General features: G+C 34.3%; 55 protein-coding genes and 1 riboswitch (2 of these 56 only partly in view). Of the genes, 28 read left to right on the top strand and 27 right to left on the bottom strand.

Annotated elements, in window-relative coordinates; translation table 11 throughout:
* Together AC4FQ5_RS09120 and AC4FQ5_RS09115 are read right to left on the bottom strand one after the other, a co-directional pair.
* Window positions 1–1,053, bottom strand: the 5' portion of a protein-coding gene (locus AC4FQ5_RS09120) for a SusC/RagA family TonB-linked outer membrane protein (protein WP_491142647.1). 1,923 nt of this gene lie to the left of the window's left edge; only the first 1,053 of its 2,976 coding nucleotides appear in the window; its start codon is at window positions 1,051–1,053; the stop codon falls past the left edge of the window.
* 270 nt (window positions 1,054–1,323) lie between these two features.
* Window positions 1,324–2,070, bottom strand: a complete 747-nt coding sequence (locus AC4FQ5_RS09115) for a glycerophosphodiester phosphodiesterase family protein (RefSeq protein ID WP_491142646.1) — start codon at window positions 2,068–2,070, stop codon at window positions 1,324–1,326.
* 232 nt (window positions 2,071–2,302) lie between these two features.
* On the opposite strand from AC4FQ5_RS09115, the gene ligA reads away from it, so the two are divergent.
* Window positions 2,303–4,303 (top strand): NAD-dependent DNA ligase LigA, encoded by a 2,001-nt coding sequence (gene ligA, locus AC4FQ5_RS09110; protein WP_491142644.1) that lies wholly within the window; start codon window positions 2,303–2,305, stop codon window positions 4,301–4,303.
* Between the two features lie 77 nt (window positions 4,304–4,380).
* Here the strand turns inward: ligA and AC4FQ5_RS09105 are convergent, their stop codons facing one another.
* Complete coding sequence (locus AC4FQ5_RS09105; protein WP_491142643.1) at window positions 4,381–5,031, bottom strand: DUF1349 domain-containing protein; 651 nt, start codon at window positions 5,029–5,031, stop codon at window positions 4,381–4,383.
* A gap of 105 nt (window positions 5,032–5,136) precedes the next feature.
* The gene (locus tag AC4FQ5_RS09100) at window positions 5,137–5,697 is read right to left on the bottom strand and encodes a sugar O-acetyltransferase (protein ID WP_491142641.1); all 561 of its coding nucleotides are present in this window, start codon (window positions 5,695–5,697) and stop codon (window positions 5,137–5,139) included.
* A 153-nt stretch (window positions 5,698–5,850) separates the two neighbouring features.
* On the opposite strand from AC4FQ5_RS09100, the gene AC4FQ5_RS09095 reads away from it, so the two are divergent.
* The 8 genes from AC4FQ5_RS09095 (at window position 5,851) to AC4FQ5_RS09060 (ending at window position 15,607) form a co-directional block, all read left to right on the top strand.
* On the top strand, window positions 5,851–6,312 hold the full coding sequence (locus tag AC4FQ5_RS09095) for an ankyrin repeat domain-containing protein (protein WP_491142639.1): 462 nt from the start codon (window positions 5,851–5,853) through the stop codon (window positions 6,310–6,312).
* Window positions 6,313–6,336: 24 nt separating this feature from the next.
* Window positions 6,337–7,095 (top strand): response regulator transcription factor, encoded by a 759-nt coding sequence (locus AC4FQ5_RS09090; RefSeq protein ID WP_491142637.1) that lies wholly within the window; start codon window positions 6,337–6,339, stop codon window positions 7,093–7,095.
* 83 nt (window positions 7,096–7,178) lie between these two features.
* Window positions 7,179–9,644: a DUF7619 domain-containing protein gene (locus AC4FQ5_RS09085; protein WP_491142636.1), complete on the top strand. Its 2,466-nt coding sequence runs from the start codon at window positions 7,179–7,181 to the stop codon at window positions 9,642–9,644.
* An 80-nt stretch (window positions 9,645–9,724) separates the two neighbouring features.
* A complete protein-coding gene (locus AC4FQ5_RS09080) occupies window positions 9,725–10,369 on the top strand; it encodes an MgtC/SapB family protein (protein ID WP_491142634.1) in 645 nt (214 codons plus the stop codon).
* A 115-nt stretch (window positions 10,370–10,484) separates the two neighbouring features.
* Entirely contained in the window at window positions 10,485–11,066 is a 582-nt protein-coding gene (locus tag AC4FQ5_RS09075) for a Crp/Fnr family transcriptional regulator (RefSeq protein ID WP_491142633.1), read from the top strand.
* 206 nt (window positions 11,067–11,272) lie between these two features.
* Window positions 11,273–13,414 carry a S46 family peptidase gene (locus tag AC4FQ5_RS09070; RefSeq protein WP_491142631.1) on the top strand — a complete coding sequence of 714 codons (2,142 nt, stop codon included), beginning with the start codon at window positions 11,273–11,275 and terminating at the stop codon, window positions 13,412–13,414.
* 157 nt (window positions 13,415–13,571) lie between these two features.
* Window positions 13,572–14,531, top strand: coding sequence for a polysaccharide deacetylase family protein (locus AC4FQ5_RS09065; protein ID WP_491142629.1), 960 nt, complete (start codon window positions 13,572–13,574; stop codon window positions 14,529–14,531).
* On the top strand, window positions 14,528–15,607 hold the full coding sequence (locus tag AC4FQ5_RS09060) for a GNAT family N-acetyltransferase (RefSeq protein WP_491142627.1): 1,080 nt from the start codon (window positions 14,528–14,530) through the stop codon (window positions 15,605–15,607). The genes AC4FQ5_RS09065 and AC4FQ5_RS09060 overlap by 4 nt, the downstream gene beginning before the upstream one ends.
* Window positions 15,608–15,828: 221 nt before the next feature.
* Here AC4FQ5_RS09060 and AC4FQ5_RS09055 read toward each other — a convergent pair whose 3' ends face one another.
* Window positions 15,829–18,708, bottom strand: coding sequence for a M16 family metallopeptidase (locus AC4FQ5_RS09055; protein WP_491142625.1), 2,880 nt, complete (start codon window positions 18,706–18,708; stop codon window positions 15,829–15,831).
* A 286-nt stretch (window positions 18,709–18,994) separates the two neighbouring features.
* Here AC4FQ5_RS09055 and AC4FQ5_RS09050 point away from each other — a divergent pair, with 286 nt between their 5' ends.
* The 3 genes from AC4FQ5_RS09050 to AC4FQ5_RS09040 all read left to right on the top strand — a co-directional run bounded on the left by AC4FQ5_RS09050 (window position 18,995) and on the right by AC4FQ5_RS09040 (window position 20,792).
* Window positions 18,995–19,705 carry a hypothetical protein gene (locus AC4FQ5_RS09050; RefSeq protein ID WP_491142624.1) on the top strand — a complete coding sequence of 237 codons (711 nt, stop codon included), beginning with the start codon at window positions 18,995–18,997 and terminating at the stop codon, window positions 19,703–19,705.
* A gap of 19 nt (window positions 19,706–19,724) precedes the next feature.
* Entirely contained in the window at window positions 19,725–20,288 is a 564-nt protein-coding gene (locus tag AC4FQ5_RS09045) for a DUF4256 domain-containing protein (RefSeq protein WP_491142622.1), read from the top strand.
* Between the two features lie 105 nt (window positions 20,289–20,393).
* The gene (locus tag AC4FQ5_RS09040; RefSeq protein WP_491142620.1) at window positions 20,394–20,792 is read left to right on the top strand and encodes an immunity 22 family protein; all 399 of its coding nucleotides are present in this window, start codon (window positions 20,394–20,396) and stop codon (window positions 20,790–20,792) included.
* Window positions 20,793–20,840: 48 nt separating this feature from the next.
* Here the strand turns inward: AC4FQ5_RS09040 and AC4FQ5_RS09035 are convergent, their stop codons facing one another.
* From AC4FQ5_RS09035 to namA, 7 genes are all read right to left on the bottom strand, one after another.
* Window positions 20,841–21,506: a hypothetical protein gene (locus tag AC4FQ5_RS09035; RefSeq protein WP_491142618.1), complete on the bottom strand. Its 666-nt coding sequence runs from the start codon at window positions 21,504–21,506 to the stop codon at window positions 20,841–20,843.
* A 14-nt stretch (window positions 21,507–21,520) separates the two neighbouring features.
* A complete protein-coding gene (polA, locus tag AC4FQ5_RS09030) occupies window positions 21,521–24,388 on the bottom strand; it encodes a DNA polymerase I (RefSeq protein ID WP_491142616.1) in 2,868 nt (955 codons plus the stop codon).
* 98 nt (window positions 24,389–24,486) lie between these two features.
* On the bottom strand, window positions 24,487–24,879 hold the full coding sequence (locus tag AC4FQ5_RS09025; RefSeq protein ID WP_491142614.1) for a hypothetical protein: 393 nt from the start codon (window positions 24,877–24,879) through the stop codon (window positions 24,487–24,489).
* Window positions 24,880–24,988: 109 nt separating this feature from the next.
* Window positions 24,989–25,393: a type VI secretion system tube protein TssD gene (tssD, locus tag AC4FQ5_RS09020; protein WP_491142612.1), complete on the bottom strand. Its 405-nt coding sequence runs from the start codon at window positions 25,391–25,393 to the stop codon at window positions 24,989–24,991.
* A gap of 372 nt (window positions 25,394–25,765) precedes the next feature.
* Window positions 25,766–26,095: a CCC motif membrane protein gene (locus AC4FQ5_RS09015; protein WP_491142610.1), complete on the bottom strand. Its 330-nt coding sequence runs from the start codon at window positions 26,093–26,095 to the stop codon at window positions 25,766–25,768.
* 33 nt (window positions 26,096–26,128) lie between these two features.
* Window positions 26,129–26,410: a DUF2752 domain-containing protein gene (locus tag AC4FQ5_RS09010; RefSeq protein WP_491142608.1), complete on the bottom strand. Its 282-nt coding sequence runs from the start codon at window positions 26,408–26,410 to the stop codon at window positions 26,129–26,131.
* Between the two features lie 29 nt (window positions 26,411–26,439).
* Window positions 26,440–27,492 carry an NADPH dehydrogenase NamA gene (gene namA, locus AC4FQ5_RS09005; protein ID WP_491142606.1) on the bottom strand — a complete coding sequence of 351 codons (1,053 nt, stop codon included), beginning with the start codon at window positions 27,490–27,492 and terminating at the stop codon, window positions 26,440–26,442.
* A 107-nt stretch (window positions 27,493–27,599) separates the two neighbouring features.
* Here namA and cdd point away from each other — a divergent pair, with 107 nt between their 5' ends.
* The 3 genes from cdd (at window position 27,600) to AC4FQ5_RS08990 (ending at window position 31,511) form a co-directional block, all read left to right on the top strand.
* A complete protein-coding gene (gene cdd, locus AC4FQ5_RS09000; RefSeq protein ID WP_491142604.1) occupies window positions 27,600–28,082 on the top strand; it encodes a cytidine deaminase in 483 nt (160 codons plus the stop codon).
* Window positions 28,083–28,394: 312 nt separating this feature from the next.
* A riboswitch (cobalamin riboswitch) is annotated at window positions 28,395–28,571 on the top strand.
* A 32-nt stretch (window positions 28,572–28,603) separates the two neighbouring features.
* Window positions 28,604–30,439 carry a TonB-dependent receptor plug domain-containing protein gene (locus AC4FQ5_RS08995; RefSeq protein WP_491142602.1) on the top strand — a complete coding sequence of 612 codons (1,836 nt, stop codon included), beginning with the start codon at window positions 28,604–28,606 and terminating at the stop codon, window positions 30,437–30,439.
* Window positions 30,440–30,449: 10 nt separating this feature from the next.
* On the top strand, window positions 30,450–31,511 hold the full coding sequence (locus AC4FQ5_RS08990) for a YncE family protein (protein WP_491142600.1): 1,062 nt from the start codon (window positions 30,450–30,452) through the stop codon (window positions 31,509–31,511).
* Between the two features lie 72 nt (window positions 31,512–31,583).
* Here the strand turns inward: AC4FQ5_RS08990 and AC4FQ5_RS08985 are convergent, their stop codons facing one another.
* From AC4FQ5_RS08985 to gldB, 8 genes are all read right to left on the bottom strand, one after another.
* Entirely contained in the window at window positions 31,584–33,002 is a 1,419-nt protein-coding gene (locus tag AC4FQ5_RS08985) for a CCA tRNA nucleotidyltransferase (protein WP_491142598.1), read from the bottom strand.
* 174 nt (window positions 33,003–33,176) lie between these two features.
* Entirely contained in the window at window positions 33,177–33,725 is a 549-nt protein-coding gene (locus AC4FQ5_RS08980) for an L-threonylcarbamoyladenylate synthase (protein ID WP_491142596.1), read from the bottom strand.
* A gap of 65 nt (window positions 33,726–33,790) precedes the next feature.
* Window positions 33,791–34,219: an IS200/IS605 family transposase gene (gene tnpA, locus AC4FQ5_RS08975; RefSeq protein ID WP_491142595.1), complete on the bottom strand. Its 429-nt coding sequence runs from the start codon at window positions 34,217–34,219 to the stop codon at window positions 33,791–33,793.
* Between the two features lie 116 nt (window positions 34,220–34,335).
* The gene (locus tag AC4FQ5_RS08970) at window positions 34,336–34,839 is read right to left on the bottom strand and encodes a DinB family protein (RefSeq protein WP_491142593.1); all 504 of its coding nucleotides are present in this window, start codon (window positions 34,837–34,839) and stop codon (window positions 34,336–34,338) included.
* A gap of 65 nt (window positions 34,840–34,904) precedes the next feature.
* Entirely contained in the window at window positions 34,905–35,351 is a 447-nt protein-coding gene (locus AC4FQ5_RS08965; protein ID WP_491142591.1) for a GNAT family N-acetyltransferase, read from the bottom strand.
* A gap of 54 nt (window positions 35,352–35,405) precedes the next feature.
* Window positions 35,406–36,545 (bottom strand): cystathionine gamma-synthase, encoded by a 1,140-nt coding sequence (locus AC4FQ5_RS08960; RefSeq protein WP_491142589.1) that lies wholly within the window; start codon window positions 36,543–36,545, stop codon window positions 35,406–35,408.
* An 88-nt stretch (window positions 36,546–36,633) separates the two neighbouring features.
* The gene (gene gldC, locus AC4FQ5_RS08955) at window positions 36,634–36,960 is read right to left on the bottom strand and encodes a gliding motility protein GldC (protein ID WP_491142587.1); all 327 of its coding nucleotides are present in this window, start codon (window positions 36,958–36,960) and stop codon (window positions 36,634–36,636) included.
* A gap of 23 nt (window positions 36,961–36,983) precedes the next feature.
* Window positions 36,984–37,970, bottom strand: coding sequence for a gliding motility lipoprotein GldB (gene gldB / locus AC4FQ5_RS08950; RefSeq protein WP_491142585.1), 987 nt, complete (start codon window positions 37,968–37,970; stop codon window positions 36,984–36,986).
* A gap of 119 nt (window positions 37,971–38,089) precedes the next feature.
* On the opposite strand from gldB, the gene AC4FQ5_RS08945 reads away from it, so the two are divergent.
* The 4 genes from AC4FQ5_RS08945 (at window position 38,090) to AC4FQ5_RS08930 (ending at window position 40,314) form a co-directional block, all read left to right on the top strand.
* Window positions 38,090–38,617 carry a GNAT family N-acetyltransferase gene (locus tag AC4FQ5_RS08945; protein ID WP_491142583.1) on the top strand — a complete coding sequence of 176 codons (528 nt, stop codon included), beginning with the start codon at window positions 38,090–38,092 and terminating at the stop codon, window positions 38,615–38,617.
* 13 nt (window positions 38,618–38,630) lie between these two features.
* A complete protein-coding gene (gene nadE, locus AC4FQ5_RS08940) occupies window positions 38,631–39,422 on the top strand; it encodes an NAD(+) synthase (RefSeq protein ID WP_491142581.1) in 792 nt (263 codons plus the stop codon).
* 78 nt (window positions 39,423–39,500) lie between these two features.
* On the top strand, window positions 39,501–39,974 hold the full coding sequence (locus AC4FQ5_RS08935) for a ribonuclease domain-containing protein (protein ID WP_491142579.1): 474 nt from the start codon (window positions 39,501–39,503) through the stop codon (window positions 39,972–39,974).
* Window positions 39,975–40,008: 34 nt separating this feature from the next.
* Window positions 40,009–40,314, top strand: coding sequence for a barstar family protein (locus AC4FQ5_RS08930; RefSeq protein WP_491142577.1), 306 nt, complete (start codon window positions 40,009–40,011; stop codon window positions 40,312–40,314).
* A gap of 52 nt (window positions 40,315–40,366) precedes the next feature.
* Here the strand turns inward: AC4FQ5_RS08930 and pafA are convergent, their stop codons facing one another.
* The gene (gene pafA / locus AC4FQ5_RS08925; protein WP_491142575.1) at window positions 40,367–42,013 is read right to left on the bottom strand and encodes an alkaline phosphatase PafA; all 1,647 of its coding nucleotides are present in this window, start codon (window positions 42,011–42,013) and stop codon (window positions 40,367–40,369) included.
* Between the two features lie 51 nt (window positions 42,014–42,064).
* Here pafA and AC4FQ5_RS08920 point away from each other — a divergent pair, with 51 nt between their 5' ends.
* The 4 genes from AC4FQ5_RS08920 to AC4FQ5_RS08905 all read left to right on the top strand — a co-directional run bounded on the left by AC4FQ5_RS08920 (window position 42,065) and on the right by AC4FQ5_RS08905 (window position 47,229).
* Window positions 42,065–43,873 (top strand): S41 family peptidase, encoded by a 1,809-nt coding sequence (locus AC4FQ5_RS08920; RefSeq protein ID WP_491142573.1) that lies wholly within the window; start codon window positions 42,065–42,067, stop codon window positions 43,871–43,873.
* Between the two features lie 165 nt (window positions 43,874–44,038).
* Window positions 44,039–45,016, top strand: coding sequence for an SDR family oxidoreductase (locus AC4FQ5_RS08915; protein ID WP_491142571.1), 978 nt, complete (start codon window positions 44,039–44,041; stop codon window positions 45,014–45,016).
* Window positions 45,017–45,193: 177 nt separating this feature from the next.
* Window positions 45,194–45,985 (top strand): helix-turn-helix transcriptional regulator, encoded by a 792-nt coding sequence (locus AC4FQ5_RS08910; RefSeq protein WP_491142569.1) that lies wholly within the window; start codon window positions 45,194–45,196, stop codon window positions 45,983–45,985.
* A 299-nt stretch (window positions 45,986–46,284) separates the two neighbouring features.
* The gene (locus AC4FQ5_RS08905) at window positions 46,285–47,229 is read left to right on the top strand and encodes an RDD family protein (protein WP_491142567.1); all 945 of its coding nucleotides are present in this window, start codon (window positions 46,285–46,287) and stop codon (window positions 47,227–47,229) included.
* A gap of 37 nt (window positions 47,230–47,266) precedes the next feature.
* Here AC4FQ5_RS08905 and AC4FQ5_RS08900 read toward each other — a convergent pair whose 3' ends face one another.
* On the bottom strand, window positions 47,267–47,641 hold the full coding sequence (locus AC4FQ5_RS08900) for a Fur family transcriptional regulator (protein ID WP_491142565.1): 375 nt from the start codon (window positions 47,639–47,641) through the stop codon (window positions 47,267–47,269).
* Window positions 47,642–47,750: 109 nt separating this feature from the next.
* Here AC4FQ5_RS08900 and AC4FQ5_RS08895 point away from each other — a divergent pair, with 109 nt between their 5' ends.
* The 3 genes from AC4FQ5_RS08895 (at window position 47,751) to AC4FQ5_RS08885 (ending at window position 49,779) form a co-directional block, all read left to right on the top strand.
* A complete protein-coding gene (locus AC4FQ5_RS08895; protein WP_491142563.1) occupies window positions 47,751–48,659 on the top strand; it encodes an NAD(P)/FAD-dependent oxidoreductase in 909 nt (302 codons plus the stop codon).
* A gap of 82 nt (window positions 48,660–48,741) precedes the next feature.
* Entirely contained in the window at window positions 48,742–49,311 is a 570-nt protein-coding gene (locus AC4FQ5_RS08890; protein WP_491142561.1) for a Crp/Fnr family transcriptional regulator, read from the top strand.
* A 78-nt stretch (window positions 49,312–49,389) separates the two neighbouring features.
* The gene (locus tag AC4FQ5_RS08885) at window positions 49,390–49,779 is read left to right on the top strand and encodes a RidA family protein (protein WP_491142559.1); all 390 of its coding nucleotides are present in this window, start codon (window positions 49,390–49,392) and stop codon (window positions 49,777–49,779) included.
* Between the two features lie 186 nt (window positions 49,780–49,965).
* On the opposite strand, the gene AC4FQ5_RS08880 is transcribed toward AC4FQ5_RS08885, so the two are convergent.
* The 5 genes from AC4FQ5_RS08880 to AC4FQ5_RS08860 form a co-directional block, all read right to left on the bottom strand.
* Window positions 49,966–50,793 carry a GLPGLI family protein gene (locus AC4FQ5_RS08880; RefSeq protein ID WP_491142558.1) on the bottom strand — a complete coding sequence of 276 codons (828 nt, stop codon included), beginning with the start codon at window positions 50,791–50,793 and terminating at the stop codon, window positions 49,966–49,968.
* 156 nt (window positions 50,794–50,949) lie between these two features.
* Window positions 50,950–51,876, bottom strand: coding sequence for a malate dehydrogenase (locus AC4FQ5_RS08875; protein ID WP_491142556.1), 927 nt, complete (start codon window positions 51,874–51,876; stop codon window positions 50,950–50,952).
* 159 nt (window positions 51,877–52,035) lie between these two features.
* Entirely contained in the window at window positions 52,036–52,587 is a 552-nt protein-coding gene (locus AC4FQ5_RS08870) for a biliverdin-producing heme oxygenase (RefSeq protein WP_491142555.1), read from the bottom strand.
* A gap of 14 nt (window positions 52,588–52,601) precedes the next feature.
* Complete coding sequence (locus AC4FQ5_RS08865; protein WP_491142553.1) at window positions 52,602–54,809, bottom strand: ATP-binding protein; 2,208 nt, start codon at window positions 54,807–54,809, stop codon at window positions 52,602–52,604.
* 242 nt (window positions 54,810–55,051) lie between these two features.
* Window positions 55,052–56,065 carry a nucleoid-associated protein gene (locus AC4FQ5_RS08860; protein ID WP_491142552.1) on the bottom strand — a complete coding sequence of 338 codons (1,014 nt, stop codon included), beginning with the start codon at window positions 56,063–56,065 and terminating at the stop codon, window positions 55,052–55,054.
* A 453-nt stretch (window positions 56,066–56,518) separates the two neighbouring features.
* On the opposite strand from AC4FQ5_RS08860, the gene AC4FQ5_RS08855 reads away from it, so the two are divergent.
* Together AC4FQ5_RS08855 and AC4FQ5_RS08850 are read left to right on the top strand one after the other, a co-directional pair.
* Window positions 56,519–57,004 carry a hypothetical protein gene (locus AC4FQ5_RS08855; protein ID WP_491142550.1) on the top strand — a complete coding sequence of 162 codons (486 nt, stop codon included), beginning with the start codon at window positions 56,519–56,521 and terminating at the stop codon, window positions 57,002–57,004.
* Between the two features lie 415 nt (window positions 57,005–57,419).
* Window positions 57,420–57,671, top strand: partial view of a DUF7674 family protein gene (locus AC4FQ5_RS08850; RefSeq protein ID WP_491142549.1) — the 5' portion only. The gene runs 147 nt beyond the window's last position; the window shows 252 of its 399 coding nt (coding positions 1–252); the start codon lies at window positions 57,420–57,422; the stop codon falls past the right edge of the window.

Below are 57,671 nucleotides of genomic sequence, written 5' to 3'. Positions count from 1 at the left end.
AAATTTGGTTACAATACGAAGCTTATCACTTGCCTGATGATCAACTGACAGAGCTCCGCTGAATCTATCGAAGCCAGTATTGGGCATCATCCAGTTATTTTTTGTGTAATTTAATGATGCTCTGAAAGCTGTTTTTTCTGTAGAACTTTCAATTGATAAATTATTGGCATAAGTAGTTCCTACTCCCCAAAAATCTTTTATATTATTTTTGTAAGGTCTCCACTCTTGTCTTTGAAGACTTTGTCCTTCTACTGTCGGGTCGTACTGGAAATAAGACTGACCGTCAAATTTTGGTCCGAAAGCACTACTTGTAGAACCTGTATTTACACCATCCGGAGAAGCTCCATAAGAATAGTAAAACTGACCTGCAGAATTTTTCTGTAAGGTTCCCTGTCCGTATTCATACTGATAATCTGGCCAATGCAAGACAGAATCAAAACTTGTATTAGAATTAAAAATTACATTGACTTTACCATTTTTAGATTTACCGGATTTTGTGGTAATCATAATAGCACCGTGCATTCCTCTGGAACCATACAAAGCTCCTGCAGTAGCACCTTTCAATACCGTAACAGATTCTATATCTTCAGGATTGATGCTGTTGAAATTATTCCCAAAATCTACAGGAAGATCACCACCTGTTCCCGCTCCGTATGCAGCATTTCCCGTTCCGGTGTTTGTTCCTCCCAAAGGAACTCCATCTACAACGATCAAAGCCTGATTATTATCCAAATTCATAGAAGCGCTTCCTCGCAAAGTAATTTTTGCAGATCCCAAAGGTCCTGCTCCTGCGGTTTGAATTTTCAGACCTGCCACTTTACCTTCCAAAGCTTGAGCCCAGTTATTATTCTGAGTTTTTGTAAATTCTTCTCCATCTACCTTTTCAGCAACATAACCTAATGATTTGTCTTGTCTTTTAATTCCGAGAGCTGTAACAACAACCTCTTCAATATTCTTCACAGTATCTTTCTTTACCTGTTGCTGAGCCGCCATATCGACGCTTACCAACCCTAAAACGGATAATAGAAGTAATTTTTGAGTCTCCTTGCGCATATCTAATTTGTTTGCGCAAAAATATAAAGGCATTATGAGTAAGTCTTTAACATCGTTTTAACATATTTTAAACAATTTTTGAACGATATATTAATTTCTTTTAACAAATAAAACTATTTACCTCTTATACACTCATTTAGATACATTAATAAAGTTTAATGCTATACATGAAATATTTTGACCATAACTTTATGATCTTAAACCATAAAAAAAATGCCTGATAGAAAATCCATCAGGCATACACACTATTATTAATTATTATTAATTAAGTTATTTATTCTTCAACTGATCCGGAATATTGGTGGTAACAAAACCTATCCCTTGTTTTTTCAGTTCTTCGTACACTTCAAGTTTATTGACCGTCCAGGAATTGGTAATAAGTCCCAAAGCTTTTGCCTCTGCAATCCAGGTAGGATTTTTCTCAAAAACACTATAATGATAGTCAATACCATCCAGACCTTGCTCCTTTATCTGTTGAGGAGATAATTCGCCATTCAGATACTGAACTTTAAATTCCGGAGCCATTTTTTTAATCTGTTTACAGACATTCAGACTAAATGATATGTACTCACTTTGAGACTCAAGTTTCATATCTCTGATCATTTTTATTGTTTTTTCAACAATTTCGTTTTCCAGAGCCTCAGCTTTTGCAGGTTTAATTTCTACAATCAGCTTCAGAGATTTATCTTTTTTTCCCTGTTTCAGATAATCTTTCAAAGTCGGAAACTTTTCTCCGTTTGAAAGCTTCACTTTTTCAAGCTCTTTAAAATCAAAATCTGAAATCTCCATTTTTCCGTGGTGCTCGTCATGATTGATAACGAGAATACCATCTTTGGTCATTCTCACGTCAAACTCAGAGCCATAAATTTTAAGGCTCTGGGCATTTTCCAATGCTTTAATCGAATTTTCAGTTGTGGGAGGCTGTGTCTGGAAGTAGCCTCTGTGTGCGATAATTTGGGTTTGTGCATTCATAATTCCTGCGCTTAAAAAGGCAAACCCTAAGATAAACTTTTTCATATTTAAAAAATCCTCTACATTTAAATTAATACTATATATGTAATCAAAGATAACAAACTTATGACTGTCTATTCTGAGAAATATTGTGACACGATCAGAATAGTGACCGCAAAAATAAACAGAGATATCGGAATTTGTTTTAACATTAGCTGAACATTCTTTAAATAGAATATTAATTTTTAATGGTTAAAATCTGCCAAAGACTTAGTATTTTTGCTCAAAAGACAAAAAAATGCCCGAGAATATCAAAGAAAAAATAGAAGAACTCCGTAAAGAACTCCAACAGCATAACGAAAACTATTATCTTTTGGATGAGCCCAGTATTTCTGATATGGAATTTGATCTTCTATTAAAAGAACTCCAGGATCTGGAAGCGAAATATCCGGAATTTCACGACGATAATTCTCCCACAGTTCGAGTTGGTGGCGGCGTGACGAAGATTTTCCCAACCATTCAGCATCAGTTCAGAATGTATTCTCTGGATAATTCTTATGATTTTGATGATTTGGCAGACTGGGAAAAACGAATTATCAAAACAATTGACGAACCTGTAGAATTTGTTGCTGAACTAAAATATGACGGCGCATCAATTTCTATTTTATACGAAAACGGAAAACTCACACAGGCGGTTACCCGTGGTGACGGTTTTCAGGGTGATGAGATTACTTCGAATGTCCGTACAATTTCGGATATTCCTATTACATTAAAAGGCGATTTTCCGGAACGGTTTTTTATGCGGGGAGAAATTTATCTGACCAGAAAAAACTTCGACAAAATAAATAAACTGCGTGAGGAAGAAGGTCTTGATCCTTTTATGAACCCACGAAATACAGCAAGCGGAAGCCTGAAAATGCAGGACAGCAGTGAGGTGAGAAAACGCAGGCTTTCCTCAGTTCTTTACCAGTTTGTTTCACCGGAAGTTCCGGCAGAAAGTCATTGGGAATTGCTTCACAAAGCGCAGGATTGGGGATTTACGATCTCGGAGCAGATAAAACTTTGCAGAGATTTAGATGAAATCAAAGAATTCATTAATTTTTGGGATGAGGAGCGTCATAAATTACCTTTTGAAATCGACGGAATTGTATTGAAAGTTAATTCATTAAAACAACAAAGACAACTTGGTTACACGGCAAAATCTCCACGTTGGGCGATGGCTTATAAATTTAAAGCCGAAAAAGTAGAAACCGAATTACAAAGCGTTTCTTACCAGGTAGGAAGAACGGGAGCAATTACACCTGTTGCGAATTTAAAACCAGTTTTATTAGCCGGAACAGTGGTAAAACGTGCTTCACTTCACAATGAGGATATCATTAAAAAACTCGATCTGCACGAGCACGATTTTGTTTACGTTGAAAAAGGCGGAGAAATTATCCCTAAAATTGTCGGCATTAATACAGAAAAAAGAAGTTCTGAAAGTAAAGAAGTCGAATACATTAAAAACTGTCCTGAATGCGGAACTGAACTGGTGAAAATTGAAGATCAGGCGATTCATTTTTGTCCGAATGACCTTCATTGCCCACCACAGGTTGTCGGAAGAATGATTCATTATGTTTCCAGAAAGGCTTTAAATATTGATAATCTGGGTAGCGAAACTATCGAGCAGCTTTATAAAGAAAAACTAATTGAAAATCCGGCAGATTTTTACACTTTAACGAAAGAACAAATTCTGCCTTTGGATAGAATGGCGGAAAAATCGGCTCAAAATATTATTGACGGAATAGAAAAATCGAAAGAAATCCCGTTTGAAAAAGTTTTATTCGGAATCGGAATAAAACACGTTGGAGAAACGGTTGCCAAGAAATTAGTTAAGAACTTCAACACAATCGACGATTTGAAAAATGCCACCGCCGAAGAACTTTGTCAGGTAGAAGATATTGGGATGAAGATCGCTGTGAGCATCGTTGATTTCTTCAGTAATCCTGAAAATATTCTGATATTGGAAAGATTAAAATCTTACGGTGTTCAGCTTGAAAAAGGTGAAAATACCAATGAAGTTTTATCGAATGCTTTGGAAGGAAAAACCTTTCTTTTTACCGGAAAACTTTCATTATTTACAAGAGAATCTGCCGAAGAAATGGTGGAAAAACACGGCGGGAAAAATATTTCTGCAGTCTCCAAAAACCTGAATTATCTTGTCGTTGGTGAAAAAGCCGGAAGCAAATTGAAAAAAGCACAGGATATCGGGACCATTGAGATTCTGGATGAGCAGCAGTTTTTGGATTTGATAGGATAGAATCAAAACCACAAAAGTCACAAGAGAATTGACTATTTTTCCAATATTTCTTTTGTGACTTTTGTAGTTTTGATATTTTATTGATTTTTCTTCAGCCATTCCAGACGACGCTGATCCGGAAGATGTTTGACAGAGAAATTTTCAAATATCGCTTTGAAGCCGTTTCCATCCGGACTTGCCGCCATAAAACCGACTTTCACAGGTATATTGTCCTGCAAATAAGCATTTCTCATCATTACATATTCCTTATCGTCGAATGAATAGAAAATCTCAACGGCATCTAGTCTTCGGATAGCCTTTATCCAGACAAAAGGTGGCGTTTTATCCAGAACAATAACACTCCAGTCACTGGTTTTGTGGGTAACGACGGTACTCAGATTAAATTTTCCGTCTACGAATTCCACTCCGGCTTTGATGTAGTTTTGTTCGTCGATCCTCAACATCAGTCCCATCTGATCAAAACGAGCTTTGTAATCGCCGGTGATTTTCACTTTGGTTTCAAATTCTCCGCCATAAGTTGAGTAATAAAACGGTGCGTCATCTACTGTGAAACCGTAATGCGAAATTCTCCAATAATCGCTTTGGGGCGTGACATTCATTATTAATTTTTTATCTTTTACTTCCCATTGCTGAGGTTCGTTGAACCAAGTCATTTTTTGTAAAGATTGTGCTTTTACAACTTGGAGTATGTTTAAAGTTATAATTGATGTCAGTATTATTTTTTTCATTTTAAATTATTATTTGTTCTCGCAGATTGAACTGATAAAGCAGATTTTAAAATATTAATCCGCTAAATCTGCACAATCTGCGAGAATTTTTAAAACTTGAATATTCTAAATTCCCCTAATAACCTTGCAAGGGTTTCCTACCGCCAAAACATTTGCAGGAATATCTTTTGTCACCACACTTCCCGCTCCTATCACAGTATTATCGCCAATAGAAACCCCGGGAAGGATGCTACAACCAGCTCCGATCCAGACGTTATTTCCAATTGTGATTGGGTATGCATATTCCAAAGCTTTGTTGCGTTGCTCGACGTCAAAAGGATGTCCGGCTGTGTAAAATCCACAATTTGGAGCGATGAAAACATTGTCTCCGAATGTCACTTTCGCACAATCAAGAATGACGACATTCACGTTGGTGTAGAAGTTGTCGCCTATCTCAATATTATAACCATAGTCACAGTAAAATGGCTGCTCGATATGAAAGTTTTCTGTTGTTTTTCCGAAGAGTTTTTTGATCAAAGCTTTCCTTTCATTGATCATTGAAGGTCGGAGATGGTTGTACTCAAAACAGAGATCTTTTGCTTTCTCTCTTTCTTGAATTAAGAGTTCATCTGTAGCATCGTAGATTTCTCCTTTCAGCATCTTTTCTTTTTCGTTCAGATTATTCATTGTATTTTTACTTTGATAATGGGCAAATCTACAAGCTTAAAACCGCTAAATCAATACTGATTTATAACCAATTATTAAACTTCATTATTATTACAGTCATATTAATACAATTCGTAAATTGCTCTTAAAGTATTCTAATTATATACATTTAAAATGAAAAAATATTTTTTAACCATCTTCACAATCATTTTTTTACCTTTTTTAGGTAGTGCTCAAAATTTAAACGAAGAACTTTTTCAATCTATCATCAAAAACGATAAAGAACAGGTAATTCAACTGCTGAAAAATAATGCAGATGTGAATTACGTCAAATCAAAAGGACCTTGGATGACTGTTAATATGTTGGTACTCGCTGTCAATAATGATAATTTTGATATTGCAAAAATCTTGATTGCGAATAAGGTAAATGTAAACTGGAAAGACGGGTTTCAGACATCAGCTTTGATGTATGCTGCTGCAAAAGGAAATAAAGAAATGTCAGTTCTATTATTAGATAATGGTGCTGATGTAAATGCAAACGACGGAAAAGAAAATACTGTACTGTCAGCAGCAAAGGAAAGTGGAAATAAGGAATTAATAAATTATATTCATGAGAAACAAAAATCGATTAAGTAAACTAATGATACCTGCTTTTTTCCAATGAAACCCATCCAATCTGACCTCAACGAAAAACTCTTGCAACAGAAATTCTCAACTTCAAAGGTTGAAAATTTGCAGTTGAAAAAATGTCAGCAAATTGCAAAAACTTTCGTTGAATTAGAAAACGGAATCGCAGTCTTAAGCGACCTTCAGTTTAATAAAAGCTATGTTTATTCAGGGAAGTTGGCAGACGAATTGAATATTTTTCAGGATAAAAATGTTCAGGAGATTGAGAGCATTTGGGAAGAAGAACTTTTTGCGAAATTAAATCCTGAAGATGTTTTGCAGAAACATTTAGTAGAACTTCAATTTTTCCAATTCATCAAAACGATTCCTTTTGAGCAGCATAAAGATTATTGTGTGGTGAGCAGATTGAGAATTTCCGATAATCTGACTCAAAAAGCACTTTTACACAAAATGTTTTATTTCACAAATGCTAATGATAAAAATGTAGAATTGGCACTTTGTCTTTATCATTTTGATTTTTTGAATTCACCACTCCATCACGGAATGATCATTAATACTGCAAATGGCTCAATAATTCATCAGACAGAAGCCGGAAATTCCGCATTCTTATCCATTCGTGAAAAGGAAATTTTAAAAATGATCCAAGCCGGAAAAAGAAGCAAGGAAATTGCCGAACTTTTATTTATCAGCATCAATACTGTAAACCGCCACCGACAAAATATTTTAGAAAAAATGCGCGTGGGAAACACAATAGAAGCATGTACAATGGCCGCAAAGTTGAAGTGGATTTGATCATTTAAAAATATTATTTATTTTTAAATCACTCTTTTTTGAACGGATATTTATATTATATTTGAGCCATATAAGCTATATCCATGAAAAAAATCTACTTAATCGTTTTTATATTTATTTTTTCTGCATTTCAAGCGCAAATCATCAATATCCCTGATGCGAATTTTAAAGCTAAACTTCTTGCTGCAGATATTACAAATAGTATTGCCAGTACAAGTTCAGGTAATTTTAATATCAAAATTGATACTAATAATAATGGTGAGATAGAAGTATCTGAAGCACTACAAGTTGGTATTTTAAGGCTGTATGGAGGAGGAATATCAGATATTACAGGTATAGCTTCTTTTTCAAATCTGGGAAAACTTGATATTGCCGGTAATAATGTAACAAATATAAATTTAAGTTCAAATCTGAATTTGGGGGAATTAAGCGTTGATGGAAACAGCCAATTAAGCTCTGTCAATCTAACAAATTGTAATCAGTTACATAGAGTCTATATCAATGTCGCCGCTATAACAACATTAAATTTACAAAACAAACCTCTTCTAAAAAATCTCTACATTCAGAATACACCACTTGCATCTCTAAATATTATGAATTGTCCAATGATTGAAGAGTTAAGTATTGTAAATACTCAGCTAACAACATTAGATGCTTCTAACCTCCCGAATGTTTTTAATTTTTCTGTACAAAACAATCCGCTGCTTTCCAATATTGTTTTTACAAATTCTAACATGCAGATTATACAGATCAGAAACAATAATTTATCAAATATCAATATTCAAAACCAGTCTAACCTTCGGTTTTTAGATTGTGGTCTCAATGATATAACAAATTTAACTGCGACCGGATGTCCGCAGATGGCAACAATTATATGTGATAATAATCTGTTAACGAGTTTAAATCTTTCAAATTATCCGCAATTATACAAATTAGACTGCATTAATAATAACATAAACACATTAGACCTTTCTCAAAATCCATTGTTCGAAGATTTAAAGTCAAATGGAAACGGAATGACTTTTCTAAATATTAAAAACGGGAAAATACAGCAGACCAACATGAGTTTCATTTACAACAATCCGAATCTGGTGGTTTGCTGTGACAATGGTGAGCTGACAACATTTCAAAATTTGGTTAACAGCAGTGCCACTCTTTATTCAAATTATCAAATCACTTCATATTGCAGTTTTACACCTGGTGGAACTTTCTATAAAGTACAAGGAAACACAAAATTTGACAGCAATAGTAATGGTTGTGACATCAACGATTTGAATAAATCTTATCAAAAATTCAACATTACAAGCGGAAGTACTTCAGGAAGCATATTAGCAAACAATTCAGGGAATTATTCAATTCCCCTACAATCAGGTTCACATTTGATCACACCGGTTCTTGAAAATCCAACCTATTTCAATATTTCACCAACAAATATTACAGCAACTTTTCCAACACAGGCAAGTCCATTAACTCAAAATTTCTGTTTAACAGCAAATGGAACACACAATGATCTTGAAGTTGTAATACTCCCAATCACCTTAGCTATTCCTGGTTTTGAAGCTAAGTATAAAATTATTTACAAAAATAAAGGTACAAATGTACAGTCCGGAACTTTGGTTTATAATTATGATGATAATCTAATGAATCTTTTAACATCATCACTTACTCCAAGTGCACAATCGACAGGCGTTCTGAGTTGGAATTTCACCAATTTGTTACCTTTTGAAACTAAAGAGATCAACTTAACTTTTCAACTAAACACACCCACACAAACTCCACCTTTAAATGGAGGTCATGTTTTAAATTACAGTGTTCAAATCAATGGTTTAATTGACGAAACTCCGGCAGACAATACTTTTACACTTAATCAGACCGTAGTCAATTCTTTCGATCCGAATGATAAAACTTGTCTGGAAGGAACTACAATTACTCAGGCAAAAGTAGGTGATTACGTCCACTACATGATCAGATTTGAGAATACAGGAAACGGAATCGCTCATAATATTGTCGTAAAAGATATCATCGATACTTCAAAATTTGATCTTTCAACATTACAGGCATTGAGCGGAAGTCACAATTTTCAAACGACTATTACAGGCTCAAACACTGTAGAGTTTATATTTGAAAATATACAGCTTCCTTTTAATAATGCCAATAATGATGGTTATGTTTCATTTAAAATTAAAACAAAATCTACTCTTGCAATTGGTGACAGTTTCAACAATACCGCAAATATTTATTTTGATTATAATGCTCCTATTGTTACAAACACTTATACAACAACAGTTCAAAACATTTTGGCAACATCAGAAATAGATAATGATAAAACATTATTCAGCATTTATCCGAATCCTGTGAATGCCATCTTATCTGTCAAAACAGAAGCTAAGATTACAAAAGCTGAAATTTATGATGCAACAGGAAGAATCGTACTTTCTACAGGAGTCAAGAATAATTCTATTGACGTTTCAAGCCTTTCTAAGGGCAATTACATTGTGAAATTTTTCATCAACAATAAAACCTTCACACAGAAATTTATTAAAAACTAACTTAAAATATAAGGATTGCCAAGAAAGCGATCCTTTTTTTATTCAAAGAAAATTATCGTATTTTTATTTAAACAAAAAAAATGGATTTTCTAAAAGATCATTCGATTCAGAACGAACTGGTATTGATTTTTATTTCGGTAATTCTTGGGCTTTTTATTGGGGCAGAAAGAGAGTACCGGAATAAATCTGCAGGACTGAGAACTTTTATATTAGTCTGTTTTGGGTCTTGTCTTTTCACTATTCTTTCCATAAAAATCGGTATAAAAGATCCGGATCGTCTTGCAGCAAATATCATTACAGGAATTGGTTTTTTGGGAGCCGGTGTAATTTTTAAAGGTGATAATAAAATTGACGGAATTACAACTGCCACTACCATTTGGGCGACCGCCTCAATAGGAATGGCAGTAGGTTCAGGATATGTTTATCTGTCTTTAACGGGAACGGTTTTGGTGCTTTTAATTTTAAGTTCGCTCACTTATTTGCAGAATTTCATTGATAACAATCACAAGATTCGGGAATATAAAATTGTACTCACTAATCTGGAAGATTTAAAATACTTTGAAAGTATGTTTAAAAAACATCATTTAACATTTTTTGTTGTACGACAAAAATTTACGCAAGACAGTATCATCACAACCTGGATGCTGACCGGAAAACACAAAAATCACGACCATTTTATTGATCAGCTGCAACATGATGACAAAATAAAGGCATATGAATTTTAGATTATGAGATTAATTTTTATTCTGCAGTTATCTATTTAATGAATAATATCCTTAAAAATTTATCAATACTACATCGAAAATCATTTTGATTATGTAATTTTGTTTCCCATAATTTATGGATGATTTAATACAATTTTATGTCTCGGTTTTAGGAATTCCTGAAGATCTGGCACTTTTACACACCGTCAAGTTTGAGCGAGTAGAATTCCCCACAAAAACATTAATCCTTAAACAGGGTGAAACTGAGAACTACTTATACTTTATATCTGAAGGTATTGTTCGTTTTTTTGTCTACAAACCTCATCCTACAGAGCCAGCGAAGGAAATCACATTTTCATTTCTCGTAAAAAGTATGTTTTGCAGCGCATATGATTCTTTTATCACAAGGAGACCTTGTCACTATAATATTGAAACATTAAAAAACACAGTAATTTATAGAATTCATTATCAGGATCTTCAAGATTTATATAAGACTACCGAAATAGGGAATTATATCGGCAGAATCTCCGCAGAAGGGCTGTATGTAAGAAAAGCACAGCGCGAAATGTCACTTTTAATGTATTCTGCTGAAGAAAGATACTTAAATTTACTGAAAACCTACCCTGAATATGTACTTCAAATTCCGTTAAAATATATTGCCTCCTATTTAGGAATTACTCCGCAGGCATTAAGCCGTATCAGAAAACAAATTTCTTAACATAGATTCATTTTTTCATACAAACAGATTCTTTAGCTTTGCCATCACTTAAGAGACACAAATGGTGAAACAATATTTGTAGAATTAAGTTTAGATTAATAACCTAAAAGATATAAACTCCCAAACCCTTTCAGAATGAAAATTCGGAAGGGTTTTCTTTTTTCAGAGAAAATTAAATCCGTATTTTAGACAAAATTTTTTTTGTCATGATAAAACGTAATATTTTAATTGCCTCGGCGTTTTTCAGCTTTTCACTGGGAATAGCTCAGCAATACGGCGGAATGTGGATTCCCACAGAATTAAATGAAAAGGAAATGAAAGACCTTGGAATGAAAATCTCTGCCAAAGATATCTTCAACACACAAAAACCAAGTATAAAAGATGCTGTAGTACAGTTCAACGGTGGATGTACTGCAGAAATTATTTCGCCTAAAGGCTTACTTTTAACCAATCACCACTGCGGCTATGGTCAGATTCAGGCACACTCTACCGTTCAGAATGATCTTTTATCAAACGGTTTCTGGGCAAAAAATATGGAAACCGAACTTCCAAATCCGGGAGTGACCGTTGATTTTATCGTTGACATCAAAGAAGTGACCAGTCAGATTTTAGAAAATACAGACAATCTTCAGGAGCCTGAACTTTCAAAAAAGATCGCTGCCAATATTGAAATTTACAAAAATTCGCAAAAAACAGAACCGTACCAGTCGATTTCTGTGAAATCAATGTATTACGGAAATAAATTTTATGCTTACGTAATCGAAACATACAAAGACATCCGTTTGGTAGGAGCACCACCGCAAAGCATCGGAAAATTCGGAAGTGACACCGACAACTGGGTTTGGCCAAGACATACGGGAGATTTCTCTATGTTCAGAATTTACGCCGGCAAAAACAATAAGCCTGCAGAATATTCTAAAGACAATGTTCCTTACATACCGAAGCACTATCTTCCGGTTTCTGTAAAAGATAAGGCTGAAAATGATTTTACATTCGTTTTCGGTTTTCCGGGTAGAACGACAGAATATCTTCCCGCAATCGCTGTTGAAAAAATCATGACAGAAATTGATCCTGCTAGAATTGCCGTACGTGACGTTGCATTGAAAACTTTAGACGAAAAAATGCGTACCGACGATGCTACACGTATCAAATATGCTTCAAAATTTGCTTCAGTTGCCAATTACTGGAAAAAATGGATCGGTGAGGTTGAAGGTCTTAAAAAATCAAATGCAGTACAGAAAAAAGTAATGTATGAAGGTTCTCTGGTTTCAAAAAACCCTCAGATAAAAACAACGTTAGACGAACTGAATAAATTGTATCAGGATCAGGCTCCTTATGCTTTAAATAATGCTTATTACTCAGAAGTTATAAGAAATGCCGAAACGTTCTCTCTTGCGAATCTTTATTCAAACTATATCACTTCCGTAGAAGCTGGAAGAATGGATGAAAAAGGAACTGTAGCATTCAAAAATAAACTGACATCTTTCTACAAAGATTACAGCGCAGAACTGGATGCTAAAGTAACGGCTAAACTTTTGGCTCTTTATGCAAATAAAACGGCTCCGCAATTTTTACCTGCAGGTTTTGAGAAATACAAAAACGAAGCGCAAAATATCACAGAGATTGAAGAAGCTTCTAAAAACTCAGTAATTACCGGAAGATCAGCGGTAAACGGAGCTTCATTAAGTACAGATATTGATAAAGCTTTCTCAAATCAGGATAAATTGATTAAAACCATAAAAAAAGATCCTGTTTACCAGCTTTTCATGAGTATGAAAGATACTTATATGAAAACAGCAGATCCGCAATTCACTTCTTTACAGGTAAAAATTGATGCTTTACAGAAGAAATATATGGCTCAGCAAATGTCGACCGACAAAGACAGAAAATTCTTCCCCGATGCCAATTCTACCCTTCGTGTAACGTACGGAAAAGTAAAAGGCTCAACACCGAAAGATGCAGTAACTTACAATTACCAGACGCATTTGGCAGGCGTAATGGAAAAATACATTCCGGGAGATTATGAATTTGATGTTCCCAAAAAACTGATTGATCTCTATGACAAAAAAGATTTCGGAAACTACAAAGATAAAAGTGGTGACGTTCCTGTATGCTTTACCGCAACCAACCATACAACGGGAGGAAACTCCGGAAGTCCGGCTTTGGATGCATACGGAAATCTGGTAGGATTAAACTTCGACAGACAGTGGGAAGGAACGATGAGTGACATCAATTACGATCCGCGTTTCAGCAGAAATATCATGGTTGACACCAAATATATACTTTTCATCGTTGATAAATTTGCCGATTCTAAATGGCTTGTTGATGAGATGAAAATTGTAAAGTAATTTCGTTTTAAACATCATAAGAATCTATTTAAATCTCAATGAGCCATTTAGATAGATTCTTTTTATTTTAATGAAATCGCCATGACTGATATTGACACATAGTAAGTAGCAAGATAGACGATTCCATATGACAATAGAAAACAGTAAATATCTATATATGAAACAGAAACTGATAGATTTTTTAGCCGTTTTTGAAAAGGAAAATATTGAAAAAACATTTCCTTTAGATTATTGTTTGCCAGTTTATCATTGTGTTTCTGATGAAAACCTTCCTCACCTCAATCATATTATCAAGTATAAAAATGTAAAGCAATTTGAGAATGATTTAGATTACTTTTCAAGGCATTTTCAGTTTGTGAATTGGGATGAATTTAAAGATTTTTTTAAAGGAAATTTTAAGCCTAAGAAAAAAATAGCTTTACTCACTTTTGACGATGGCTTCAGAGAGTTTTATGACATCGTAACACCTATTTTGGTAAGAAAAGGAATTTATGCAATCAACTTTGTGAATCCTGCCTTTGTTGACAATAAAGATCTGATGTTCCGTTGCAAAGCAAGTTTAATTGCCGATACATTCAAATCTTCAAAATCTAAAAAAACTGAAATTAACATTGAAGAAGTTTTAAAAATTAATTACAAAAATAAAGACCGGCTAGATCAGATCGCAGAAAAACTGGAGATTGATTTTGATTCTTATTTGAAACACCAAAAACCATATTTGGATTTTTCTCAGCTTAAAACGCTCACAGAAAAGGGTTTCGGAATTTCTGCACACAGTTGGGATCATCCTCTATACTGCGAATTGTCACTTGAAGATCAACTCGAAAACACGATAAAAAGTTTAAATTATACCAAAGAAAACAATTTTTCAGATGATAGTTTTGCATTTCCTTTTACCGATTTTGGTGTGCGAAAAGATTTTTTTGAAAATTTATATCAAAATGATCAGCTTTCATACAGTTTCGGATGTGCAGGAATTAAAACAGACAGCATTGATAAAAATCTTCAGAGAATCCCCATGGAAACCGAAGAAAGTGCTTCTCAAACTTTAAGGAAAGAAATTGCTTACTTCAAATTTAAAAAGCTTCTGAATAAAAATACAATCATCAGAAAATGATCTATTTAAAAACTTTAAATAAAAAACAGCTTAAAAGTTTTGTATCATCGGGAGAATACCAAAACTATGATTTTCTTCCTGTTACTGCGCATCGGGCAAAGTCACACATCACAAATCCCAAAGCAAATGATGATCAGGCTTTATTGATTTTAGTGTTCGATGATGATCAGTTGGCGGGATATATCGGTTGTCTTCCTGATGAATTTACGATTGATGGTAAAGCATATCATTACGCTTGGCTGAGTACACTTTTCGTCAGTGATCAGTTTCGGGGAAAGAAAATTGCACAAACCTTGCTAAACAAAGCCTTTGAAGCATATAGCGGCAATATCGCCATAACCGAATTCACAAAAGAAGCAGAGAGTTTATACCGCAAAATGGGAGTTTTTAAATACATCAAACCTAAGCACGGAAAGAGATATTATTTCAGGACAGATCTGGAAACTGTTATTCCATCGAAGAAAGAAAAAACAAAATCTTTCAAACCGGTTTTCAAGATTGCTGATTCTGTTGCCAACTTTTTCATTTCTATCAAAAACAGCTATGTAAAGCAGCCGAGTTTTCCTTTTGAAATTCTTGATCAGCCAGATGATGAAAGTGCAGATTTTATCGCAGCATTTAAAACCAACCGAACTGCCGACGAAATCACTTGGGCAATTAAAAATTCCTGGGTTTTAGAGGGTGAAACAACAGATAAAAAATATTTATTTTCAAGCTATTCTCAAAGCTTCAGATACTTTTGGGTGAAAGTTTATTGTGATAACAACAATCTGATTACCTGTTCGCTTTTGATGTTAAGAGATGGTCATCTGAAAATCCCTTACTTATTTACAAATTCTGACCTTACCCAGTTTATTGATTTTTTAAGCTATTTTATTGTCGAAAACAAAGTGAAAATGATGACGAGCTATCAAACTGAGCTGAATAAAAAGATTGCTTCCAATATGTCTTTTCCGAATATCCATCAGCGAAAAATCGAGAGAAGATATATGTTTCATCAGGAGTTTTTAGATCATCTTCCGAAAAATTTCAATCCTGATTTTCAGGATGGTGATGGGGATTGTCTGATGACTTAATAAGAACTAATTCCATAGAAGTATTCTTGTAGTTTGTTTGTCTTGAGGAATTTAAAAATTGATAATTACAAAAAGAATTGAGATTCCTTCGGAATGACAAACATACTTTTAAAATAAGAACTCATAATGCATTCTCTTTGTCATTCCGTAGGAATCTAAACATCGATAAATAATATAAGAATAGAGATTCCTAGGAAATAACAAACAGATTTTAAAATAAATTAATACCCAAAAATCTCTTCAAGATCAACTTCCTTAAAGCGTCCCATTTGCTCTACAGCCTCCAGATTCAGGTTTTCTTTTTTCCCGATGATCGCTGTATTAAACTGGATCGGCTTTATTTCTGTCTGATAAAATTGTCTGATTTCCTCAAAATTCAGACCTTCAATCTGACTGTAAATATCTTTCCTGAAATCGTGGGTGATTCCCAGTTTTTGCAGTCTCAATGTATTAAAAAAGATATTCGTTCTGGTAATTCTTGTTGATGCAATCTGCTTTAATGCGGCATTTTTTGCATTTTCAAATTGAGTTGTCACTTCAGGAAGTTCATCCATCAGTTCTGTCATCGTATCAACAGCGATCTGCAATTTATCAGGCTGAGTTCCGATGTAGGTGGTGATGTAATCGGGGTGTCCTATTTCTGCACTGGGAGAGTAAGAAACGTACGCTGAATATGCCAAACTTTTGCTCTCGCGGATTTCCTGAAAGACAATCGATGACAGACCTCGTCCGAAATATTCATTAAACACATTGATTTTACCAAAATTTTCCGTGTTCACATTGTGTCCCTTTCCTATCTTACTCATTTCCATCTGTACCATATCATAGTTGGTAAAATAGACATTTCCTGCGGTTTCCGGTTCGGGATATATTTTCGGATCAGCAATTGTGCGGCTTTGAGTTTCAATGAAATTTTCAATTTCGCTTTTAAATTTCTCAAAATCTTTTCCGTAGAAAAATATCTGATACTGGAATTTAAATATATTTCTGATTCTTTCGGTAAACTCTTCCACTTTAGCATTCTGAAGCTCATCTTTCGAAAGAAAATCTAAAAATCTTGATCCTTTCCCGAACTTCGTATAATTCGTCAAAGCATTCATGATACGGTTTTTATCTTTCTTTGCAGCTTCACGGTTTTCCAGAATTGTTTCTACAAACTGATTGTAAATTTCCTGATCAGGCTGCACGTTTTTCATCCAATGCTGAAGCAGCTCAATCCCCTGCTCAATATTTTCTTCCAATCCGCTTAGTGAGATCAGCAACTGGTCCGAATTTGTTTTAAAATCGTTGGTAATTCCTATTTTAAAGAATTCTTTTTTCAGATCTTCCGGTGAAAACCTGTCGGTTCCGAGATATTGCAAGATTTGGGTAGAAATTCCTAATTCACGGTCATGATCACTTCCGAATGGAAAAATAAAATGAACCTGTGCAATTTCGTTATATTTATTTTTAACGAAACTGATCTTTTTATCTTTAACAACATCCGTTGTTATTTCTTTCTGATAATCAATAAATTCCGGCTGAATATCTTCTGTTTTTTCATTCAGAATTTCCTTTAAAAATTCAGATTGTGCGTCACGGTTGATTTTGATCGCCGTGATTCCGGGATTGTCAACTCTAAGCAATTTATCATTGACACCTTTTTCTTTATTAATGACTACATAATTATCTTTAAAGAAATCATTGGCAAAAACGATCACTTCATCTCGTGTTATCGCAGAATATTCATCCATCTCATTCAGTTCCTGTTCCCAGGTTCTGCCTTTGATGTAGGTGTCATAAAGATTATTTGCTAAACCTCCTGCGGTTTCCAGGCCTTTCATTCTTTGAAGCTTGAAATCGTTGATAATGGCAGGAAGCATCCAGTCCGGAAAATCTCCTTTTTTCACAAGCTCGATCTGCTCCAAAACCATTTCTCGTGCTTCCGGTAATGTTTGGTTCTCTTTCGGAACAGCAATTATTGAAAAAAATCCGTAATTTTTTAAACCCAAAGAATACGCTTGTGCCCAAAGCATTCTCTGCGTCTGATTAATATGAAGATCAAGCAATCCAGCCTCACCTCTATTGCTCAAAATATGGGCAACAATATCTGCAAGCATTGCTTCTTTTGATCCATAACTATCGGTTCTCCAGGCTAACTGAACTCTTGGCGTAGTGGGACTGTACACTGTTTTTTCAACAATTTCCGTCATTGCCTGTTCCACAATCGCCTCTTTTTTTGGCAATTCTTTATAAGGAATTGCTCCAAAATACTGATCGACAAGCTTTATGGTTTCTTCAAAATCTAAATCGCCCACTAAAACCATCGCATAATTATTTGGAACATAATATTCGTCGAAATATTTATGAATCGCCTTCATTGAAGGATTTTTGAGGTGTTCCGGCTTGCCTAAAGTCGTTTGCTGACCGTTCGGATGCATAGGAAAAAGGGCTTCCATCAAAGCATCGTTCACCAAGCGGGAATCGTTGTCCTGCGCACGGTTGAATTCTTCATAAACCGATTCTAACTCTGTATGAAAAAGTCGTAAAACCATTTCTGAAAATCGTTCTTTCTCGACTTTCAGCCATTTTTCAAGTTCGTTACTCGGGATATTATTTTTGTAAACCGTTTCATCAAACCAGGTATGAGCATTGGTTCCTGTCGCACCAAGAGACGAGATGATCTTATCATACTCATTGGCAATCGCAAACTGACTGGCTTCCTGAGAAACTTCATCAATTTTTTTATAAATCTCTTTCTTCTTTTCAGAATCCTGCTCGGCTTTATGCTGCTCGTATAAATCTGAGATCTGCTCAATCAAAACTTTTTCTTTCTCCCAGTTTTGAGTCCCAATTTTAGAAGTTCCTTTGAACATCATATGTTCAAGATAATGCGCCAAACCTGTATTATCAGAAGGATCGTTATTGCTTCCCGTTCTTACAGGAATAAATGTCTGAATTCTCGGAGCATCAAAATTCTGCGCCAGAAAAACTTTCAATCCGTTTTTCAGGGTGTAAATTCTGACTTTATTTTCGTCGTGGGTGACTGTGGTGTATTGGTAGTTGTTTGTATCGGTATGAATCGTTTCCTTGTATCTTCTGTCAATCATATATAAATTCATTATCATTCTTTTTAATAAAATCCGAATGCCTTACAAATGTAAGGATTCAAAAAATAAGACCTGCCAATTTTGTTTATATTAAATCTATGATAATAATTTATTTTAATATTAATTAAATATATTTCTTACATTTAAGTTGGATCAGTTCATATTCAAATATGAAAATACAACTCGTTCAAATCATTAAAACTTCCTAAATCTTGCGGAAATTCAGGTGATATAGAAGACTGGATAAATCTCTTTGATGTCATTAAATTTTAGTATTTTTAAATTTCAAATAAAAAATATGAGAGTGATTATTGTGCTTTTATTTTTAAGCATTTGCTCGTCCTGCACACCGACTGAACCTAAAAATCAATCCACAGATGAGCCGGAAACAGAAATCGTTAAGCAAATTGTCGCTAAAAAAGATTCGATTAAAAATGATACGATTGAATTTGTTTCGTACAATGATAATTTTGATTACTCTCAACTGAACGGAAAAAAAGAAAAAGAAGAAATCACATTTATCAACGATAAAAACAATGACAGAGGTTTTCTGAGAGGCGATATTATTGCGATTGAATGGAAAAATGATTCTATTTATATCGCAGGAGACGGAGAAACGCCGCAAAATGCAGAATGGATTGTCTCTGCAAAAAAAATCAAAGACGGAAACGTCTCAAAATTCAGAAAAGAATACGGCAAAGAAATAAAATATCATTTCTCGAAAGAAGATCAATTGTCAGACAGTTATCTCGATCATCTTCATCAAATTGCAGAATATTATGTAGCCAATTCTAAGAAAGACTTAATTAAATTGTCTATTAAAAACAAGGAAGATCTTGGATATTCCATAGAGAAGCAAAACAAGGATGATAAAGAGTATTATGTTTTAGGATTTTACACCGAATCTGAACGCAAAATTAATACTTTTCAATGGCTCTACATCGACCCTGAAACCGACAAGATTTTTGAATATGATCTTGCCAAAGACAGACTCATCTATTTCCCTTAAAATTTAAAAACACTCATCAATGGCATCAAAAAAACATTTATCAGAAAGAGAAACCATAGAATTACTTGATGTTCTTCAGCAGCGCTTTAAAAAAAATAAAAACCGTCACCAAGACTTAGAATGGGCTAAAATAGAAGAAAAATTAAAAGCAAACCCTTCAAAACTTTGGTCACTCAACGAAATGGAAATTTCCGGCGGTGAACCCGATGTTGTTGATTATGATAAACAAACTGATGAGTATGTATTTTTTGACTGTGCAGAAGAAAGCCCGAAAAACAGAAGAAGTTTCTGCTATGACCGTGAAGCTTTAGATTCCAGAAAAGAAAATAAACCACAAAATGATGTACTTACGGTAGCTTCAGAAATGGGTGTAGAAATTCTTGATGAAACACAATACAGGTTTTTGCAGACCTTAGGAAAATTTGATCTGAAAACATCAAGCTGGATCAAAACTCCAAAAGAAATCCGAGCTCTGGGTGGCGCACTTTTCTGCGACAGACGTTACGATACAGTTTTCGTTTATCATAATGGAGCCAATTCTTATTACGCAGCGAGAGCTTTTCGTGGAGTTTTGAAGGTTTAACTGAATAGAAACATCTCGTCAGTTTGATTTGTTATATTGTAAAATCATAGAAAACTTTAATATAAAAACTATTAATCTTACCTTTGACGCTTCAAAAAATTTGGCATGAATACACAGTTTTTAGATTTTTGGGTAGGGAATTTTAATTCGGAAGAACAGTTCTTACAATTTGTAGAGGAAGATGAGAACTATTATCTGAATGAAGAAGATGACGACAATTACATCTCAAAATTTGCAGAATCTCAGGATACGGTTTGGTTTGACGGCGATTTGGCAGAATATGGTTTTGAAAATCTTAGTCAGAATATTTATGAAAACTTTTCAGAATATTCATTTGCCGATCAATGGCTTCCGGAACTGGTTCATAAAATCAACCTTTCAGAATTGAAATTCGAAATAAATTCTATAATATTCGTAAGTCAGGGACAGATTCCTAAACCTGTTTCTGTGGAATCGGATGAATTTTCGTTGGTTTATATGGGTGGAATTGAGTTTGAGTATTAAAAAAGATACTATCAAATGATAGTATCTATAGGTTTTGTTATATGGATTTTACTGATTCAAATAAGGTAGTTTGTAAATAATAACATTACTGAAACCTCCTTTTTCATAGTATTTTGTTTGTACTACAAAATTATCTTTATTATTTTCAATGATTTTGAATATCAAAGGTTTGTTTTTTACGTTCAGCTCATCATGTTTGCTGTTTGTATTGATTGTTGTCAGTCTGTAGGTACACTTATCAAGCCAGTCTATTTTATTGATTGCATAGACATTATTATTTCTGGTTTCGATTACTTTATCTGTAGTAAATGTTAAATAATTATTTTGTCTGTCTTGAAGAACTTTATAATAGTAGGTTCCAATTTTTACATCATCGCAACTTGACATACTTTTTTTCTCAGGTTTTACAAAATCTCTTTCTCTGTATCTTAAAAAATTCACACAATTTTCAAGAACGAGACCTTCTATTGAAGAAGTATAATCTTCAAAATCTCCTGATTTTTCTCCTGATTCGCTTCTCAGCTTTTTAAAAATTTCGGTACTGTGATCTTCAAAAACTCTGGTAAAGCATCTGTCGATTTTTTCTTCTGCATCATCCACATTTTCTAATGAACCAATACAATTGCAGATTTGATTTGAAATTTTTTCTTCGAACGATTGAGAGAAAATCGCAATCGTTAAAAACAGACTGAAAAATACAAAAACTTTGTTCATAGAAATGATAAATTTTAATGTGCTTCCAGCCAATTCTTCCCTACTCCAACCTCAACCAATAGTGGAACCTGAGTTTCTATAGCATTTTCCATTTCTGTTTTAATGATATTTTTAGCAACTTCTACCTCATCAATAGGAGATTCGAAAACCAATTCGTCATGCACCTGAAGCAACATTTTTGTTTTCAATTTTTCTTTCTCTAATTCTTTCTGAATTTTAATCATTGCCATTTTCACAACATCAGCCGCACTTCCCTGGATGGGAGCATTAACAGCATTTCTTTCAGCATGAGCTCGAACCACAAAATTTCCGGAATTGATATCTTTTAAATGGCGTTTTCTCCCTAAAATAGTTTCTACATAACCGATATCACGAGCTCTTTTCACTTGCTCCGCCATATATGCTTTCAACTTCGGATAAGTTTCATAGTAGGCTTCAATCATTTGTTTCGCTTCAGATCTTGATAAACCGGTTTGTTCGGCTAAAGCAAAAGCTCCCTGACCGTATAGAATTCCAAAATTAACGGTTTTTGCCTGTCCACGCTGCGTTTTTGAAACCTCTTCCAACGGAATATTAAATAATTTCGCAGCTGTAGAAGCATGAATATCTTCACCATCCTGAAAGGCTTTGATCATATTGTCTTCACCGGAAATCTCGGCAATAAGACGCAGTTCGATCTGAGAATAATCGGCAGAGATAATCTTCTTTCCTTCAGCGGAAACAAATGCTCCACGGATTTGCTGACCTCTCAAAGTACGGATCGGAATATTCTGTAAATTCGGATTTACACTTGCCAAACGACCTGTTGCAGCCGTAGTTTGCGAGAAATTGGTGTGTACACGATTATCATCTTTATCAATCTGTGACGGCAAGGCATCGACATAAGTTGATTTCAGTTTCTGATACGTTCTGTATTCTAAAATATGCTGAATGATCTCGTGTTTTGAAGCTAATTTCTGAAGAACATCTTCGGAAGTCGCATATTGTCCTGTTTTTGTTTTTTTGGCTTTCGGATCGAGCTGCATTTTATCAAACAAAACATCGCCCAACTGTCTTGGCGAATTCATATTAAATTCTTCGCCCGAAATTTCAAATATTTTAGCTTCTAACTGTCTTAAATCATTTTCAAGATCGATGCTTTCCTGAGCCAGCCATTTTTCGTCTAATGAAATTCCTTCGAGTTCCATTTTTGCCAACACTTCCATCAAAGGCATTTCTATATTGTAGAAAAGATCTTCAAGGTTCTCTTTTTTTAATTGTGGTGCAAATAATTCGTATAATTGGAACGTTACATCTGCATCTTCTGCAGCATAATCGGTTTGCGTTCTTAGATCTGCATCTCTGAAATTCCCCTGATTTTTTCCTTTTTTACCAATAATGGTTTCAATGGAAACGGGTTTATAGTTTAAATAAACTTCTGAAAGATAATCCATTCCGTGTCGTCCGTCCGGATTTAAAAGATAGTGGGCAATCATGGTGTCAAACAGTGCACCTTTTACCGTAACATCGTACTGTTTCAGAACTTTATAATCATATTTTAAATTGTGAGCAATTTTCAGCAAATCTTCTTTCTCAAAAAACGGTCTGAAAATTTCCAGAGTTTGCAAAACTTCGCCCTGGTCTTCAGAAAGCGGAATATAATATGCCAAACCTTTTTTGTAGGAAAAGCTCATTCCGACCAGTTCGGCTTCCAATTCGTTCAGAGAAGTTGTTTCGGTATCAAAACATACAGCTTTCTGCTTTAAAAGATTCTGAACTAATATTTTCTGCGCTTTAGGATTGTCAACAAACTGATATAAATGATCATTTTCAATGATCGTATCTTTTGTTGAAGTTGCCTGATCAAGCTCTTCAAAGCTGGCGAAAAGGTCAAGCTGACCAACATTTCTGGCAACTTTCTGCTGCGGAGTTTCAGAAGCTGAAACTTCGGTTTCGCTTATTACCACGCCATCCGTTTCAATAACTTTAGTTTTTACAGTAACTGTTTCAGCCGGAGCAAAAGCACGATACAGGTTTTCATACAGTCTTCTGAATTCAATTTCGTCAAAAACTTCTTTTACTTTTTCAAAATCAGGAGTTTCAAGATCGTATTGTTCCTGATGGAATTCTACGGGAGCATCGCAAATAATGGTTGCTAACTTTTTAGATAAAATTCCACGCTCGGCAGAAGCTTCTATTTTTTCTTTGATCTTACCTTTTAATTTGTCGGTATTGGCGAGCAGATTTTCTATACTTCCGAATTCCTGTAAGAATTTCATGGCTGTTTTTTCACCAACACCATCCAATCCTGGAATATTATCAACGGCATCACCCATCATGGCAAGAAAATCGATCACCTGTTTCGGATCTTCAATTCCGTATTTTGCTTTTACTTCTTCAACGCCCAGAATCTCGATGTCTCCCCCTTTTAATCCCGGTTTATATATTTTAATTTTATCAGTAACCAATTGGGCAAAATCTTTATCGGGAGTCACCATAAAAGTGGTGTACCCTTCTTTTTCGGCTTTACAGGCAAGAGTTCCGATCAAATCATCAGCTTCATAGCCTTCCACACCCAAATGCGGAATATGCATTGCATCCAAAATTCTGTGAAGATACGGGATGGCAACTTTGATGGCTTCCGGAGTTTCACTTCGGTTGGCTTTGTATTCTGCAAAATCATTGGTTCTGATACTCGCCTGTCCGACATCAAAAACCACTGCCAAATGCGTAGGTCTTTCGCGTCTGATCAATTCGATCAGTGAGTTTGTAAAACCGAATATTGCTGAAGTATCAATTCCTGTACTTGTAATCCTCGGGCTTCTGATCAATGCATAATATCCTCTGAAAATCATCGCATAAGCATCGATAAGAAAAAGCCTTTTGTCTTGTGTTGCGTCCATATTTTGAATAATGAACAAATATAAGAAAATAGGAATGTTTTTTTCTGAGAATTTCGGGTTGAGATTTAAAATTTAAAGATAATCATCTTTCAAAAAATTTATTCTTTTACAGGAATCAGCTCCAGTCGGTCTTTAGTAATTTTAAAATTGTAAAGCCCCTTAAGTGTTTTTGGTTCTTCACAATTTTCGGCCATATCTGCCACACCTTCCGAAATTTCAACCTGATTATTATTGTATTCACTATATTTTCCCATCATATGAAAACAGGTATTTCCGGTGCGGTAATTTCTGTCTTCTTCAAATTGCAGAAAATTAATTTTTGGCTGTTCCGAAGGAAATTTGATGGATTTTGCCTTTTTGAAAACCGCGCTTCCGTCATCATTTATTTTTTCGACCTGCCATGTTGTTTTTGCGAGCGTATTGCTTTGAGCATTTAGGGTTGTGACAAATGAAACTGTAGCAATGATCAATGTAAAAATCAGTTTTTTCATATTTAAATATTTTTTAGTGATGTTTAGAATTAATTCAGAAATCAAAAAATAGCCTACTTCTTTTACGAGTAAGCTATTATAAAATTTTAATGTAACTAAGTGATGTCTTTTAAACTCCCGGCCAGATTCCTTTGTATTCAGAATTACCATAACTGATCGTTTCTGCGCTTACAATAAAGCTGATCAGCATAGAATTCTGATCTACTGCATCAAAGTCAACTTCATGCTGGATCACGTAACCGTTTTCCCAGTTTAAGGTGATCAATGTGCCTTCTTCGTGAGATTTGTTGAAAGTAATTTCACCAGAAGTTGGTTTGTATTTACCATTTAACAAACTTTCCAAGATTTCAGATTTCTCTGTAGCCTCGATGGTAAGCTTTATAATTGCGTTGGAAGGATCTGAAGCTACACGCCCTGAAACGTCTGTAGATCTTGATACGCTGTAATTCAGCTTTAGTAATTTTTGTCCTTCGCTACCGTTGAATTTTAAGATTCCTCTTGAATTGTCTGCCATGATTTTGTAAATTTTAAACAGTTAATATTTTGTGATTTGGTGTTTTATCTATAGCGAAGATAGAGCCAAAGATCTGGTGACGAAAGTTTTCACACCTTTAATTCACATTTTGTAGTAAAACTACGATTGAGTGTAGTAATTCTACGACTTTAGATTCGAATACCCTGTAAACCTTTCAACAACAGCACTTTCAGAAGATTTTGCACGCATAAATTCACATTAATTTGAAAATTTCATGACAATTTAAAGATGAACTGCGAATGATCATTCAGGCAATTCAAATATTAAATTTTCGAATTTGGATTGTAATAAGTTTCGCATCAGAAAATAAAAAAACCGCATTGCTGCGGTTTAAATTTATTATTAATGCTCTTAATTTTGTAAATCTTTCAATCTCTCCTGCATCAGTTCAGGATCTGAAAGTGCATCAAATCCGATAAACGCAATAGCAAAAATCAAATAAATTATATAAAGTACGCTCAAGACAATACCAATTATACTTAAAATTCTACCAGTATTCAAATTGTTGTAATCTGAATATAATGTTGGATTTTGCTGGTACAAAGCGTTATCTTTTTTGTACAGTACAAGACCGATTATTCCGGTGATAAGTCCGGGAATACCATAGCAACAACACGAAACGATTGATACAATTCCTAAAACAAGTACCGCCGTGGCATTGGGTAATTTTTGCTGATTCATAATTTCTGATTTTTTAATGTTTAATATTTTGATTTAAAAAAAATGTTTATAAAAATAGGAAAATACCATGATTAGTGAGTTAATAATTGCTAAAAATATCAATACCTGCCCATAATTTCTTTTTCTGTCTATAAAATTCAAGACTACAAAACCAAAAAACAAGAGTAAAGTATAGACCGCCGGAAACATATGAAACGCTTCTGAAAACCTCCCTTCAAAAACCAGCACAATTGCTCTCTGAGTACCACATCCGAAACATTCTATTCCCAGGAATTTTTTACTCGGACAAGGCAGCATAAAGTCTTCAATCTTCATATACTATTTTGATTTTGATGATGCTAAAATTAAGAAGAAATTTTGGCTCTAAGGTACTGATGCGGAAAAAAACTGTCTTCTTTCATTTCAAATGATCCCTGAACGGCAATGTACGGATTTCTTAAGATTTCTCTTGCTACAAAAATCAAATCGGCATCGCCTTTCTGAAGAATTTCTTCAGCTTGCTCAACTTTAGTAATCAAACCTACTGCTCCGGTTTTTACATCTGCTTCATTTCTCACCTGCGAAGAAAACGGAACCTGATAGCCATCAAAAACAGAAATTTTTGCCCCGTGAATATTACCGCCACTTGACACATCAACCAAATCTACAGAATGATTTTTCAATTCTTTAGCCAATTTTACACTGTCTTCGATATTCCAGCCGTTTTCGGCATATTCTGTTCCGGAAATCCTTACAAATAACGCAACATTTTCATTTAATTCTTCATTAACGGCATCCACAATTTCCAATAAAAATCGGAATCGGTTTTCAAAACTTCCTCCATAGTCATCGGTTCTAATGTTTGACAACGGCGATAGAAACTGATGAACCAAATATCCGTGCGCGCCGTGAATTTCAATGACATCAAAACCTGCATCCACCGCTCTTTTAGCTGCGTCTTTGAAATTTTGCACCAGATCTTTAATTTCTTCTACCGATAACACATGGGGAATTCTTTCACTTGGATGATAAGGAACCGGACTTGGAGCAATTGTTTCCCAACCTTCTTCCAAAGAAATTTGTTTGTTTTCCCAGGTCGAGCCTTTTCTTCCCGCATGAGCAATCTGAATTCCTATTTTAGAATCTGAATTTTTATGTACGAACTCTACAATTTTCTGAAGTTTCCCGGCTTGTTCGTCATTCCAGATTCCCATACAATGGTTGGTGATTCTTCCGCGGGGTTCTACTCCTGTCGCTTCTACCATTATTAAACCTGTTCCGCCCTGAGCGCGACTTCCGTAATGCACATAGTGGAAATCATTTGCCAAACCGTTTTCACAAGAATACATACACATTGGTGACATCACCCAACGGTTTTTTAGTTCTACATTTCTAAATTTTATCGGGGTATACAACATTGAATTTAAATTTTTAAAGTTTAAAATTACAAATTTAGTATCGTAACAAAGATATTGCCAGCTTCATTAAAAAACTTTACATTTATCGCCCTTTTTAAGGCGACAAAATGAAAAAAGAGATAAATATAGGATACGAGCATTTCAAAAGCAGCAGCGAACTGAATGATATTGAAAAAAAGCTTTTTGAAAGAGCAAAAGCGGCACGAGAAAATGCTTATGCACCTTATTCAGATTTTTTGGTAGGATGTGCAGTTTTGCTTGAGAATGGTGAAATTTATTCCGGGAACAATCAGGAAAATGCAGCTTTTCCTTCCGGACTTTGTGCGGAAAGAACTGCTCTGTTCTGGATTGGTGCTAATTTTCCGAATGAGAAGATCAAAAAAATATTCATCATCGGCGGACCAAGAAAATTTTCAGAAAAAACACCACCCATTCCGCCTTGTGGAGCTTGCCGACAAAGCTTAATGGAATACGAAACGAAACAGAATGAAAATATTGATGTTTATTTCTCTAATCTGAATGAGGAAGTTTTTAAGGTGAATTCAATTAAAGATCTGCTTCCTTTTTATTTTGATTCGACTTTTTTATAGAAATAAATAAGATTTAATTGTTATTTGACAATTTTTGGCATTCCAATGCTATACCTGTCGTTTTCAACACCACATTTGTCATTCCGAAGGAATCCAAATTTAGTTTTGAAAATACGTTGTTGAGATTCCTGCGGAATGAAGCTACTCTTATTATTCAAAAGGTTTTATTTCATCGAAATCTAATCTGTTTTCAATATTGCTATTGAGACTGCTTCCGAAGACAAACGTTGTATTGATAACCACATCTTTTCCAGTTATATTATTACTTTTTTCAGAGTTTTTAGCTTGTTTTGGTTACTAGATTTAAAAACCTATATTTGCAAAAATTTTGGTTTCCAAGGTATTGGAATTAATAGGGAATTGGGTGAAAATCCCAAGCTGTCCCCGCAACTGTAAATCGTATCAACATTTTCTACAAAAAGCCACTGCCAACGCGGGAAGGTGTAGAAAAGCGAAAGTCAGGAGACCTGCCAGATTTTAACATTTTAAATTGATTGCTTTCGGAGGAAAAGCAAAATGATATGAGTATAAAAAGATCTTTAGTCTTCGTTTTCGCCGTATGCAATCTATCCCTGTACTTTGGTCAGGAGAAAATTATTGACACGGTTTATATTTTTGATAATCAAATGAATAAGGTTAAACTTTTTCATTTGATCACTACTTTGACTCCCGCTGACATTCAAAAAAACTCATCCAATCTTTCTGAAGTTTTACGTTTTCAATCACCAGTTTATATTAAAGAAAATGGTCGCGGTGCAGTTTCTTCTCCGTCATTCAGAGGAACTACAGCGCAACAAACAGCTTTTGTGTGGAACGGAATCAATATCAATTCTCAGTTTTTAGGACAGGGAGACATTAATAACATTGCTCTTTTTGGGTATGATCAGATGGAAGTGAAAACCGGTGGCGGAAGTGTAATTTACGGAAGCGGCGCAATTGGCGGAAGTATTCATTTAAATAATGAATTGATTTTTAATCAAGGTTTTAAAGGATCATTTAATTCTGAAATTGCATCATTCGGAACGTATAATAATTTTCTGAAAGCCTCTTACAGCAATGAAAAATTTAGTTTTAAAGCTTCGGGAAGTCATTCGATAAGTCAAAATGATTACGAAGTTCCGGAATCAAGAAACTACATCAACAGAAACGGAAAGTACTACAATACGAATTTTAATTTTGCGGCAGCTTATAAAATTGCTCCTTTTCATCAGATTTCGTGGATCTCAGAGACCTTTGACGGCAATCAGCATTATCCTGTATTTTTTGAAAGCCAGACTCCGACGAGATATGAAACTCAGAATTTCAGAAGTTTGCTTTCATGGGACTGGAAAAAATCTAAGTTTAACAATATCCTGAGAGCAGCGTATACTGAAGAAAACTTTCAATATTTTGCTAATTTAAACCAACCGAGTACAAGTGGTGGTTTGGGGAAAAATTATATTATAAAAAACGATTTCAATTATTTCATCAACCAAAAATGGAATGTGAATATCATTGGCGAATTTCAGCAAAATCAAGGTCTGGGAGTTGGAACTTCAGGAATTGAAGATGTCAGCAGAAATATAGCTTCAGTGGCCGGTTTGTTACGGTATATAACTTCTTCTACGGTCAGTTTCGAAGCAGGAATTAAGAAAGATTTTGTTGAAGGATTTGATTCACCGGTTTTGTATTCATTTTCAGGAAAATGGAAAGCGACAAAATGGTATCAACTCAATGTAAATTTCTCAAAAAATTTCAGATTCCCCTCATTTAATGATTTGTATTGGCAACCGGGAGGAAACCTCGATTTGAAACCCGAAACTTCAATTCAGACAGATATGGATCACGAATTTAAAGTCGGTGATTTTAAACTGACCTTGAGTCCATATTACATCAGGATAAAAGATATGTTGCGATGGATCAGTACTCCGATGGGATATTGGGCACCATTTAATACCAATCAAGTTGAATCTTATGGTCTGGAATCTCAATTAACATATCAAAAACAAATCAACCAACATCATATAAAGCTGAACGCAGGATATATTTTTACAAAATCGAAAGATTTAGAAATCGATAAACAACTGATGTATGTTCCGCTTCACAAAATTTTTGGAAATGTAGATTATAACTACCGTTTTATTAGAATTTATGCACAGGGAATGTTCAACGGACTGACTTACACCGATAGTAACGAAAAAAAATCTGACGCCTTGCAATCTTATTTTGTTATGAATGCAGGGATTTCAGGAACAATTTTAAAAAAATACACTTTAGGATTTAAGGTTAATAATGTTTTTGATGAAATCTATGAAACAATGGCTTATTATCCTCTGCCAAAAAGAAATTACAGTATCAATTTCAATATAAATTTTTAAACTATACAATATGAACTTCAAGAAAATCTTACCTTTTTTATTCGCATCTGCTCTACTTTTCAATGTAGCGTGTAGTGATGACGACTTTGTGGAAGCTCCTAAAAGCGAGGCTTACGAAAACGGAATTTTAATTGCTAATGAAGGCGGATTTTCAACTCCTACTTCAGAAGTTTCTTTCGTGAGCAATGATTTGTCAATATTTGAAAATAAAATCTACGGAAAAAATAACAACAATGACATTTTAGGAAATGTTTTGCAATCTATCGGATTCAATGGCGAAAATGCTTATTTAGTATCTAACGTTCCTAATAAAATCGATATTGTAAACCGTTATAACTTCAAAAAACAAACTACAGTTACGGCTAATCTTGACAATCCGAGATATATCGCATTTTCAGGATCGCAATATTTTGTAACGAATAATAATTTCTTTAATGTAATGAAATTAAATGTTTACAATACTTCTAACAACTCTTTTGTAACCAGCATCAACTTCCCAAGAAGCGCTGAAAAAGTAGTTGAAGCAAACGGTAGAATTGTAGTACAAACAGACGGGGTGACTTATCAGACAGTAGCTCCTTACGGTGAACTTCCTACAGGTTATTCTTTAACAATTGTGAATCCTTCAACGAATGCTGTTGCAACTACATTGACACTTCCAAGCAATGGAATTATCAGAGATTTGATCTCTTACAACGGTGACGCATATGTACTTGCTTCAAGTAATACAGCTTCTTACATTTACAAAGTAAATACTACAGCCGGAACGTTTACGACAACTACACTTACTCTTGGTCAGGCTCAGAAATTGAGAATCGAGGCAAATAGATTCTACTTTAACGACAGCAACAATAAAATCTATGCAATGGATATTACTTCGACAACAACTCCTACAACTCCTATCGTTACAACAACAGGAAATCTATATGGATTTAATGTAATCGACGGAAAGATTTATACTTCTGATGCTAGTTTCACAGGAGACAGCAAAGTAAATATTTACAATACTAGCGGTACTTTATTGAAAACTCTAACAACAGGAATTGCAACAAACGGTTTTTATAAAAACTAATATTGTTTCAATTTAGATAAAAAAATCCGGCGGTTTCTACGAAACCGCCGGATTTTTATTTTCAACAAAAACTTATAAAGTCAGTCCCAATTTCTCAGCTTCAGCAATTACAAAACTTCTTGCTTCTTCTTTTTCATTGGCAATCTCGCCTTCCAGAATTGCTTCTTTTACCTTTTCCTTTAAAATTCCTATTTCTCTTCCTGGTTTCAGATTAAACATTTCCATAATCTCTTCTCCTGAAATCGGTGGCTGAAAATTTCTCACCTGATCCTTTTCCTCAACTTCTTTTATTTTTATGGCAACATATTCAAAATTTTTCTTGAATTTTTCCTGCTTTCTTGAATTTTTTGTGGTAATATCTGCTTTACAGAGAGTAAAAAGATCCTCCATATCTTCTCCGGCATCAAATAATAGCCTTCTTAAAGCCGAATCGGAAGCATCATCTGTGATCAAAGCGATCGGACGAGAAGAAAGCTTTACCATTTTCTGAACGTATTTCATATCAGAATTCAAAGGTAATTTCAATTTCTGGAAAAGATTTTTCGTCATTTTAGAACCTAAAAACTCATGTCCGTGAAAAGTCCAGCCTGTTCCTTCAACAAACTTTTTGGTAGGAGCTTTTCCGATGTCGTGAAGCAGTGCAGACCAGCGAAGCCACAGATTGTCCGTATTTTCTGAAATATTGTCAACTACTTCCAGAGTATGGTAAAAATTATCTTTATGGGTTTGTCCTTCAACTTCTTCCACACCTTTCAACTCGATCAATTCAGGAATAATCAGTTTCATTAAACCCGTTTCTTCCATTAATTGAAGTCCGACAGAAGGTTTTTTTGAAAGCATGATTTTATTAAATTCAACCATAATTCTTTCCATCGAAACAATTTTGATTCTTTCTGCTTCCTGTCTGATTGCGTTTAATGAATTTTCTTCTATTTTAAAATTTAAAGTCGAAGCAAATCGTACTGCTCTCATCATTCTCAACGGATCGTCAGAATAAGTTTGGGCAGGCTCAAGAGGTGTTCTTAAAATACCTTTTTCCAAGTCACCAATTCCGTTGAAAGGATCGATCAATTCTCCAAAATTATCTTTATTTAAAGAAATTGCCATCGCATTAATGGTAAAATCTCTTCTTTTCTGGTCGTCTTCGATTGTTCCGCCTTGCACTTCAGGTTTTCTGCTGTCTTCAGTGTAGCTTTCTTTTCTCGCACCTACAAATTCCAGCTCGAGATCTTTATATCTGATCATCGCTGTTCCATAGGTTTTAAAAACAGAAACTTTCATTTTAGGGTCGATTTCCTTACCCACATTTTGGGCAAGTTCGATTCCGCTTTGTTCGGTCACAAAATCAATATCTGTAGAGGCTTCTCTTTTCATCAGAAGATCGCGTACAAATCCGCCAACGATGTATACCGATTGATTATTTGCTGCTGCGACTTCAGAAATTATTTTGAAAAGTTTAAGATTTTTATTTTGATTAAGATTAATGAACATTTTCTTAAAAGATATTAGATATTAGATGTTAGATATTAGATTTACAATTACTTTTGATAATTGTGAAGCTTTATCTAACGTAAAACCACTAAGACATCAGATTTTCAGGTTTAAAGCTAAATTTCCGACTTCTTAATGGTTGAATTATTTTGCAAAGATAATAATTCCAAACTTTTATTCCCGCAGAACTTTTATTCTGTTATCACTCCAGATTTTTATGACCGATGAACCAGAATATTTTGAAACCAACTCTCTGTTTTCTTCCACCGCATAATCCACCAAATCAATAATTTCAGGCGAAATATCAGAGAATTTTAACGGGCTTTTATCTCCGCTAAAATTGGCTGAAGTCGAAACCAAAGGTTTGTTGAGTTTAGTAATCAGTTTTTTACAGAAATCGTTCTTTACTAGACGAATTCCGATGCTTCCGTCTTCTGCAAGTATTTCTTTAGGCAAACCTCTTGGATTTTGATAGACCAAAGTAACCGGTTTTTCGCTCAGATCCATGATTTCCCAAGCCATTTCCGGAACGTCGACCAAATCCTGTAATCGCTTTTCATTTTCCACCAAAATGATCATTGATTTATTTTTTTCGCGCTTTTTGATGTCAAAAATTTTGTTGATGGCATCTATATTTGTTGCATCACAGCCGATTCCCCAGATCGTATCTGTTGGATAAAGGATGGTGCCGCCGGATTTTAGTATTTGTATGATGTTTTCCATGATTCAATAGGGGCGGGCTTTAGCCCGGTTTCAAAATTAAGCATTCATTTGGCTTTAGCCAAAACTTACATTTTAAAATCATATTTTTCAATAAACTCTTGATATTCTTCAGCAAATGTTTTCTTTTGATGATGTTTCTCCTGATTTTTAATATAAGCTCTTATAATATCTCTCATCGATTCTGACACTGAAACAGCAAAATATTCGTCTTGCCAAGAAAATTTTTCATGTGTTAATTGATTTTTATTGATCCAATATGAAGATTCTCCTTTTATCAATTGTACTATTTTTTCAATGTTTTGATTCGAGCTTAGAGAAATTAAACAGTGACAATGGTCTGTATAACCATTAATCATATCTATAAAAATTCCTTTTTTCGAAGCATTTTCTTTAATGTGCTTCCAAACTCTTACTCGCAATTCAGGTGTATTTAAAAATGGAATTCGACTGTTGGTAGAAAATACAAGATGAATATAAATTTTAATGAAAGACATTTGTGTTGTTTTGCCAAAAATAATAATTTTTAAGTTTTGGCTAAAGCCAATTGACTCATTTAAATGAAAAAACGGGCTAAAGCCCGTTTCTATTGATAATTTTTATGAAACATTGGTTAAAACACCAACAAATATCTTTCTTCAACAACATTCAAATGATGAATATTATGACCAACGATCAATTTACAAATCGTTTCCACAGAAATTTCATTTCCGTTGGCAATTCCTTTATTATTTAAAACTGAAGAGTTAAAAGTTTCCAGCAAAATCTGAGAAGATTTCCTTACTGATTGATACTCTTCCAACAAAGATTCTAAACTTCTCTCGTTTGCAAAAGAATTTGCAGCATAACCTTCTTCATTAAAACCTGGTAATTCAGATTTTTCACCTCTTGCAAATGCCAAAATTCTGTACTGAAAAACTCTTTCAGTATCTGATAAATGAAGCAAAACCTCTTTCAAAGTCCATTTTCCTTCCGCATAAGCAAACTTTGATTGCTCTTCTGTTAAATACGAAAATAGAGAAACTGTTTTGTCACCAACAAATTTCAATTCTGCCAACCAATTATCGGAAGGAATTAAATCTAAATATCTCTGAATATATTTTTGGAAATCTGTCATATTGATATGAGTAATAAGTAATTGGTAATGATTAATTTTAAAAATTCACGATTGACGATTCAATATTATCTATTTGTCCATTCGTAGAAATTCACTTCATCGTACAATTCAAATCCACAACTTGGATACAATTGGTTTCCGATGTCGTTTGATTTTCCGGTTTCCAGTAAAATTCCACACGCATCTGAACTTTTGCAAACTTCTTTAGCTTCTTCAATCAGTTCTTTTGAAAAACCTTTTCCTCTGTAATTTTTATTCACAAAAAGATCATTCAACAACCAATATTTTTTCATTCTTGTAGAAGAAAACAATGGATATAGTTGAACAAAACCAACTAAAACCCCCTCATTTTCAGCAACATAAATTTCAGAATCCCGTTTTTCAATTCTTTCTTTAAGAAAATTTTCAGCCGAAGGAATATCAGAATCTTTATGATAAAAAACTCTGTATTGATCGAATAATTCAGACAATTGGTCCAGATCATTAATCGAAGCTTTTCTGGTATTTTTCATAGTAGAATTATAAAATAAACATCCGCTAAAAACGGATGCTTATGATTCATTATTTTAAGAAAATGCTCTTTCCAGATCTGCGATCAGATCTTCCGCATCTTCAATTCCAACACTTAGACGAACTAAATCATCAGTAATTCCCAATTCAGCACGTTTTTCAGCAGGAATTGAAGCATGAGTCATCAAAGCCGGATGATTTGCCAGAGATTCTACTCCACCCAAAGATTCTGCTAAAGTGAACACTCTTACTTTCTCTAAAAACTTAACAGCATCTTCTTTTTTACCAGATTTGAAAGTGAAAGAAACCATTCCTCCGAAATCTTTCATCTGAGATTTTGCCAGTTCATATTGCGGATGAGATTCTAATCCCGGATAAATAACCTGAGCAACTGCAGGATGAGACTCAAGATATTTTGCGACAGCCATTCCGTTTTCTGAATGTCGCTGAACACGTAATGCTAAAGTTTTGATACCTCTCAACACCAAATAAGAATCGTGCGGACCTAAAATCCCGCCACTCGCAAACTGAATGAAATGAAGTTTTTCTCCCAATTCAACATCTTTAGCGATCAAAGCTCCTGCAATAACATCAGAATGACCTCCTAAATATTTTGTAGCTGAGTGCATCACAATATCTGCTCCCAAATCAATTGGTCTTTGAAGGTAAGGTGTTGCAAATGTATTATCAACCGCAACTAGGATATCTTTGTGTTTTGCAATTTCTACAACCGCTTTGATATCAACCAGTTTCATCAAAGGATTGGTTGGTGTTTCAATCCAGATCAGTTTTGTTTTGTCTGTAATAACGTCTTCGATTTTTGAAGCATCATCAAAATTCACGAAAGTAAATTTCAACTGATATTTTTCGAAAAGTCTTGTAAACATTCTGTATGTTCCACCATATAAATCGTCAACTGCAACTACCTCATCACCAGGATTTAATAATTTTAAAACGCAGTCGATTGCCGCCAAACCCGAACCGAAAGCAAGACCTCTCGCTCCGTTTTCGATACTTGCCAAAGAATCTTCCAGAGCCTGTCTCGTAGGATTCGCCGCTCTCGAATATTCATATCCTGAATGTACTCCCGGACTTTTTTGGGCAAATGTTGATGTTAAAAAAACAGGTACATTCACAGAACCCGTTGCAGATTCGTGATGCTGTCCTCCGTGTATAACTTTTGTATTGAAATTCATTGTTTTATATTTTAAGTTGGAAACTGGATGACGGAAGACAGATGTTTCTATAAACTTCCGACATCTAGCTTCCATCATCCGACAATTTTTACATTTTTATCGCAGATTTCACTGCAAATTCTTCTGCGATCTGCTCGATCCATGCCGCTACATCTTCTTCTCCTGTTGCTCTTTGGTAAGTATTCCCCATAGAAACCAGAATTTGATGCATAAACATTTTCATTTGATCAACCGGCATATCTTTCGTCCAAAGATCGATTCTCAAAGCTTCTGATGTTTTCTCATCCCAAACGGAAATCATTACTGCTTTGGTTTCTTCTTTTTCTACGCCGCCATCTGCAGCATTCCAGGTCATCAATTCCGGGATGTGGTTTTCATCCAGTTCTACATCTATCGTTATCTGAGTCTTTCTCATTTTTTCTATTTTTCTAAACTTTATTATTCTTCTAATTTCGGTTTATAACCTGCTTCATTAAAAATTTGGGTAGCATCCATTTTCAGGAAGTCAACCAATTTTGTATCCGGTTTCTTTTTAAAATACTCTCTGCAAATCTGCCATCCGGTAAAAATCCCGACCATTGGAGATGAGTTGTTATCAATTTCTGTGTAAAATTTCGAGAACGGACCGGGAGTAATAAAACGTTCTGTCAATCTGTGATCGTCCCCGAAAATCAGATTATTCTCAACAAAGTAGTTGTAAATATTGGCTTCGTTGGCAGATGACCAATCGTATTGTGCTTTTGTGTAATCCATTTTAAGGTAATCAGGAGTTTCAGGTAAAAAGGCATCCTGCAAAATCATAATTTTACCGTTATAAACCATTAAATCAATGAATTTCTGGCTGTCTCCTTTGTAGGGAACGATATTTTCAGCAAACATTCTTGATACTTTCGGAACGATATTACTTGGATTCATTGATTTTTGAAAATACAATTCCAAACCTTTGTAATTTGCATTTTTATCTCCCATGAACCCGGAAATATCTATGAACAGAAAATTGGTTTTTTCGTCGTAAAGTAACGGATCCTGAATCATCTGCAAAGCCGATGAAAAAAGGAAAACTTTTGGACTTTTAAACTTTGGAAAATAAAATTTAATGTGAGAAAACAGATCCTGAAGTTCGTTCTGCAATTTCTTCTGATCAATTTTTCCAATGGCTTCCTTATAGATTTTTATCTCTTGCGCATCCGCTCTTCTTTTCCCAAAATCTTCATCAGGAACAGTTCCCTGAAACCATGGAAACTTTGCTGTGAATTGTTCCAAAGGAACATTCTGATCGTAAAATTCTTTTGATATATCGGTCATCTCTACCTTTTCGGCAGGATTTTTTATTTCAACTTTCCATTCAGTTTCCTGTTCTTTTTTACAAGAATTCAAACTTAAAACTAAAAGGCATGAAAGTGCTGCAATTCTAAAAATCTTCATTATTTTTACATGAAATTTGAGTTTACAAAAATAAGGATATAAATACAAACTCATGCTGAAAAAGGAATATTTTGTAGTTGTAAACCTGTTTCAGAAAATAAAAGCTCAAAAAATTACCTATGGAACTGGAAACAGAAAGACTTATTCTCAGAAAGTTAGAAAACAGAGATGCAGAACGCATGTTTCTCCTCGATTCCAACCCTGATGTGATGAAATATATCGGCATTTCTCCTCTTTCAAAACTTGAGGAATCAGAAAAAGTCATTCAAATGATTCAACAGCAATATCAAGATACCGGAGTAGGAAGATTAGCGGTTATCGAAAAAGAAACAGGACTTTTAATCGGCTGGAGCGGACTCAAATTGCACACTGCAGAAATCAACGGTTACCAAAATTTTTATGAGTTAGGCTACAGATTTCTCCCTGAAAGCTGGGGAAAAGGTTATGCTTTTGAATCTGCAAAAGCTTCGTTAAATTTTGGATTCAATGATCTCAATGCGGAAATTATTTACGCGTATGCTCATGCTGAAAATGGAGCTTCCAATAAGGTTTTAAACAAATTAGGTTTCGAAAAAACAGGTGAATTTAGCGAACCGGACGGAATCTGTTTCTGGTATGAATTAAAAAAAGAAAATTTTAAATTATAAAAAGAAATAAACAATGCAGACAAAAAAAGTAATCGATCATATCGTCAACTGGCTGAAAGATTATGCTGTAAAAGCAAATGTAAAAGGATATGTAATCGGAGTTTCCGGAGGTGTAGATTCTGGAGTGGTTTCAACACTTTGCGCAATGACGGGACTTGAAGTTCTGCTTCTCGAAATGCCGATCCGCCAAAAAGAAGATCAGGTAAACCGTGCACAGGATCACATTGAAGATTTAAAGAAAAAATTCCCGAACGTTCAGGGAAAAACCATCAATCTCACACCTGTTTTTGAAAGTTTTGAAGATGTTGTACACGATCATGTAGAAGGAAGATGGAGCAATAATCTTGCATTGGCAAATACAAGATCACGTTTCAGAATGTTGAATCTTTATTATTTCGGACAGCTTCACGGGCTTTTAGTTTGCGGAACAGGAAATAAAGTGGAAGATTTCGGCATTGGTTTTTATACAAAATATGGCGATGGCGGTGTAGACGTTTCGCCAATTGCCGATCTTTATAAAACTGAAGTTTACCAATTGGCAAAAGATTTAGACCTTATCGAAAGTATTCAGAATGCCATCCCTACAGACGGACTTTGGGATGCAGAAAGAACTGATGAAGATCAGATTGGTGCAACCTATCCTGAACTGGAGAAAATTCAAAAAGAATATGGTACAAAATCAGCCGAAGAATATGAAGGACGTGATAAGGAAGTATTTTTGATTTTTGACAGAATGCACAAAGCGGCTCAACATAAAATGGTTCCTATTCCGGTTTGTGATATTCCTGAAGAGTGGAGGGAATAACGGGAATTTTGCTTTGCAAATGATTAATTAATGGTGAATTTTATAATTGCCATAATTAAATTTCTTATAATATTTTTTATGAATAGTAAAATTCGTTCGTTATTTTTCGCCTGTCTCGGGCTTCTTTTCGGGATGTCAGTCATGTACATCTACAATAATTTTATTGTGGAGAAAAAAGAACAGCCCAAGAGTGAAAAAGTCAGTCAAAAGATTGGAAACAATCATTCTATTAATGAATTGACAGCTGAAAAAACAGTTATTGATTATGTAAAGCAAAATCATAAGCTTCCGGATTTTTATTTAACTAAAAATGAAGCCAAAAAACAAGGCTGGAATCCTTCTCAGGGAAATCTTTGTGAAGTTTTGCCCGGAAAAGCAATTGGCGGAGATCATTTTAGCAATCGTGAAAAAAAACTTCCAATCGGAGCGCAATATTTTGAAGCAGATGTAAATTACACTTGTGGAAACAGAAACAGTCACCGTATTGTTTATACTAAAAATGGTAAGGTTTATTTAACTAAAGATCATTATAAAAGCTTTGAGAAGAAGTAAGCTGTGCTTCTACCAAAAAATAAATTATAAAACTATGAATACAACATACATTGACTTCACAGACCTCGGAGATTATGAAGATTTCTATGCTCAATTGAAAGAAAAAATAAAACTTCCGGATCATTTCGGAGATAATCTCGATGCACTTTCCGATGTTATTTCGGGCGAACTTGAAATGCCGCTTCATCTTGAATTCGTAAATATGAGTGTTGATCAGCTTGAGATTTTCGAAGATCTTCTGACCACTCTGGAAGATGCCGAAGATGAAGTGGAAGATTTCACTTTTACTTATTTTCTGGAGCAGTTTGAAGATGAGGAAGAAGAAGAAATTGATAAATAAAAAACAAACCCCACAAAATTACTTTGCGGGGTTTTATCTTTAATAAATAATTTTATTTTCCTAAAACTTCAGTAATCGGATTCCCTATATTTCCGCTTGGAAACTGAATGTGCAATAACGCAGAAATTGTTGGTGCAATATCAGTCATATTATATGGCATATTGCTCTCACCGTGTTTAATTCCCCATCCCATAAAAATCAAAGGAATATGAGCGTCATAAGAATTCCAGACACTGTGTGTCGTTCCGGTTTTTGCATAAGCAGGAAGCATAGAATCGTGTGAAATCAACTGAATATCACCACTTCTCTGTCTGTTGATTCCGTTGATGATTCTTTGCTTGATCGGCTCAGGAATTGTTGCTTCCTGTACTTCAGTAGTTGAGACAGCAAATAAAACAGTCGGATCTTTTTCTAATTCCTGAATCGCAAATTCTTTGATACTTTCCAGCTCAAGTTTATTATCTTTCATCAATTTTCTGTCGAAATAAATCTGATAATTATCGACTCCATTGATTAATTTATCAACGCCGAATTTATCTTTTAATTTTTGATTTAAATCTTTTTCCATTCCATCACCAAAGAATCCTGTAGCAATTTTATGTTCTTGTAAAAAACCTACAGAATGCGCTCCACCGTGATCGGCAGAAAGAAAAACGGCATATTGTTCTTTTCCGACTTTTGAATCCAGATAGCTGAAAAACTGTGCAAGATCCTGATCTAATCTCAAATAAACATCTTCAACTTCGATAGAATTAGGACCAAATTTATGACCTGCATAATCTGTTGATGCCAAATTGATCGCCAAAATATCTGTAATCTGATCCTGACCCAGATTTTCACCTTCTACAGAAGCTTCAGCCAGTTTTAATGTTAAAGTATTTCCGAAAGGAGTATAACGGATATTATCTTTTTTAGCCTGATAATCTGCCTGCAAATTACTGTAAGGAAAAGTAGGCGTTTTTGCACTTCCTAAAAGTCCTTCCCACGAAGAATTGTCGGGGGAACTTTCTGTGTATTGATTGATCGGAAGCAAAGTATTCCATCCATTGGCAACTAATCGATCCGGAAGATTCTGAGCGTTGAAAGATTTCAGCCATTGCGGTAAATCATTCATGTAATAAGAACTCGTAATAAAATTCCCGGAAGAGTCATCAAACCAGAATGCTCCGTTTGGTGTGTGACCGGCGGGAAGAATTGAAGCTCTGTCTTTTAGCGAAACTCCGATTACTTTTCCCTGAAAATTGGTTGCCAGCCTCAATTCATCAGTCACCGTTGTAGACCAGAGATTTCTGGGAGAATGGCTTCCTACTCTTGCATTGGCAGTTCCTACTGGCTGTACGCTTTCGTCTGTGGTACAGTATACATTTTTACCTGTTTCTTTGTCTGTCCAGTCATTCCCTGCGATTCCGTGAATTGCAGGAACCGAACCTGTATATATTGAAGTATGTCCCAAAGCAGTAACCGTCGGAACATAATTAATATGAACATTATCTAACGAATATCCCTTATTGAGGAGCCTTTTGAAACCATCGTCACCAAATTTGCCGTAAAAGCGATAAAGATAATCCCAACGCATTTGGTCTACAACCAAACCAACGACCAATTTTGGTCTTTCAACTTGTGATTTCTTATTTTTTTGAGCACTGACCGTAATTGCCGACAAAAAACAAACTGCAGCAACCGTAATTTTTTTAAGCATCGAATAACTTTTTTGTGGTCACAAATTTAAGGGTTTTGAATGTCTTGGAATGTGAAATTTTATTTAAATTTGGGGCATTCGCTTTGGCTTGGATTAGCTGAAAATATTTTAAACAACCATCGAAAACCAATTACATCTAAGCTTGATATGAAAAAAGCAATCATTTTACTCGTCTTACTTTTATTTCAGCAAAACCTTTTCGCACAGAAAGATCAATACTATGATTTCATGAAAACATGGAATTTCATTAAATATTATCATCCCGATGTTGCGGGTGGAAAAATTGATGCCGACAGTTTATTTTTAGTTAAAATTAAAAGCATTAACTCAAAAGATGATTTTAATTCTATAATCGGGAAGTTAACACAAAATTTAAATAAGAATTTTACCATTCCCGCTGCTGCAGAAACTTCAAAAGATATTTTAATAAAAAATCAGAATTTTGACTGGTTTCAGAAAAACAGAAAAGTAAATTCCGAGAATAAAAATTTACTTGATAACATTTATAAAAACCGATACAATTTTGAACTTTTAAAAGAAGGAAAATTGGTAAGTGATGAAAAAAAATATTCTTTTCCCAAAAAAGAAAATCTTCCGCCGGAATATCGTTTGCTGGCTTTGGCTAAAATTCAGGGAATTGTTGATTATCTTTTTCCTCACAAATATATTATGGATAAAGGTTTTGAAGATTTTTTCAAGAAAAGTTTAGATGAAAATTCAAAAATAAATTCAAGAAAAGATTTTGAAATTATATTGGCAAAATTGGTTTCAAAATTTAAGGACAGTCACGCATTTAGTTTTTATAAACAATTGAATTATAGAAAAGAAATTTTCCACGGCAGTTATCTTGCGCCGTTTGATTTTCAGATCGTTGATGATCATATTTTGGTGACAAAACTTATTTTTCCGGAAATCTGTTCGAAAGCTCAAATTAATATCGGTGACAAAATCATTTCTGTTAATGGTAAAAGTATTCCACAAATCATAAAAGAAAAGGGAGAATTACTATCGACTTCTAATATCGAGAAATTGATATTTGTTCTGTCAAAATATGAAAACAATCTGATCTGGACTGAAGATTTCCAACAACAGAATTTAGAAGTAAAATCTGCGAAAAACAATAAGAAATTTTCCACAAAAATTGAGATGATTGATCCATCTGATAAAGAAAAATACAATTTGATAGTTGATTATTTGCAAGATAAAATCAAGAAAAGAGAAAGCCGAAAAATTGCTCATAATGAGGTTGCTTATTTTAAAGTTAATGAGACTTTAAAATTTATCAATAATGTAAATGATGACAAAACAGACATGGTGATGGACAGTATCTTAAGCAATGCAGCACACAAGAAAGCTATTGTATTTGATATGAGAGAATATCCTGACTGGGGTGGATTTTTTTATCACTATATCTACAAATACTTTTCTCCTTCCGAAAATTATTTTGGAAAATATTACAGACAAAATTTAAAAAATATCGGAACTTTCGCTTATAAAGACTACGATTATTTCCCTGCAATTTCCGGTAAAACAACACACAATTACAACGGAAAAGTTTTTATTCTCGTCAATCCCGACACACGAAGCGCAAGTGAGTGGTACTCAATGAGTCTCCAGAAAATATTTCCGCAGTCGATAACAATTGGTCAGCAAACTTCCGGTGGAGATGGCGATCTGGTGAAAGTCAATCTTCCGGGGGATTATCTTTTAGAATTTACCGGAAATGGGATTTTTTATCCCGATAATTCCCAAACCCAGCAAGTAGGAATCAGAATCAATGAATTCATCAGATATAAAGATAAGGACATCTTAGAAAATCGCGATCTTGAATTTGAAAGGGTTTTGAATTCCCTTAAATAACCTACACTAAAAAAATAGCAATTATTAAATTTCAGTAAATATTTTGCAGAAGAAGCCTCTTTAAAATCACCAAACACTGAACCTCACAACAAACAAAAATTGAACCTCACAACAAAATCTTTACCCAAAATAAACCTCAACTTTGTACTGTAAAATTAAAACAAAATGGAAAACATACAGACAAAGAAAACAGTTTTGGTAACGGGAGGAACAGGATTTTTGGGAATTCATACTGTTTTGCAATTATTGCAACAAGAGTATCAAGTGAGAACAACGCTTCGTTCATTAGCAAAAAAAGACACCATTCTAAAAGCGCTGGAAGAAGGCGGAATTACAGATTTTTCAACTCTTTCATGTATTGAAGCCGACCTTACAAGTGACAACAATTGGGACGAAGCTGTAAAAGGCTGTGATTTTGTCCTTCATGTGGCATCACCCTTTCCTGCACAGGATCCGAAAGATGAAAACGAACTCATCATTCCTGCAAGAGACGGAGCTTTGCGCGTTTTGAAAGCATCGCGTGATGCGGGAATAAAAAGAGTGGTCTTGACCTCATCTTTTGCAGCCGTAGGTTACAGTAAGAATATTGCAGACCATATTTTCACGGAGGAAGACTGGACGGATGCCAAAGCAGAGCTTCCGGCTTACATCAAATCAAAAACTGTCGCTGAAAAATCTGCATGGGAATTTATTGAAAAAGAAGGAAACGGATTGGAACTTTCTGTTATCAATCCTGTCGGTATTTTCGGTCCTGTCATTGGCGGAATCACTTCTGCTTCATTGGATATTGCAGTTTCAGGCATTCTGAATGGGTCAATGAATCAGACTCCCCCTTTCACAATGGGTGTTGTCGATGTAAGAGATGTTGCTGACATTCATATCAAAGCGATGCTGCATCCGAATGCTTCAGGAGAACGTTTTATTGCGACTTCAGACGGTGTGATGAGCTTTGATGATGTTGCCCAACTTTTCAAAAAAGAAAGACCTCAATACGCTTCAAGCATTCAGAATTTAGAACCAATTGGCAGAGAATTCTACAAAGAAATGACCAACAAAAAAGCAAAAACCATCCTCAACTGGACTCCTAGAAGCTATGAAGAAGCTTTATTAGCAAGTGCAGACAGTTTGATGGAAAAATCATAAATAGCTTTTCGTCAATTCGAGTAAAATTATTAAAAAATAATTTTGTATTGAGAGACTAAAACACAAGACTTCTCGATACGGCGTTTTCAGAACCTTTTTCAAAATGACGAGATGCAAGATAGGTAATTGTAAAACAAATCTTTATATTTACTTTGAGACGAAAGAATTAATTAAAAAATGAAATTCAACAACATACAATCCTGTCATCTGGGACCTGAAATTTCACCGGAACAATTTATTCCGGAACATTTCTTTTTGTTTTTACTGAAAGGTTCGATGGTTTCGTACGATGGTTACAAGCATTATACGATGAAACCCGGTGATTACTGTATTGCAAGGAAAAATCATCTTGTTCGATATACAAAACATAAGGAAGACGGGGATTTTGAAAAAGTAATTATTGCCTTTGATGAGCCGTTTTTAAAGAATTTTCTTAAACGCCATCCTTATCAAGCAGAACCAGCGGACAATGATGATTCTTTTTTGTTCATTAATGAAGATAAATTAATCAAAAACTATATACAGTCTTTACAACCTTATTACAACGGAACCGAGCAGTTGGACGATGCTTTTGTTGATATTAAACGTGAAGAATTATTGATGATTTTACTAAAGAACAATCCTGATTTGAAAGACATTTTCTTCAATTTCAATGTTCCGCATAAAATTGATCTGGAATTATTTATGAATCATAATTTCAAATTTAATATCAGTCTGGAACGTTTTGCCTTTATGACGGGGCGAAGTTTATCAACTTTTAAAAGAGAATTTAAAGCAATTTTCAACAACACTCCCGGAAAATGGCTCATGAATAAACGTCTTCAGGAAGCCTATTTTCTTTTGGATAAAGAGCATAAAAAACCCACTGATATTTATGTTGATCTTGGCTTTGAAGATCTTTCGCATTTTTCTTTTGTGTTTAAGAAAGAGTTTGGAGTCACTCCGTCGGAAGTGAATGTAAAAAGATAAACTCAATTTAAATAATCACTTTTGAAATTAAGGAATGAAACTTTAATTATTGAGTAACTTAAAGAAAGAATATATAAGATTAAGATTGAAATTTATTATTTTTAACAAATCTTATATGAATGTCTGTAATTAATTAGTAATAATTTAGTTTTTAGCGGCCTGTTTGTCATTCCGCAGGAATCTCAATGCATTGAAAATCAATCAGATTAGATTCTACGTAATGACAAAATTACTGCTGACTTTAGCATTACAATCAAAAACGGACATTCATAAAAATCTTAATTTGATAAAGCAAATACATGGAAAATAATTTATTGTTGTCAAAATTTTGGACAAGAATCTGGGCGTTACTTATAGATTCTATTATTCTTGGAATTTTCGGATTTATATTAGGTTCAATTTTTTATAATTTCTTTACTTCTCTTGGTGAAAATGCAAAATTAATCGGGTGGATCATCTCATTATTTTACTTCTCAATTTTAAATTCTAAGCTATATAAAGGACAATCATTTGGTAAGAAAATTCTGAATATTCAGGTTGTCGATATTAATGGTAACTTCATCGATCTAAAAAAATCATTTGTTAGAGCTTTAATTCTCACAACGCCCTTCTTTTTAAATGGATTAAAAATCAAAGGATTATCAACATTTTCTCCAATAAGTATAATTCAGGGATTGATTATTTTTACTATTGGTCTTGGTATTATAATTTTTTACATATTTAACAAAGCCACAAGACAGTCTCTTCATGATATAGCTGTAAAAACTTATGTCGTTCAAGACTATAAAGACGACAAAATTACGGTAATGCCAAAGATACGAAAACTGCCATTTTACATCATGGCAGGAATATTTGTTGTCACTTTAGGAATATCAGTTTATACATATAATAGTGATTCGGATCTTTCTAAATTGATTCCTGTATATGAAGAAATAGATAAACAGGATCATATTTCCCGTACAAGTGTATCAATAAATTATATACCGAACGAAAATGACGGAAATAAGCGAAATATTTACACGGTAAATATCTCAACTAACAAGACACCATTGAATCAAAGCATTAATAATACAGAACTTCAACAAGCTGCAAAAACTTTTATCAACAGCAATGCCTACGAATCTGATAATGATATTTTGAATATGGTAGTCATTTCAGGTTTTGATATTGGAATTGCTTCAAAATATCAATCTTTCAGTTATAACAAACCCATCTCCGAATGGAAAAAAGATTTAAAAAAATAATTTTCCTCTAAAATTGAGTATTCAGATGAAATTTTGACTAAGCACAATCCTTACAAACACCCTTCAAAATACAGTTCACGCTTTCCACCTGATAACCTTGCGGTAAAGAAAACTGCACCGGGACAGGAAGACATTCTATTGTCTGACAAGCTGTACATCGAAAATGAAAATGATGATCAGCAAGTTTTTTTTCATCGCATCTGATGCAGACTGCAAAATACTGTTTGCCGTCTTCTGCCACAATCCTGTGAAGAATTCCGTCTTCACAGAAACGGTTGAGCACGCGATAAATCGTTGCGCGATCCATATTCAATTCAATTTTTTTTTCAATGGCATCCTGGCTCATTGCTTTTCCTGTATTGGTAAGCAACGTTAAAACTGCTTCTTTGGCAGGGGTACTTCTTCTTTTCATTTTATTAATGCGACAATATTGCAATAATAGAATAATTGTTTAACTTTGGCAAGTAATTCAACAAAAAGTTGCTACCACATTCAATTCTAAACAGCAAAATTCTAAAATTATGAATGAAAATAAACTATTTGACGTCATTATCATCGGCGGAAGCTATGCAGGACTTTCTGCCGCTATGTCATTAGGAAGATCTTTAAGAAAAACTTTAGTTATAGACAGCGGAAAACCGTGTAACGAACAAACACCGCATTCTCATAATTTTCTGACTCAGGACGGCAGCTCACCTTCGAAAATTTCAACTTTAGCTAAAAATCAGGTCAGAGAATATAAAACAGTTGAATTTTATGACGGGAAAGCAGTTTCAGCCAAAAAGACAGATTCAGGATTTGAAGTTATCATTGAAACCGGAGAAAAATTTAACTCAAAAAAGCTGATCATTGCAACAGGTATTGCAGATGAAATTCCTGACATTAAAGGTTTTAAAGAATCCTGGGGAATTTCGTTGATTCACTGTCCGTACTGTCACGGTTATGAATACAGGGGTAAGAAAACAGGAATTATCGCAAACAGTGATAAAGCTGTACATATTTCTTCTCTCGTTAAAAACCTTACCAATGACGTTACTATTCTCACAAGAGGAAAAGCCAATTTTACTAATGATCAATTAGAAAAACTGACACGAAACAACATTGAAATTATAGAAACCGAAATCACAGAATTGAAGCATGAAAACGGAATGGTAAAAAGTCTTTTATTTCAGGATGGAAAAGAAATTAATTTTGATGCGGTTTACGGAGCGTTTCCTTTTCATCAGCATTCCGATATTCCGGGAAATCTAGGTTGTGAATTGACCGACTCTGGTCACATCAAAACCGATCAGTTTCAGAAAACAAATATTGCGGGACTTTTTGTTTGTGGTGACAACTCTTCGATGATGCGGTCTGTTTCAAATGCCGTGATGAGCGGGAATGTAGCCGGAGTAATGGCGAATATGGAATTGGTGACAGATTGTTTTTAGCTGAAACTGCGTCATATTTATTTAAAAGATTTAACTTTATAATATTCATCACCCGGTGCGATCCTTATTTAATTTAAATTTAATGAATATCCTCAGAACCCACATCGAAAAAATCATCCCGCTCACAGACGAAGAATTTGCGTTAATAGAATCTTGTTTTCACTATAAAAAATTTTCAAAAAGAGAATTCATAATTTGTGAAAACGATGTTGTGGAAGATGTCTACTTTATTATTTCCGGACTAATGAAACTCTTCATTAATGATAGGGAAGCTAAAGAACACATTATCTCATTTTCGATGGAAGACTGGTGGGAAACCGACTACATGGCATTTTATACTCAAGCAAAAGCTACCCAGTTTTTACAATGTATGGAAGAAACCGAAGTTCTGAGCCTATCTTTTAAAGACTATGAAAAACTCTGTAATGAGATTCCTAAGATGGAGCATTTCTTTCTGAAAAAAGCCATCGGAGGACATATTGCCAACCAAAAAAGAATATTGTCTCTGCTTACATTAACTGCAAAAGAACGCTATGAACAGCTTCTTAAAACATATCCTACCCTTTTGCAAAGAATTCCTAAAACAATATTGGCTTCATATCTTGGTGTTTCCCGCGAAACGCTGAGCCGGTTTTTCAATGATTCTAGATAAAGTTGTGATATACATCACACAACAAATTTGTACAACTGTGAGAACTTTGCTCCATTGTTTAACTAAAATATATTCAACATGGAAAAAAGAATCATCAACCCGTGGCAATGGCAGGACACAAGAAATTACGTACAGGCAGTAGAAGTAAAAAACGTTCAGAGTACATTGTATGTTTCCGGACAAACCGCTATCGACGATGACGGAGTTACAAGTGATGCCGATATGAGAACACAGATCATTAAGACCTTTGAAAATCTGGAAAAAGTCATTCTACAGGCAGATTTTGAACTGAAAAATATTGTTCGTCTCAATGTTTATACCACTGACCATCCTGCATTTTTCGAGAATTTTGACATCTGGCAAAACTGGATGACAAAACATGGCATCCAACAGGCAAGCACAGTAATAGAAGTCAAAACATTGTTTGAAACCCTGAAAGTGGAAATGGAAGTAACTGCCGTTAAGTAATTTTCTCACAAACAATTTCTAATACTCTGTCAGTTCGAGTAACGCAGCATATCGAGAACTTTATAAAGTTTAGTATTATTTTGTATAAATTTCTCTCGAACTAAGTTTTGGCTAAAGCCAACTTTAATATCATTAATTGTGGTCGGGCTTTAGCCCGACCACAATTAATGATATTTCAATATATATTTATTTTGAATATATAATTGCTTCATCTAATTCTATAGGATTGTTATATTTTTTTATCAGCTTTTTCTGAATTTCTGTTGATGACTGTAAGTTTTCTTTTGTTAATTTTGTACCGTTATCCAAAAGAATTTCTTCTGTTTGTGACCAGTCTACTCTACCATTTTTCAAATAGGCAAAAGGATCTTCATAATAGGCAAGTTTATATTTTAAATACTTTTCGTTATCAAGATACAGATTCTTTTTAAACATTCTTTTTAGAAGATTTATTTCGTTCGTTGTAGAATATTTTTTAGATTTTATCAATTTAAAGCCAAAATTATTTTTATCATCAGATAACTCTACTATTAATCCCGGCAAACCTTGAAATTTATGTGGTCCCTCTTGAAAAGGAATTTCATTTGCAAACCATGCGATCCAATTTCGTCCACCAAACTTTGTAGTCGCTTTCTGGAGTGTATAATTCTGGAATACTTTTTTATCTGGCAGTAATATCCAAAGTTGCTCCGTTTCAGAACTTCTTTTAACAATATCCCAACCAATGAATTCATATTCATCATAAATCTTACTACTCAAGGTATGAACAAAGAAGTTATTTAGTTTCGGAGGAGGGAAACCAGTGGGAAGATTGAGATTTTTTATAGAATCTGAAATAAAAAAATCTCTGTTATAATACAAAATCATATCAGGGTTGATATCTAAATGAAAATAATCTTTAGTCATAATATTTTCTGTAGAATCTTTTTTGATATTTACTTCATAAATAAATCTATGCGTCTGTGCATTGGTCTGTAAAAATATAAACAGTAATAAAAAAAGGATTGTTTTCATGACTAATTTTTTGATAAAATTACAAATATTTTAGAACTATGCAATACAAGTTACTATTTTAACATTTACATTAATTTAAGTTGCTAATGAAAAGTATTCATATAAAACGGGAACACGCTAAATAGCGTGTTCCCGTTTTATATGAATTTAATTAAATTAAAACTTCAAATCACCATTTACTTCTCTTACTGCTTGTGCAGCTTCAGCAAATTTCGCTTTCTCTTCTTCAGTTAAAGAAATATTGACGATGCTTTCAACACCATTTTTACCGATGATCGCAGGAACACCTAGGCAGATATCGCTTTCGCCATATTCTCCGTCAAGCATCAATGAACAAGGGATCATTTTCTTTTGATCACAAGCAATTGCCTGAACCATTACAGAAACAGCTGCACCCGGAGCATACCAAGCTGAAGTGCCCAACAATTTAGTCAATGTAGCTCCACCAACTTTCGTTTCTTCAATTACATATTTTTGTTTTGCATCATCAAGGAATTCAGTTACAGGAACTCCGTTTCTTGTTGCTTTGCTCAATAATGGTAGCATACCTGTATCACTGTGAGCAGCGATTACCATCCCGTCAACATCAGAGATCGGAGCTGCCAAAGCTTCAGCCAATCTGTATTTGAATCTTGCAGAATCTAAAGCACCACCCATTCCGATGATCTTGTGCTTAGGAAGACCTGAAGTTTTGTGTACAAGATAAGCCATCGTATCCATTGGGTTAGAAACCACGATAATGATTACTTCAGGAGAATTTTTTACTAAATTTTCAGTAACTTCTTTTACGATTCCTGCATTGATACCGATCAATTCCTCTCTTGTCATTCCCGGTTTTCTTGGAATTCCGGAAGTGATTACTGCTACATGAGAACCTGCTGTTTTGCTGTAATCTCCTGTTGTTCCGGTAATTTTTGTATCAAATCCGTTCAGAGATGCAGTCTGCATCAGATCCATTGCTTTTCCTTCAGCAAAACCTTCTTTGATATCTACTAAAACTACTTCCGAACAGAAGTCTTTCATTGCGATGTATTCTGCACAACTTGCTCCTACAGCGCCTGCACCTACTACAGTTACTTTCATAATATATTTATTTATTGTTTTTAATGGTATTATGGAACTTTATAGTTTCATAATGTTGCTTTTTATTTATTTTGTCAGTTTAAATTTTTGCTTCCCAAATGTACAAATTCCCGAAAAATTGAGCAATCTTTCGGGAATTTTAATTATTATTTAAGGAAATTAATTAACGTTCAGTAAAAACGTATATAATTTTTTGGCTCCTGATAATACCTTATTGTAGTTTTCTTCAGTCACTTCAGTATCCAGAACTTCTTTGAAATTTTTCCACATCGGTCCTGTATTTTCCTGATAGCACCCGAAAAAATTGAATGTGACGTCATCAAAACCTTCCGTTTTTGAAAGCTGTTTTGCGATAACATTCCCGCCCAGAGTAGAACCTTCAATCACGTACATGGCTCCTAAAGCTTCATGTTCATTCGCAAATTCTAGATCGTGAGTTGCTGTTTGATTTTGTAATGCTAAACTTGCAAGATCTTTTTCAATCAAAGGAAGTTTTACTCTTTTATCTAAATGAAGTTTTTCAGAGAATCTATCAGAAAGGCTGCTGAATATTTTGTCTTCACTATGAAGCAACATCAGATAATTGGTATTGATGATTTTTTTATAATCTTCTAAAGTGAAAGTTTTGCTGAAAATTTTATCAGAGCTAAATAGTTTTTCGGCTGCATCGTGGAACTCAGCTGTATTTTTTTTTAGATATTCGGATACCATTATTGTATTCAGATTTAAAGTTTCACAAATTTAGGGTTTTGAAACGTCAAAATAAAACAGGTTCCGTTATTATTGCTTTCATAATCTACATTTCCGCCAATTCTGTTCATGATACGGTGCACAATCGAAAGACCAATTCCGTTTCCTTTGAATTTTCTGGCATTATCCATTCTGTTGAAGATCTTAAACATTCTGTGTTTCTCAGTTTCAGGAATTCCGATACCGTTATCGATGATTCGGTAGATCACCTGATCACCTTCTTCTTTCCCTTCAATCTGTACAGTCGGCTGATCCTGTTTAGACGAATATTTTATGGCATTGTTGATGATATTCAGAAAAACCTGATGAAGCAAAGTCTTATCTGCCAAAACGCTCGGACAATCTTTGATGACCACGATACTGTCGGGACTGTCGAAAGTCAGTTTAGCATTTTCGGTAATCTTCTCAATAGTTTGCTTCGTCTCGAGATCTTCCAGTTCGATTTCACTATGTTTTGCGCGGCTTAGCTGCAGCACATCGTGCATCATTTCAGCCATATTATCGATTTCGTCAATAATTGAGCTGATCTTATGTTTATTTTTATCTGAAGTTTCAGAAAGACTTTTCAGCAACATCTGAGCATTCAGCTTCATGACAGTCAGTGGAGTTCCTAAATCATGGGAAATCGTATACGAGAAACTATCCAGCTCTTCGTTTACTTTTTTAAGCTGTTCATTCAGTCTTTTTATCGTAACATATTGTTTATGAGAAGTTTCTAAAATCACATCGCGCACCGCCTGTATTGCAATCTCGTTTCTGCTGCTCCATCTTCTGGAATTCCCTTTAATATCTTCTTTAAAAGCTTCAAAAGACGTTCTTGGTGAGACGATTTTTTTTACTTCTCCATTTTGAGAGAATACTTCGATTTTCTTTTCCGGGTTTCCAGCCCAGTTGATATGGTCGTCAAATTCTTTTCTGAACCACATCAGCAACTCGTTTTTACTTTTTTCAACAAAATAAATAACAATTCCGCCCACCGTTTCGTCAAGCCCTAATTCTTCACCAAAATCTTTAAGAAAACTACGGCTGATGAAGATCATTTCTTCCGTATTCCGGTAAGCCCATTCTACAATTTTGTGAATCGTTTCCCGTTCCGGAGTTACCCCGTCTGTTACGATATAATTTTCAGACACAACGGCCAAACCGTCAGCTTCGGGAAAGTTTCTGATTGCAGTCTTGTTCTCTACAAGAGATTCAAATAAAGTATTGTATTTTAAAAATTCAGATTTCAGCTGAGAAGCTTTTAAATTTAGATCCAAACGGTATTCTAGTTCTTTTTTGGACTTAAAAGATGAATAAGCATTGGATGCCAAAACAGTAAAAATCCCTGCCTGTACGCGGTCTTCCAGGTCAATATGTTTGGGCTCAGAATTCTGACAGGTTACCAATCCCCAAAGCTGATCATCAATAATAATGGAAATGCTGAAGCTTGAAGATGAGCCGGAATTTTTGACATACTGCCCATGAATAGGCGACATTGCACGAGATGCCGAAAAAGTGAGATCTATCTTGTCAATCGTTTTGCTGAGAATTTTCACGGGCTCAGAGTACACATTGCTGAAGATTCTCTTTCTTTTCTTTCTGTAAAGTTCGCGTGCCTGTCTAGGAATATCAGATTCGGGATAATGAAGACCTAGATAACTTTCTATATTTTTATTGGTTTTTTCGGCTATTACTTTACCAGAGCCATCTTCCATAAATTTATAGACCATAATGCGGTCATAATTGATGATATTGAAAAGCGTTCCCAGAAGCTGATCCCAGATTTCTTTTTCGTTATCAATGATGTAGAAGTTATCGTATTTATTGGTAATGCGTTTGTGAGGATTATTGATGACGGCTTCAAATTCAAAGAAAATATGATCCTGACTGCGAAAAACAGAGAAATGATATTCTTTTTCGCCGATAAAAATTTTGTCGAAATAAATTTCGTTGTCTCTTCTGGTAAGATTTTCTAATGATTCAAAGAGATCAGAAGCCATAACACTCTGAAAAAGCTCCGGAAAATCTGATATTTTTTTACCAAAAAATATTTCAGAATTTTCAACATTAAAAATATCTGTAATATTTTCACTGAAGAAAGTAATGGTCTGAGATTCTGAATCGATGCCAATCAGATACCCAAAACTTTGTATGTAGCCCGGAATATGGATGGGCTCTTCATGACATTCAACAAAATTCATAAATAACACTTAAAGATATCAAAGTTAATCATTTTTTTTCCTAAAAATTACTTTGTGGTACATGAGATGAAATTTGCACGGATAATTAATAATAATTATCTTTTTTTAATATTTTCTTAACATTATTTTCCGATTACACAGCCGTAAATCACAATTATTATAAATATTTTCTTAATATTCACCCTGTGAATTGTAATGATTCACATTTTATAATGCTAATTTTTGCGAAATCCCTATTTGATTTATACTTCTTTATCGAAGTAAAGCATATAGTATTTTCCTTTTTCATCCTGTCCCTGTTCCAGCATTTTCCGGTCTCCATGGATGTAAATATGGAAATTTTTATCTAATTTGATGATGCTTTTAAAATGTCTCTGCGTTTTTTTTACCGCTGCTTCACTGATGGGAAATTCTTCTGCAATATTGATCTGCATTTCCTGCTCGTAATCTGTTTTATAGTTGTTGAAACTTTCAATTACATGCTCATCTTTCAAAACTTCAGCTGTAAAATCATCTAACTTAAATTCTTCTTTCTCTTTGAAAAAATTGATCGACTGATTCAGAAAATCTGCCTGATCTGCCTTTGAAACCTCGAATTCCTGTGGAAGTTGCTTGGTAATGTAGTCTTTATAAACCATCAACGCTTCCTGCGTGTGAAAATATTCATCATCACGCTGTTTTACTTTGAGGAAATCCTCAAACCAGTAGTACATATCTCCGTTCTTGTTGTTGTCTACTACAGAAAGTACATATCCGCTTTCTTTACTGCTGTTGTAGATCAACGCTGCTTTATCTATTTTTGAAAGGCTGATTCCCTGATCTTTATCAATCTCAAATGATTCGTTTTTAGGAAAAATTTTCAGAAAAGATTCTCTTTTTTCGGTTTTAAAAATTCCGATTTTATCTACTTTTTCTTCGCTTTCTCTTTCGTCTTCAAAATAAACCACAAACAACTCGCCACCCTGAACTCTAGGATTTTCAGCTGCTTCAAAAAGATGTTTGGCAAGATTTTCAGATTCCCAAAGAAACTTTGCTTTATCTTCAAAAATTTCGGAAACATAACTGTAAACAGGATTATTGACGAGGTAAGAGTCACTGTAAAACTGATAGGTTTCTTCGGTTTTAAATGATCCTAAAAAATAATTCTCTAATAATTCTACGGTTCCTTCATCCAGCTCAAGCTCTTCCTGAGAAAGTAAAAGAGATTCTCCGTTGATTTTATTTCCGACTCTGTGTACTACAATTTTTGAAAACATCTTTGATTTTTTGTGGACTGCAAAGATATTCAATCTAAAGATTAAAAACGACAAAAAAAAATTCAAAATTTTGTATTAAAAACGCAAATTTGCTGATGAAAAAATGGTGTTAAAGTGTTTTTAAAAAGCAAAGCGCACAAAGTCTTTTTAATTTTCATGCACACCGTTTCAGAAAGGTGTTTCACTCAACGAAGTTTTCTAAGATTAAAAACTTGGGATATTGCTGTAGTTTCCGCCGAAAGTTTTTGAATGGATTTTTGAAGTATGTAAAAATTTCCAAATCGCTTTGCGACAATTGTTTATCTTGTCTCTCAAATATATTATCATAAGGTGGATTTAACATATAAATGCAACACCATTTAATTTATTGAGTTTCTAGGCATTTTTTATAGAGAAAATAAAATCCTTCAAAAGAAAACACAAAATGTTACGTTTAATTCTTAAATTTGAATAATGCAAAAATATCTATATCTCATTATACTATCATTTTTTATTACAAGTTGCTACACGTACCAACGTAAAAAACAAGTGACTTTACCACCAGAAAATGGTCAGAAATCAAAGAAAAAAGCTGTTGATGAAAATATTGCTTCTGCTCAACTCAACAATACAGCAACCGAAACTCAAGATAAGAAATCAAAGCAGACGGTTAATGAACAAGTACTTGTTCCCATCAATATCCAAAACGAGCTTCAGCCTACTAAAAATTATAAAATTAAAGTTGATGGGAGATCATATAAAATAATAGTTGACAAATGGGAAGGTGACACTTTGGTTGCTCATCGATTACATAAACCTGAAGCAATCCTGAAATTACATAAGAATCAAATCGACACTGGCGCTATTGCAGAAAAACGCTTTTCGAAACCACTGTCAGATATTATAACTATACTTGTTTACGCAGGTATTGGTGTTGGAATTTATATGCTTCTTCGCTGATTGCTTTGCTCTAATTTCAAATCTATTTCATCTCGGTCAGATTTCTTTGAAAATTCAATTATTTGTTTTTGATTAACATTTTCAAATTTATGACACAATTATAGAAGAGGTTTTGATTATTTTTAAACTTGTCAGTAAAAAAATATTGCTGTTATATATTTGTTTTCAATTTCATTACAGATTTCAAAGGTTTGATTACATATTTCTAAAATTTATTCAAAACAAATAGATTTAATAATCAAACACTTACAAAGACAAATTTTGATATAAAGTCGTAGAATACCGATCAATAGAGGATTCTACAGAAATTTTAAAATCAAATTTCGAGATTAAACAAATCAATAATTTTTTAAATTTCCAGATGATTTTGGTACACTTTTAGTTAGTCTTAGAATGTTTTAAAAATATTTAAACAATGGAGAATTTTGCAGCCGATACTATTAATGAGACTCAGGCAATTGAGCATTTGAAAATATTTTATCCAACAATTCAGAACGAAATAGCGCAGCTTTCTGCACAGAACAATTTTCCTGCGATCATTCAATCGACCGTCGATTATCTGAAAGTTCTTTTGCAGGAATCTAAAATCAATATCGTCAACCGGAATATCAAAATGATGGAATGGCTTTACAAAAACGGAACTTTCAATGTGAAGCACATTATCGAA

It is taken from the genome of Chryseobacterium sp. DT-167 (assembly GCF_058310155.1).
This window is presented reverse-complemented; position numbering and strand designations above follow the sequence as displayed.

What these genes read in the sequence shown, in the direction of transcription:
- AC4FQ5_RS09075 (WP_491142633.1), top strand. Translation starts at nt 10,485, where the DNA reads ATGGATGATTTAATACAATTTTATGTCTCGGTTTTAGGAATTCCTGAA.
- ligA (WP_491142644.1), top strand. Translation starts at nt 2,303, where the DNA reads ATGCCCGAGAATATCAAAGAAAAAATAGAAGAACTCCGTAAAGAACTC.
- AC4FQ5_RS08915 (WP_491142571.1), top strand. Translation starts at nt 44,039, where the DNA reads ATGGAAAACATACAGACAAAGAAAACAGTTTTGGTAACGGGAGGAACA.
- AC4FQ5_RS08890 (WP_491142561.1), top strand. Translation starts at nt 48,742, where the DNA reads ATGAATATCCTCAGAACCCACATCGAAAAAATCATCCCGCTCACAGAC.
- tnpA (WP_491142595.1), bottom strand. Translation starts at nt 34,219, where the DNA reads ATGTCTTTCATTAAAATTTATATTCATCTTGTATTTTCTACCAACAGT.
- AC4FQ5_RS09040 (WP_491142620.1), top strand. Translation starts at nt 20,394, where the DNA reads ATGAATACACAGTTTTTAGATTTTTGGGTAGGGAATTTTAATTCGGAA.
- AC4FQ5_RS09055 (WP_491142625.1), bottom strand. Translation starts at nt 18,708, where the DNA reads ATGAATTTATATATGATTGACAGAAGATACAAGGAAACGATTCATACC.
- AC4FQ5_RS08860 (WP_491142552.1), bottom strand. Translation starts at nt 56,065, where the DNA reads ATGTTTTCAAAAATTGTAGTACACAGAGTCGGAAATAAAATCAACGGA.
- AC4FQ5_RS09105 (WP_491142643.1), bottom strand. Translation starts at nt 5,031, where the DNA reads ATGAAAAAAATAATACTGACATCAATTATAACTTTAAACATACTCCAA.
- AC4FQ5_RS08960 (WP_491142589.1), bottom strand. Translation starts at nt 36,545, where the DNA reads ATGAATTTCAATACAAAAGTTATACACGGAGGACAGCATCACGAATCT.
- AC4FQ5_RS09025 (WP_491142614.1), bottom strand. Translation starts at nt 24,879, where the DNA reads ATGAAAAAACTGATTTTTACATTGATCATTGCTACAGTTTCATTTGTC.
- AC4FQ5_RS09045 (WP_491142622.1), top strand. Translation starts at nt 19,725, where the DNA reads ATGGCATCAAAAAAACATTTATCAGAAAGAGAAACCATAGAATTACTT.
- polA (WP_491142616.1), bottom strand. Translation starts at nt 24,388, where the DNA reads ATGGACGCAACACAAGACAAAAGGCTTTTTCTTATCGATGCTTATGCG.
- AC4FQ5_RS08910 (WP_491142569.1), top strand. Translation starts at nt 45,194, where the DNA reads ATGAAATTCAACAACATACAATCCTGTCATCTGGGACCTGAAATTTCA.
- AC4FQ5_RS08880 (WP_491142558.1), bottom strand. Translation starts at nt 50,793, where the DNA reads ATGAAAACAATCCTTTTTTTATTACTGTTTATATTTTTACAGACCAAT.
- AC4FQ5_RS09035 (WP_491142618.1), bottom strand. Translation starts at nt 21,506, where the DNA reads ATGAACAAAGTTTTTGTATTTTTCAGTCTGTTTTTAACGATTGCGATT.
- AC4FQ5_RS08870 (WP_491142555.1), bottom strand. Translation starts at nt 52,587, where the DNA reads ATGGTATCCGAATATCTAAAAAAAAATACAGCTGAGTTCCACGATGCA.
- AC4FQ5_RS08865 (WP_491142553.1), bottom strand. Translation starts at nt 54,809, where the DNA reads ATGAATTTTGTTGAATGTCATGAAGAGCCCATCCATATTCCGGGCTAC.
- AC4FQ5_RS09090 (WP_491142637.1), top strand. Translation starts at nt 6,337, where the DNA reads ATGAAACCCATCCAATCTGACCTCAACGAAAAACTCTTGCAACAGAAA.
- AC4FQ5_RS09010 (WP_491142608.1), bottom strand. Translation starts at nt 26,410, where the DNA reads ATGAAGATTGAAGACTTTATGCTGCCTTGTCCGAGTAAAAAATTCCTG.
- AC4FQ5_RS08885 (WP_491142559.1), top strand. Translation starts at nt 49,390, where the DNA reads ATGGAAAAAAGAATCATCAACCCGTGGCAATGGCAGGACACAAGAAAT.
- tssD (WP_491142612.1), bottom strand. Translation starts at nt 25,393, where the DNA reads ATGGCAGACAATTCAAGAGGAATCTTAAAATTCAACGGTAGCGAAGGA.
- AC4FQ5_RS08875 (WP_491142556.1), bottom strand. Translation starts at nt 51,876, where the DNA reads ATGAAAGTAACTGTAGTAGGTGCAGGCGCTGTAGGAGCAAGTTGTGCA.
- AC4FQ5_RS08900 (WP_491142565.1), bottom strand. Translation starts at nt 47,641, where the DNA reads ATGAAAAGAAGAAGTACCCCTGCCAAAGAAGCAGTTTTAACGTTGCTT.
- AC4FQ5_RS08905 (WP_491142567.1), top strand. Translation starts at nt 46,285, where the DNA reads ATGGAAAATAATTTATTGTTGTCAAAATTTTGGACAAGAATCTGGGCG.
- AC4FQ5_RS08995 (WP_491142602.1), top strand. Translation starts at nt 28,604, where the DNA reads ATGAGTATAAAAAGATCTTTAGTCTTCGTTTTCGCCGTATGCAATCTA.
- AC4FQ5_RS09050 (WP_491142624.1), top strand. Translation starts at nt 18,995, where the DNA reads ATGAGAGTGATTATTGTGCTTTTATTTTTAAGCATTTGCTCGTCCTGC.
- AC4FQ5_RS08895 (WP_491142563.1), top strand. Translation starts at nt 47,751, where the DNA reads ATGAATGAAAATAAACTATTTGACGTCATTATCATCGGCGGAAGCTAT.
- AC4FQ5_RS09080 (WP_491142634.1), top strand. Translation starts at nt 9,725, where the DNA reads ATGGATTTTCTAAAAGATCATTCGATTCAGAACGAACTGGTATTGATT.
- AC4FQ5_RS09015 (WP_491142610.1), bottom strand. Translation starts at nt 26,095, where the DNA reads ATGAATCAGCAAAAATTACCCAATGCCACGGCGGTACTTGTTTTAGGA.
- cdd (WP_491142604.1), top strand. Translation starts at nt 27,600, where the DNA reads ATGAAAAAAGAGATAAATATAGGATACGAGCATTTCAAAAGCAGCAGC.
- namA (WP_491142606.1), bottom strand. Translation starts at nt 27,492, where the DNA reads ATGTTGTATACCCCGATAAAATTTAGAAATGTAGAACTAAAAAACCGT.
- AC4FQ5_RS09100 (WP_491142641.1), bottom strand. Translation starts at nt 5,697, where the DNA reads ATGAATAATCTGAACGAAAAAGAAAAGATGCTGAAAGGAGAAATCTAC.
- nadE (WP_491142581.1), top strand. Translation starts at nt 38,631, where the DNA reads ATGCAGACAAAAAAAGTAATCGATCATATCGTCAACTGGCTGAAAGAT.
- gldC (WP_491142587.1), bottom strand. Translation starts at nt 36,960, where the DNA reads ATGAGAAAGACTCAGATAACGATAGATGTAGAACTGGATGAAAACCAC.
- AC4FQ5_RS08980 (WP_491142596.1), bottom strand. Translation starts at nt 33,725, where the DNA reads ATGGAAAACATCATACAAATACTAAAATCCGGCGGCACCATCCTTTAT.
- AC4FQ5_RS09060 (WP_491142627.1), top strand. Translation starts at nt 14,528, where the DNA reads ATGATCTATTTAAAAACTTTAAATAAAAAACAGCTTAAAAGTTTTGTA.
- AC4FQ5_RS08930 (WP_491142577.1), top strand. Translation starts at nt 40,009, where the DNA reads ATGAATACAACATACATTGACTTCACAGACCTCGGAGATTATGAAGAT.
- AC4FQ5_RS08855 (WP_491142550.1), top strand. Translation starts at nt 56,519, where the DNA reads ATGCAAAAATATCTATATCTCATTATACTATCATTTTTTATTACAAGT.
- AC4FQ5_RS08935 (WP_491142579.1), top strand. Translation starts at nt 39,501, where the DNA reads ATGAATAGTAAAATTCGTTCGTTATTTTTCGCCTGTCTCGGGCTTCTT.
- AC4FQ5_RS09095 (WP_491142639.1), top strand. Translation starts at nt 5,851, where the DNA reads ATGAAAAAATATTTTTTAACCATCTTCACAATCATTTTTTTACCTTTT.
- AC4FQ5_RS09070 (WP_491142631.1), top strand. Translation starts at nt 11,273, where the DNA reads ATGATAAAACGTAATATTTTAATTGCCTCGGCGTTTTTCAGCTTTTCA.
- AC4FQ5_RS08985 (WP_491142598.1), bottom strand. Translation starts at nt 33,002, where the DNA reads ATGTTCATTAATCTTAATCAAAATAAAAATCTTAAACTTTTCAAAATA.
- AC4FQ5_RS08970 (WP_491142593.1), bottom strand. Translation starts at nt 34,839, where the DNA reads ATGACAGATTTCCAAAAATATATTCAGAGATATTTAGATTTAATTCCT.
- gldB (WP_491142585.1), bottom strand. Translation starts at nt 37,970, where the DNA reads ATGAAGATTTTTAGAATTGCAGCACTTTCATGCCTTTTAGTTTTAAGT.
- AC4FQ5_RS09085 (WP_491142636.1), top strand. Translation starts at nt 7,179, where the DNA reads ATGAAAAAAATCTACTTAATCGTTTTTATATTTATTTTTTCTGCATTT.
- AC4FQ5_RS09065 (WP_491142629.1), top strand. Translation starts at nt 13,572, where the DNA reads ATGAAACAGAAACTGATAGATTTTTTAGCCGTTTTTGAAAAGGAAAAT.
- AC4FQ5_RS08945 (WP_491142583.1), top strand. Translation starts at nt 38,090, where the DNA reads ATGGAACTGGAAACAGAAAGACTTATTCTCAGAAAGTTAGAAAACAGA.
- AC4FQ5_RS09115 (WP_491142646.1), bottom strand. Translation starts at nt 2,070, where the DNA reads ATGAAAAAGTTTATCTTAGGGTTTGCCTTTTTAAGCGCAGGAATTATG.
- pafA (WP_491142575.1), bottom strand. Translation starts at nt 42,013, where the DNA reads ATGCTTAAAAAAATTACGGTTGCTGCAGTTTGTTTTTTGTCGGCAATT.
- AC4FQ5_RS08990 (WP_491142600.1), top strand. Translation starts at nt 30,450, where the DNA reads ATGAACTTCAAGAAAATCTTACCTTTTTTATTCGCATCTGCTCTACTT.
- AC4FQ5_RS08965 (WP_491142591.1), bottom strand. Translation starts at nt 35,351, where the DNA reads ATGAAAAATACCAGAAAAGCTTCGATTAATGATCTGGACCAATTGTCT.